The following is a 57,671-nucleotide window of genomic DNA, read 5'->3' on the forward strand; positions in this document are numbered from 1 at the left end:
CCCAGCGACTCGGTACTTGCTCATCATTAAGCTTATTATTGAGTTTACTATGCATGCCTATCCCTTAGCCGCTAAGTTGACGGTGGGGTTAATTAAGCCATAAATTAAGTCCACTAAGGTATTGGTTAACACAAAGACAAAACCGACAAAAATGACATAGGTGGTGATCAGCGGCGTATCGACTCTATTAATGGCATCTAAGAACAATAAGCCAATGCCCGGCCATTGAAAGACTGTTTCCGTTAAAATGGTATAAGCCACCATAGTGCCAATTTGCACCCCGCCCACGGTAATTAAGGGTAACAAGGTGTTTTTTAAGGCATGCAAAAACCAAATACGATATTTATTTAAGCCCTTTGCCCACGCAAACTTTACATATTCACTGCTTAATTGTTCCAACATTTCAGAGCGTACTAAGCGAATAAAGAGTGGCAGCATAATGGAAGATAAAGCGACAGTGGGCAGGATTAAATTGCGAAAGCCTTGCCAGTTAAATAAGCCAGATTGCCAGCCAAAAGGGCTAGTTAGTACGCCGCGGCCATAGGCGGGTAGCCAGCCTAGCTCAATGGAAAACACATACATTAATAAAATGGCAGTTAAAAAGACCGGCACCGATATACCAACAATGCTCAGCCCCATTATTAGGCGCGCGCCTAAAGCCCGCGGTTTAATGGCGCAGTACACACCCAGCGGAATACTTAAGCTAATAATTAACACCGTAGAGCAAAAGACTAACTCCAAGGTGGCAGGCAACTTATCAAAAATCACTTCTAAGGTGGGCTTTTTATAAAAGTACGACAGCCCAAAATCCCCCTGCAGTGCTTGGCCTAAAAAGCGACCGTATTTAACTAAAAACGGATCGTTGAGCCCAAGCTCAGTGCGCATTTGCTCGCGCACTTGTTCAGACACCGACTGCCCTACGAGCTCACGTAGGGGATCGCCCAGATTATCTTGAATTGAAAACGCCACTAAGCTGATGACAAACATCACCACTATCATCTGAAACAGTCGTTTCAATAAGAAAGTTAACATTATTTATTCCAACAAAAAAAAAGCGCTAAGCAACACCAAGCGCATTGTCTTCCTTTAGTGGAGCGCCTGGCACTGGGCGTTATTTTATTATTTGGCGGCTAAGAAGCGGTTAGTCTTTAACCACTAAATCTCCTAAATAAGGAAAGTCGAGCGCGTTGACGATGGGCTCAGCTTGAACCTTTTCTTTGGCGCCCCAGGCTAAGTCTTGCCAATGCAGCGGCACAAAGGCGGCATCGTCATAGAGGATTTGTTCAACTTGCTGCAACATGGCGCCGCGCTTAACGTCATCCGTTTCTAGGTTGGCATTATCGATAAGATCATCAAGCTTAGCATTAGCATAATGGCCACAATTATATTGCCCGCGACCGGTTTCTTCATTGCGACTCATGGTTAAAAATTCAGAGAAGTTAGCCGCATCTTCGGTATCTGAATGCCAGCCAATCATCAGCATATCGGCATTACACTTATCAAACTCCGGCCAGTACTGCGCCACCGGCATGGTTTTTAAGTCCACATCAATATTAATGCGTGCCAGCATCGCCTTCACCGCCTCGGCAATTCTAAAGTCATTTACATAGCGGTTATTGGGCGCAATCATGCTGATTTTAAAGCCCTCCTCATAACCGGCTTCGGCCATTAATTGCTTGGCTTTATCGACATCGTAGCGCAGTGCCAAGTCGGGATTATGGCCAAGATAAGCAGCGGGAGTTTGCTGAGAAGCTGGGGTACCAAAGCCGCGCATAATACGCTTCACAATGCCTTCTTGATTAATGGCATAGTTAATAGCTTGGCGCACTCGCACGTCTTTAAAGGGCTCAAAGCGTGCTTGGTTCATTTGCAGCGTAATAATGCGCGTGCCCGACTCGGTAATGAGCTTAACGCCAGAGGCGCTCTGTACGCGGTTATGATCGTTTGGCGATACCGGCTTAATGAAGTCCACATCCCCCGCTAATAAGGCCGCTACCCTAGTGGCATCTTCTTTGATCGGCACTAAGGTTAAATTTTGTACATTGCCAGGGGATTGCTTATCCCAATAGTCTTGGTTGCGCTCATACTCTACTTTTATGCCTTGCTGGCGAGATTTCAGCCTAAAGGGTCCCGTGCCTGAAGTATGAGTAGACGCAAAGGAGCTGCCATGTTTAACAATAGCGCTCTTTTCTTTGCCTCCCTCTCCTTGACCACTATAAAACTTAGAGTCCATGGGAAATAAATAAGTCATGGTATTAAGTACTAAGGGGTAAGGGCCACGCGTGACTATATCTACGGTGTGTTTATCCACTTTGGTGGCAGCACTAAAGGAGTCAAAAATTGCCTTAAAATCGGGGGACTCCTTAAGGCGATTAAAAGTCCACACCACATCGTCGGCACTAAAGTCGTTACCGCTGTGAAACTTCACCCCTTTTCGTAAATAAAAACGCACGGTGTTTTCATCACGGCGCTCCCATTTTTTTGCTAAGCGGGGCTGGGTTTTAAAGTCTTTACTCCAGCGCACCAAGGGGTCAAATAACAGATGCGACATCTCCATGGTATCGCCAGAAAGCTGCTCGTGTGGATCTAGCGACACAGGATCCGCATCATAGGCAATGGTTAAATCTGCTGCTTGCACACCCAAGGTCAACCCTGCAGCCAGCATGGCCGTCATTACTTTATTGAGTCCGTTTTTCATGTACCACTCCATTGACTGTTTATAACTCACCCGCAGGGAGCGCGGAAATATCTAATCCTGCCCGAGACATGCCTTTAAACTCTGGCATTAAGCCAATTAAAGCGCGGCTATAGGGATGACTAGCATGGGTAAATAATTGTTCGGTATCGGCCACTTCCAATAAACAGCCTTTTTGCATCACCCCAATACGGTCACACATTTGGCGGATCACTGGCAAGTCATGGCTAATAAATAACAAGGTAAGCTTAAGCTCATCTTGTAAGTCTTTCAGTAGATTTAAAATTTGTGCCTGTACTGATACATCTAATGCCGAGGTCGGCTCATCGCAAATAAGCAAACGAGGGCGAGTCGCCAACGCGCGAGCAATGGAGATCCGCTGGCGCTGGCCACCGGAGAATTCATGAGGAAATTTAGCACCGCTATTGCGCTCTAACCCGACATAATCTAATAAATCCCTCACAATCGAGCGAATGTGCGCCTCATTATTTGCTAATCGGTGAAAACGGATCGGTTCACTAATAATATCGGCTACCCGCATACGCGGATTTAAAGAAGAATAGGGATTTTGAAAGATCATCTGCATTTGCCGTCTAAGTGGGCGACGGGCTTGTTCACGCTTAATGGCCGTGAGTTCGATACCTTCAAAACTAATCTTGCCACTATCGGGCGGATATAAACCACTAATAGCGCGCGCTAAGGTGGATTTTCCTGAGCCCGACTCACCGACTAAGCCAAAGGTTTCCCCTTCATGAATAGAAAAACTGACGTTATTGACCGCTTGAATATATTGGCGCCCCGACTCAAACAAGGCGTGTTTAGTGATAAAGCGCAAGTTGCACTCTTTCACCTGTAACAAAGGGCCGGTATACGCGCGCTGAGCTTGGTTTTGCCCAAGCCAATGGCTTTTTAAATGCAGCTGGGGTGGCTCAGTTGCCTCTTCGATATACGATACTAAAGGAAAGCGATGCAGTTTAATATCAGAGCGCGGCACCGCTGAAATTAAGCTTTTAGTGTAATCATGGGCCGGTGTGCTTAAGACCTTGGCGGTGGGTCCAATTTCCATTAAACGTCCGCGATACATCACCGCAACTCTATCAGTTACATTGGACACCACGCCCATATCGTGGGTAACTAACATGCAGCCCACATTACGCTCTTTACAGAGCGTGCGAATAAGCGTGAGTATTTGGTCTTGGATAGAGACATCGAGCGCGGTGGTGGGCTCATCGGCAATAATTAATTCCGGATCACATGACAGCGCAATAGCAATCACGACGCGTTGGCGCATGCCGCCAGAAAACTGATGAGGAAATTGTTTAATGCGAAGCGCGGCGTGCGCAATACCCACCGACTCTAATAATCCAATCGACTTTTTGCGCGCTTGGCGGGGCGTCAGTGTGGTATTTGCCAGTATGGTCTCAACCATTTGCTTTTCAATGGTGAAGAGCGGGTTTAGCGACGTCATGGGATCTTGAAAGATAAAACCAATTCGCCGGCCACGAATACCGCGCATTTGATGGGAGCTTAGGCCTGAAATAAGCTCTTTATCTAAATAGACATCGCCACTGGCAATGCGCCCTGGCGGACTCAGTAAGTCGATAATCGCATTACCAATGGTGGACTTGCCGGCACCGGACTCTCCCACCACGCCTAAAATCTCGCCGCGCTCAACATGAAAAGATAAATCCGCAATGGCCGCCAGCACGCCATGGCGGGAAGGATATTCAATTCTTAAGTGTTTCACTTCTAACAATGACATAGCCATCCTCAGAGTTGATGCGCGGGTGTTGGCGAGTTAAGGGCTCATTAAAGCCCTCTATCTTGTTGCTTGGATAGCGAAGTTTCAATATTAAAAATAGGTGAGTGTGAGCGTGAGAGGAAAATAGCCCACCATGTTAGGCGAGCTGCGACAAAAGTGCGCCTTAGCCTTATCAATTATTCCTAAGCCTGACTTACCAAAAACGGGCCAGTACTTGTAGACACAGCCAAGCAAATAGGCCGGCAATGACATCATCAAGCATAATACCAATGCCGCCATGAATACGGCGATCAAACCAGCGAATAGGCCAAGGCTTGATAATATCGAAAAAGCGAAACAGCACAAAGCCCACCACTATCCAGCCCCAGCCTAAGGGTGCCATAAACATAGTAATGCCAAAGCCGATCACTTCATCCCACACAATAGCGCCGTGATCAGGCTGACCAATGGCGGCCGTCGCTGCATTACAAATCCATATCCCAGCGATAAAACCTATCACCAAGAGCGCGATATACCAAGGTGCGCTTAAGCCTTGAATTAATAAGTACAAGGGGATAGCCGCAAGGGTACCCATAGTACCAGGCATCACAGGACTTAAACCGCTGCCAAAACCCAGTGCCAAAAAATGCAGTGGATTAGACAACTTTAAGTTAGCCAGCTCTGGTTTTCTCATGGCAGTGTTCCTTGTTTAAATACAGTGCGGTGTAAGGAGTGAAGGCTAAAGAATGCTTACCCTCTGTTATTGAGCTGGATACGAGGCGCGACTTCATTTTTCCCTAAGCCCTATTCACTTGTCACCCTATCACTCATCACTAATCACTAATCACTCATCACCGCTGACGCTTAGCGAAAATGATCCCAGCTTTGGCCCGTGATTTGATAAGGCTCATCATTGTGAACCAGCTCTACACTGGGCTCGCCGGCAAACATGCGCCCTACTTGAGTAAACTTAACGCCACAATGACCTAGGGCAATGTCTAACTGGCCACGATGTAGCTCAGGGACGGTGAAACACAACTCATAATCATCGCCACCGCTTAAAGCTAACTCCCAACCTTGTTCTTGGCTCACCGAAGCGTGCATAGCGTCACTTAAGGGTAAATGCTCTACTTCCAGTTGGGCCCGCAAGCCAGATGCGCGACAAATATGTGCTAAATCTCCCAATAAGCCATCGGATAAGTCCAGCGCACTGCTGGCAATATCGCGCAGCGCTTGGCCTACTAAGATCCGCGGGTGGGGATGTTCAAACTTAAAGCGCACAAACTCTTGGTGCTCATCAGGCACGCTCACTTTGCCCAAGACTTGCTGTAAGCCTAATGCCGCATCCCCTAGGGTACCGGTCACATAAATAGCATCACCTGCTTGGGCACCACTGCGTAGTAAGCCTTTACCTTCAGGCAAAGTGCCGTGCACGGTGACGGTAATCGACAGCGGGCCTTTGGTCATATCACCGCCCACTAAAGCCACATTATAATATTCAGCCAGTTCAAAAAAACCGGCACAAAACTGGGTTACCCAGTCATGATCAACCTCAGGCAAGGTCAGTGCCAACGACACCCAGCAAGGATCGGCGCCCATGGCGGCTAAATCCGATAAGTTCACCGCTAACGCTTTATGACCTAGAGCTTCGGGGTCCATATCGGCAAAAAAATGCACTCCGCTCACTAAGGTATCGGTACTTACAGCTAATAAAGTATTAGCGGGCACCTGTAAAATGGCGCAATCGTCGCCAGGCCCCATCACCACATCTTTACGATGATGATGCACATTAAAATAATGCTTAATAATATCGAATTCATTCATAGAAAATGAAAAGCCAGCGTGTGGCTGGCTTTTTTCCCGTGCTTATTGTTATTTTTTTAATTGCTTGATGACTTTATCAAGCACGCCGTTCACAAAACGATGACTCTCTTCGGCAGCAAAGGCCTTGGCTAACTCAATCGCTTCGTTAATCACTACTCGATAAGGCACATCTTCCCGTCGTGTCAGCTCGTAGCTTGCTAAGCGCAGTACCGCTTTATCTACCATGTCTAAGTCGGCGATGGGGCGCGACAAAAATGGCGAATAAATACCATCTAGCTCTTTAGTATGGACAGACACGCCATAGAGCAAGTCACGGAAATATTCCATGTCTACGCCTTTAGTGTCTTGTTCTAGGGCAAATTGCTGGGCGATATCGGCTACATTATCTTGGGTTATCTGCCACTGGTAAATAGCTTGGGTAGCGAGACGGCGAGCCTTACGGCGTTCAGACGGTTTCAAAGCAGTACTCCTATTAGTCCAGCTGTTGCAGGACGTTAATCATTTCAAGTGCGCTAAGCGCAGCCTCTGCGCCCTTGTTGCCCGCCTTGGTACCAGCGCGCTCTATGGCTTGTTCAATATTTTCTGTGGTTAATACGCCAAAAGCGATGGGCACATCAAAGTCCATCATGACATTGGCCATACTGGCGCTATTTTGATTGGCCACGAGATCAAAGTGGTAGGTGCCACCACGGATCACACAGCCCAAGGCAACTATGGCGTCGTAATTACCGGTTTTAGCCAGCTTTTTACACACTAAAGGCATTTCAATGGCACCCGGTACTTTGACCAAGGTGATATTGTCATCTTTTACTTGGCCTTGGCGAACTAATACATCTAGCGCGCCATTGACTAAACTGTCGTTAATAAAATTATTAAAGCGTGCGACCACGATCGCTACCTTGGCGTTAGGAGCGGCCATTAGTCCTTCGATTACCTTCATGGAAACCTCTGCTCTGATAAAAGTGCGCATATTCTAGCACAACCTAAGGGTGACAAAAGTCATTAGATGCCGCCAAATTAATAACCGCCCCGCCCTGAGGGGTACAGAGTGACAATTAATGACCGGCTAAGGCTTAAGCTCGGCGTGCTTTGCCTGACGCTTTGTTTGTTCAAGCGACGCATCTAGCTCGCATATTAAGTTCGACAACAAGCAAATAGCACCCTCAAACTAAGCATCGACACGCGCTAATATCACACCAAAGTCTAGGCTCACTTTTTGGGCCCCTTCCTGCTCAGCAGAGCGTATTATTTACAGTGGCAGATAAAGTAGCGCATAGCATAAGCAAACCCTTGGCTTTCGCTATAGAATAGCTAGCTAGCCACTTAGTTATAGTGAGCCTTGATAAATAGCCAGACAGTGATCTTTTAATCTTGATGGCGATGCCCCTTAGCTATCACTTATCCCATGGCGCAGGAGCCAGCATGCAACCAGAACGGCGCGGCGATTTATTAATTTTAGCGGCAACCTTGTTAGCTTCCATTGGCTGGCTTTTCTCCAAAGAAGCCATTCAGGGGTTACCACCCGCCGGCTTTGTGGGCTGGCGTTTTTTATTAGCGGCACTATTACTGCTGCCTTTTTGCTATCGACAATTAATTGCTACCCCAACCGAGCTATTAGTGAAAGCCGCGGCCATTGGCTTAGTAATGACCCTTAATCTTATTTTTTGGATACAGGCCATCGCCCACAGTAAGGGCATTGGTGAAGGTGCGTTTATTATGAGCTTAGCCATGCTGATGGTACCGCCACTGGCATGGCTAATTTTTAAAGAAAAACCGGTGCGCCAATTTTGGCTGGCCTTACCCATAGCCTTGCTGGGTTTACTGCTCTTGACCATGAACAACGGCTTAAGCTTGACCTTAAGTCAGCTATTATTCTTATTGGCGTCTTTATCACTAGCCCTCTATTTTAACTTAAACAGTCGTTTTGCACGGCGAGTCGATCCCATGGCGCTCACCTGTATTCAATTAGCCGTCACGGGAGTCATGCATTTAATATATTCCGCCAGCATAGAGCAATGGCCGGACACCATAGCGCCCAGTACTTGGGGCTGGTTTGCAGCCAGTGTTTTGCTCGCGACTTCTTTTCGTTTTGTCTTACAAAGCATGGGCCAAAAATACAGCCCAGTCGGCAATGCCGCGCTGATCATGATGTTAGAGCCAGTATGGACAGTATTAATTAGTGTATTTTGGTATCACGAGCCGATGCCGTTAGCGAAAGTTTTAGGCTGCTTATTGATCTTAACCGCTTTAGTGAGTTATCGCAGTGGCAATATTATGCTCTGGCTTCGTACTCGCAAAGCGCCAGCACTTAACAAACCCCATTAAGAATGAGCAGTCTTAATTCTATCCTTAAGCTCAAAAAGCCCCACTACCATTAAGCCCACTCCTAACCCTATGACGGCGTGAAGTAAGTGGGGCGTTAACCAAGCTAAGAGCCCTCCTAAGGCCCGCAGCCCATGGGCTAAGTCAGCCAGCGTCGTAACTTGATTACCTACCCAAGGCACACCATGCACTAGGATGCTACCGCCGACTAAAAACATCGCCGCCGTACCAACAATCGCTAAGGTGCGCATTAAATAAGGACACGCGGCTAAAATTCCTAATCCTAAGGTGTGAAAAAATCCCGGCTTTTTGCTTAAATACAGCCCCAAATCATCAAGCTTTACAATGGCCGCCACTAAGCCATACACACCTATGGTCATCACAATCGCGATACCGGTCAGCACCACAATTTGTTGCAAGAAAGGCGCCTCAGCCACTATGCCTAAGGTGATCACAATAATTTCTGCAGATAACACAAAGTCGGTACGAATAGCGCCTTTTACTTTACTGCGCTCATGACTTTTAATATCGCCCGCTGGAGCCACAGGCGTGGCGGCAGGCGCTGAGCAAGTAGGACGATATTTTCGCTTGATTAAGTGCACTACTTTTTCTGCACCCTCAAAGCACAAGTAGGTACCGCCAAGCATTAGTAGTGGCACGATTGCCCACGGCATCACCGCGCTAATGCCCAAGGCGGCGGGCACCAAAATCGCTTTGTTAATAAAAGAGCCCTTAGCCACCGCCCATACCACGGGTAATTCTCGGTCCGCTTTTACACCAGAGACTTGCTCAGCGTTAAGGGCTAAATCATCCCCTAATACACTGGCGGTTTTTCTAGCCGCCACCTTAGTCATCAAGGAAATATCATCCAGTAAGCTTGCAATATCATCGAGCAACATCAATAAGCTAGCGCCAGCCATAGGATAGATCCTTATGTGAGGCAGAGACTTAAAAGAAAAAGATAAGCTTACACTTTAGGCGTTAATGGCTGCCCATAATAATGAACTCCTGCCCAGCCCTGCTTTATGAAGTTACGGATATTTTGATGACTTTGTCCAGCAGGATCATCTAATACTCCTTGATAATGCTCACCAAAACACGCCAGCGTTTGTTCAGGGCTAAGTTGGTGTAAGCGGCCAAAAGCAAATATTTTACAAGAGCCATTATTTTCTCCCGCCGTATTTTTTAATGTCCCATTATCAAATGCACAAGGCGTAAAGTCATAATGGGCATCAATCACCGCCAAGCAATCGGCAAAGCTCAACTGCGAGGACGCACTTTGCAGTGTCCTTATTAATTCATGTTCAGTCATTTAAATTTCCTAAATTACAGTAAGGCGCCAGTGTAAGAAAAACACAGGCCAAGCAAGAGGTAAAAAATTAACAAGGCCAAAAATCAAAAAATGCCTAAGGCTATATGGGTAAGAGCGAGCTTACCCACCGCTGGCCATAGATTTACTTTCAGCTGTGCTCGCCCTTATTCACACTGTGTGGTTTCAACAGGACTTAAGGCTTAAGCGCTAAACACTGACTAAAAAAGCGGCTAATCTCCACAATTTCTGGGGCACACACGCTGTGCTCCATATTGTAAGAGTGAAAGTTAGGTGCATAACCCCAACAGCGTAATTGCTCACAAGCACGCGTCCCTAAGGTTTCTGGCACCACCGCATCTCGGCTGCCGTGCAAGACTAAAATAGGCAGCTTAGCATTGGCAGCCTGTCGCTCTAGGCTGTCGGCAGTCGCCAAATAAGTTGACATTGCTACTAAGCCTGCCAGCGGCTTATCAAAGCTCAGTGCCGCTTCATAGGCCACGGCACCGCCTTGAGAAAAGCCGGCCAAAATAATGCGGCGGCTATCAATGCCCTGCGCAATTTGCTGCTCAATGATAGTTTGAATGGCGTGGGCTGAAATGCGTAATTGGCGCTCATCCACTTCGCGGTCAATGTTCATCGCCATAATGTCATACCAAGCCGGCATACGATGACCGCCATTCACAGTAACGGCCAACTGCGGCGCATGAGGAAAAATAAAACGAATGGCGCTGTCTTTAGGTAAGCCAAGCTCGGGCACTATGGGTTCAAAATCATGGCCGCTGGCACCTAAGCCATGTAACCAAATAACACACGCATCAGGCTGTGTGGCCGGCTCTTTTATGATGCTCTTTAGGGGCATGGTTTACCTCAGTCAAAAATTAAGGAGAAAAAGACATTTAAGTCGCTTTATCATACCTCGCATTATTAAGATGTGTAGTCAGACAAAAAAGCCCGCTTATCAAACCGATAAGACGAGCCTTAGAATGGTGCATTTAGTCGCTATTATAGCGTAGTGCTGGATGCGGGGGACTTATTCAGTGACGTACTCCACCACTTCTAGACCAAAACCAGAGAGGGCATGGTAGCGCTTAGGTGAGCTAAGCAGTGTCATTTTTCCTACCCCTAACGCTTGCAAAATTTGCGAGCCCACGCCCACTCGGCGAGAAGTACCGCGCCATTTAGGGGCTTCTGCTTGCTCGCCTTTGTCCACAGCTTCAAATTGGCGCACCACTGAAAGTAGCTGATCGGGCGCTTGTTCTTGGCCTAATATCACTAACACACCCCCCTCATCGGCAATGCGTTGCATCGACTTAGCTAAGGGCCAAGTGCGCGCCGATAAGCGGTCAGTCATTAAAATATCGGTAAACACATCATGAATATGCACGCGCACCAAGGTCGCTTTATTAGGTTCAATGTCACCCTTTTTTAGGGCAAAGTGCACTTGGTTATCAATGGTGTCTCTAAAGGTGATTAACTCAAACTCGCCAAATTCGGTAGGCAAGGTGCAGCGAGCCACTTGCTCTATGGTGGTTTCATGCTGATTACGGTATTCAATTAAATCAGCAATGGTGCCCAATTTAATACCGTGTTGTTCGGCAAAGACTTCTAGATCTGGGCGACGGGCCATGGTGCCATCTTCATTTAAGATCTCCACAATCACCGCTGAAGGCTCAAGACCTGCCAAGCGTGCTAAATCACAGCCCGCTTCTGTATGGCCGGCACGGGTTAATACGCCGCCATTTTGTGCTTTAAGTGGAAAGATATGCCCAGGCTGGACTAAGTCGGAGGGCTTAGCGTCGGGTGCTACCGCCGCTTGCACAGTGCGCGCACGATCGGCGGCAGAAATTCCTGTGGTCACGCCAGACGCCGCCTCAATAGAGACGGTAAAAGCGGTCGAAAACTGTTCAGTATTACGACTCACCATTTGAGGAATGTTCAGCTGGCGGCATCGAGCTTCGGTGAGCGTTAAACAAATTAAACCGCGCCCATATTTAGCCATAAAATTAATGTCGTCGGGGCGGACATGGTGCGAGGCCATGATCAAGTCGCCTTCATTTTCTCGGTCTTCGTCATCCATTAAGATGACCATTTTGCCTTGGCGAATATCGTCAATAATATCTTGGGTGCTACTTAAGGCCATGGATTCCTCTCTTATCTTCATACAGGGAAGCGCACCTTAAAGGCGAGCGCTCACCGTTTGCGCGCATCATAAAGCCAACGGCTTAAGGTTACTGTTAGGTAGCCCTCAAAAGTGACCCGCTCCCTAGTGCCTGGTAAACCTTAGTTTTGAGTCTTTATTAACACTTATTTATTAAGGCTCAATGTGGTAGCGAATATGGGCACTCAGTTTTAAATCATTACCAATAAAACGCACATCTTGCCATTCTAAGTCAATTACTTGGCTCATGTCGGTTAAGGGCGCTAAATTAAATAAGCCGCGCGCACTATTGCCCATCAGCTTAGGTGCTTGATACAAGATAAGCTCATGGACTAATTGCTGCCCTAATAAGGCACCTGCTAGTTGCGCGCCCGCCTCTACCCACAAGTGATTGATTTGTCGACGCCCCAACTCTTGCATCAAGGCGCTTAAGTCTAATTTACCGTCGGGCGCTAAGGGCAATACGCACTCTTCTACTTGTTCATTAAAATCCCCACTTGCGTGGCTGCGCAACAATAAAATGGGGCCGGGCAAACTAAATAGCTTAAGTGAAGGCGTGAGGCGATTTCTTGTATCAATAATAACGCGCAGCGGTTGGCGAAGGGTCGGTGCTGTTGACGAACCAAAACCTTCGGGCTCGCCATAATCTGATGCCACACTGGCAGGCAGTTCACTCCAACGCACATTTAAGCTGGCATTATCCATTATTACGGTATCGGCACCCGATAAAATAGCGCAACTTAAGGCGCGGTGGCGTTGTACATCACGCCGCGCATGGGGGCCGGTTATCCATTTACTTTGGCCATTGGCCAATGCGGTGCGCCCATCTAAGCTAGCCGCTAATTTGAGGGTGACATAGGGCAAACCAGTGCGCATACGGTGCATAAACCCCGTATTAAGCGTCTGTGCTTCTTCAGCCATTAGCCCTGCTTGAGCCATAATGCCCGCCGCTTCTAGCATAGCCAGGCCTTTCCCTGCCACTTGAGGATTTGCATCTACACACGCCACGACCACGCGCGCTACTTTGGCATCAATCAGCGCTTTAGCACAAGGCGGCGTGCGCCCGGTATGAGCACAAGGCTCTAGCGTCACATAAGCGGTGGCGCCCTCTGCGCGGGCACCGGCTTGGCGCAGAGCAAATACTTCGGCATGAGGACCCCCGGCTTGGCGATGACAGCCCTCACCAAGCAGCATATCTTCTCCTAGTAACCGATCATGCTTAACAATGACACAGCCCACGGCGGGGTTTGGACTGGTGGTATAACACCCTCGGCGTGCAAGGGCGATGGCGCGGGCCATCCAACGGGCATCTTGGGCACTAAACACTTATTGCTCCAAACGGGCGATCTCTTCGCCAAATTCACGTAAATCTTCAAAGCAGCGATACACAGAAGCAAAGCGAATATAGGCTACTTTATCAAGTAGCTTTAACTCTTCCATTACTAGATTGCCAATCAGCTCAGACTTTACTTCTCGCTCTCCCGTGGCGCGCAGTTGCGACATAATACGGATCACTGACTGCTCAATGGCCTCTATGCTTACGGGGCGCTTTTCTAAGGCGCGCTGCATTCCTGCTTCTAATTTTTCTTCATTAAAGGGCTCGCGCATGCCATTGGTTTTAATAATACGCGGCATAACCAATTCGGCGGTTTCAAAGGTAGTAAAGCGCTCTTTACAGCTGTGGCATTCCCGTCGCCGACGCACTTGTAAGCCCTCGCCCACTAAGCGTGAGTCAATCACTTTAGTGTCGGTGGCATGACAAAAGGGACAATACATAACGCCTCCTAAGCTAGCTTAAATTCTCAGCATCACAATGCAGCTTAAATAATAAAAGCGCGTGGTCACCAATAAAAACGGGACCCTAAGGCCCCGTTTACTACATCACTCATCCTCAAGACTGAGCTTAAGCATAAACAGGGTGGCGACGACAGATCTCTTGAACTTGCTCTTTCACAGCAGCAATCGCAGCATCATCATTGATGTTATCTAACACATCACAAATCCAACCGGCTAATTGGCGCACATCGTCTTCATTAAAACCACGACGAGTAACGGCTGGCGTGCCAATACGGATCCCAGAAGTTACAAACGGTGAGCGAGGATCGTTAGGAACAGCATTTTTATTAACTGTGATAAAGGCTTTACCCAAGGCGGCATCAGCGTCTTTTCCTGTGATGTCTTTGTCAATTAAGTCGAGTAGGAACAAGTGGTTATGAGTACCACCTGACACCACTTTATAACCGCGCTTAATGAATTCATCGGCCATGGCTTGGGCATTTTTCAATACATTGCCTTGATACACCTTGAATTCTGGCTCCATGGCTTCTTTAAAAGCCACCGCTTTGCCGGCAATCACGTGCATTAAGGGGCCGCCTTGACCACCTGGGAATACTGCAGAGTTAAGCTTTTTTTCTAGCTCTTCATTATTTTCTGCAGATAACACCAAACCGCCACGAGGGCCGGCCAAGGTTTTATGGGTAGTAGTAGTAACCACATGCGCATGCTTAATTGGGCTTGGATAATGACCGGTGGCAATCATGCCCGCCACGTGGGCCATGTCCACCATAAACCAAGCATCAATTTTATCGGCAATTTCACGCATGCGCGCCCAATCAACGATGCCAGAAAATGCCGAGAAACCACCAATAATCATCTTTGGCTTATGCTCAAGCGCTAAGCGCTCCATTTCATCATAATCAATCTCACCCGCTTCGTTAATGCCGTAGGGGATGATGTTATACATTTTTCCTGAGAAGTTAGCAGGAGAGCCATGGGTTAAATGACCACCGTGGGCTAAGTTCATGCCCATCACAGTGTCGCCTGGCTTAACCAAGGCCATAAATACCGCCGAGTTGGCTTGTGAGCCAGAGTGAGGCTGGACGTTAGCGTATGTGGCGCCAAATAATTCTTTGGCACGATCAATCGCTAATTGCTCAACGATATCTACATATTCGCAGCCGCCATAAAAGCGACGACCGGGGTAACCTTCGGCGTATTTATTGGTCAGCTGAGAGCCCTGAGCTTCCATGACGCGAGGGCTGGTGTAGTTTTCTGAAGCGATTAACTCTATGTGCTCTTCTTGGCGCTGAGTTTCATCGCACACGGCTTGCCATAACTGGGGATCATAATCGGCAATATTCATGTCGCGGGTTAACATTGTCTCTCCTGACTCATGGGGGATATTAAAAATTTCGCATTAGTTTACCCTTAAGCAAAGAAATGGCCTAGCCCTGCAACTCGGCTTCGCGTACTTATTTATCTTTACGTAAAATAAGCTTGTTATGTTTTCGCGATATCCTTCATAGTTTGCGCCTTAGTAGGGTAGATCTGTGCGCTAAAGCCGATAGAATGACAGTTTTGGCCGAGTTATAGCCTAAGCCTTTATTTAATACTCAAAGGCGCGCTACCTCTGGGGAGAATATGCAAGATTTTATCGTAACGTCACAACGTCGAGCCGAGCTCTATCACTGGTTTACCGCTTTATTGTCCCTGCCTTTAACCGCACAAGATTTAGACGAGTTTGGCAGTTACGACATGCATGATTTTTTAAATAGCTTGGCGACACTTGACCCTTTACACGACGCTACACAAGCGTTTCGTGCTAAAACCGAGCACGTGTTGGCACTACAAGCGCCACAAGCGACACTTAATCAGCAGTATCAGCAGTTGTTTGAGCAGCACTCCTTATTGGATAGCAGTGCATTTGGTGAGCCTTCTCAAGCGTCGCTATTATTAATGAGCGTATTGTTAAAACAACACGGCACTCAACTAAGTGATGACGACCCGCTCCATATCTGTAATCAACTTGAAATGATGGCTAGCCTCGCCTTAGCCGCCACAGAAGCAGACAGCGAGGCGGTGCGTCTTGAATTATTAGACCAACAAAGAGAGCTGGCTAATGATTTACTGCTCAATAATTTGCCCCAGCTAGCCAAGGCCTGCGCCACTCATGACAGCTTTGGGTTTTATGCCAGCGCCACCCAGTTGTTATTGGCCTTTTTTAGTATGGACATCCATTACCTTAATAATGTGGCTCCCTAACTCATGAATAAACCTAGCCGAGCAAAGCGCCGCCCTTCTCTAGAAACTCAAGCCGAGGCCGAGCGCATTGCTAAAGCCACGCAAAAGCCCGGCCAAACTAAAGAACAAACCCGCTTAATTGCCCAAGGCGTGCAAAAAGGCATAGATGAATATAAGAAACAGCAAAAAGTACGCGCTCGCGCCGCCGATAAAGCGAAAAAACAGCGTATAAAAAATGCCGTCCTAGAAGAAAATGAGAGCCAGTTTATGCAGGCGGAGCGCGAGTTAACGCCCGTATCTCATTCCTATGGCGCCTGGTTACCCTGGGCGTTACTCATGGTAAGCTGGCTGGGCTTTGCACTTTTTTATTGGCAATTTATGCGTGCTCAATAAGATGACTACGCCTTCGCGCCTGCTAGTTATTCAGTGCTCTACTCTTTTACACCTTGAGGGTAAAAGTAGGATCCTACGCACGTCTATTTGTTAAAAAATATGCTAGTTATAGCCTTAACTAGCCAAAAGTCTAATTGAGAGCCACAGGTAACTGCGTCACCTTGTTACATAATGGTTAATCTTGTTTATTAGCCCATATTGACTAACTTGGGCGTAAATAATGTTGTCATACCCTAGGGGTAATTTGGTTTATACCAAGGAGCGGAATAATGAGTGAAGTTAAGGTTCATCCGGTTAAGGCACACATTGCCGAGCACGCCCACCTCGATGAGGCGGGTTACTTGCGCATGTATCAAGAGTCTATTGAGGCTCCTGATAAATTTTGGGCAGAGCAAGGTAAGTGCATCGACTGGATTACGCCCTATACCAAGGTGAAACATACTTCCTTTGATCCGGGCCATATCAGCATTAAATGGTTTGAAGATGGCACCCTTAACGTCTCGGCCAACTGCATCGATCGCCATTTAGCCACTAAAGCCGATGACGTCGCCATTATTTGGGAAGGCGACAATCCTGATGATGATAAAAAAGTTACCTATCGCCAATTACATGAGCAAGTGTGTCGCTTTGCTAACGTGCTTAAAGCTCAAGGCGTAAAAAAAGGCGATGTGGTGAGTCTTTATATGCCCATGGTGGTAGAGGCCGCCGTCGCCATGCTGGCCTGTACGCGTATTGGCGCCGTGCACTCTGTGGTATTTGGTGGATTTTCTCCCGATGCGGTGGCCAGTCGTATTATCGACTCTAATGCCAAATTAGTAATCACCGCCGATGAAGGCTTACGCGGTGGGCGTGCAGTGCCGCTTAAAGCTAACGTCGATGCCGCCTTGGCTAAGCCAGGTGTGAGTAAAGACTGTAAAGTGATTGTGTATCAGCGTACGGGTAATGAGGTGGCGTGGGATAGCGAGCGTAATATTTGGTGGCATGAAGCCATGGCCAAGGTAGACGCCGTGTGTGAGCCAGAAGTCATGAAGGCTGAAGACCCGCTGTTTATTCTCTACACCTCAGGCTCCACCGGCACACCCAAAGGCGTATTGCACACCACAGGCGGTTATTTAGTTTATGCCGCCATGACCTTTAAATATATTTTTGATTATCACCCAGGTGATGTGCACTGGTGTACGGCGGATGTAGGTTGGGTAACGGGACACTCCTATATTTTATATGGTCCACTAGCTAATGGTGCTACTACTTTAATGTTTGAAGGGGTGCCCAATTATCCTAAAACCAGTCGCATGAGCGAAATTGTTGATAAGCACCACGTTAATATTTTATATACCGCCCCTACGGCGATTCGTGCCTTTATGGCTAAAGGTGATGAAGCGGTAGAGGGCACCAGTCGCAAGAGCTTGCGTATTCTTGGCTCTGTAGGCGAGCCCATCAACCCCGAAGCTTGGGAGTGGTACTACCGAGTAATTGGCGATGAGCGCTGTCCTATTGTGGATACTTGGTGGCAAACTGAGACCGGCGGAATTTTAATTGCGCCGCTGCCCGGCGCCACTACCCTAAAAGCCGGCTCCGCCACCCGCCCTTTCTTTGGTGTACAACCGGCCATCGTCGATGGTGAGGGTACTATTTTAGAAGGAGCAGTGGAAGGTAACTTAGTGATCCTCGACTCTTGGCCTGGCCAAATGCGCACTATCTATGGCGATCACGACCGATTTGAGCAAACCTACTTCTCCACCTTCCCTGGCACCTACTTCTGTGGTGATGGCGCTAAGCGCGATGAAGACGGTTATTACTGGATTACCGGGCGCGTGGATGATGTGCTAAACGTATCCGGCCACCGTATGGGCACCGCAGAAATAGAGTCAGCCCTAGTGGCTCACCCTAAAATTGCTGAAGCGGCCATTGTGGGTGTACCTCATGAGATTAAAGGCCAAGGCATTTACGCCTACATCACCTTAAATGAAGGTGAAGTGCCCAGCGCTGAATTACATAAAGAGGTAAAAGATTGGGTGCGTAAAGAAATAGGCCCCATCGCTTCGCCAGACATTATCCACTGGGCCGAGGGCTTACCTAAAACTCGCTCCGGTAAGATAATGCGCAGAATTTTGCGAAAAATTGCCACCGGCGAAACCGATACCTTAGGCGATACTTCAACCCTGGCCGATCCGGCGGTAGTGGATCGCTTAATTGCTGAGCGTAACCAAGCTTCCTAACGGTTGCCTTATAAAGATGCCGCCTTAGCGCGGCATTTTTTATGGCTGGCCTTAATGAGTGGACTTAGTGTTAGCTAAATTGCCTAGCTCGCGGCAAATTATGTCTTAAAAAATCCTAGTATTACTTATATCGCTTAGTAAACCTGCTTAATAAAAGGCTAAAAATGACGACAAGATCACGGATTTTTTATTTATTAGCCTAAACGTCACGAGCCACCCCCGCCCGGTAGACCAAAAAAGCGCAGTACGCGGTTAAAATTGAGTTCTTTTAGTCATTAGACCAGTAATTTGCTGCCAATTCCCACGAAATCGCTATAATTGGCCCGTCTGAGCTAAACCGAAGATTTTATTTGCCAGTTATGGGCAAAAACGGATAGGCTCCTTAACTAACGATGTAAACACCGCAAGATTGCCGAGGATTGCTGCACAATGGCCGAACATTTCCGAATTCTGTTACTTAACGGACCCAACCTTAATCTGTTAGGACAACGGGAGCCGGGCATTTACGGTCAAGAGGGGTTAGCAGATATTGTTACTCGTTTAACTAAGCAAGCCAGTGCCCAGCAGATAGCGCTGAGTCATCTGCAGTCTAATGCGGAACATCAACTCATTGATGCCATACACCAAGCTTACGGTCAGCAGGATTTTATTATTATTAATCCCGCGGCCTTTACGCACACCAGTGTGGCCATTCGCGATGCGTTATTGGGAGTTAACATTCCTTTTATCGAAGTTCACTTATCGAATGTGCACGCTCGTGAGCCGTTTCGTCATCATTCTTATCTGGCCGATAAAGCGCTAGGAGTGATTTGCGGATTGGGTAGTGATGGTTACGAATTTGCCCTGGAAGCGGCGAGTCGTTATTTACGTCGTCGTTAATTTCCAATTCAGTACCAACAAACAAGAGAATGCTCATGGATATTCGTAAAATTAAAAAACTGATCGAACTGGTTGAAGAGTCAGGTATCGCCGAACTGGAGATCTCTGAAGGTGAAGAGTCGGTTCGCATCAGCCGTTACGGCAATCCCCCTGCCATGATGCAGCCCCAGTATCAGCAGTTTCAAGCGGCACCAGCACCACAAGCAGCTCCTATGGCTCACGCCCTAGCACCCACGGCTCCTGCACCCGAAGAGCCAGGTGTACCGGCAATGAGCGGTCATGTTATGCGCTCACCTATGGTAGGTACTTTCTACCGTGCCGCCAGCCCAGGTGCGAAAGACTTCGTTGAAGTAGGCCAAACTGTGAACGTAGGGGATACCTTGTGCATCGTTGAAGCCATGAAGATGATGAACCAAATTGAAGCCGATAAAGGGGGCGTTATTAAAGCCATCTTGATCGACAATGGCGAGCCGGTTGAGTTTGACGAGCCGCTGTTCATCATCGAATAAAGGAAGTCTCATGCTGGATAAAGTAGTCATCGCTAATCGCGGTGAAATTGCCTTGCGGATCCTGCGCGCTTGTAAAGAGCTCGGGATCAAAACGGTAGCGGTGCACTCCACGGCCGACCGTGAATTAAAACACGTACTGTTAGCTGACGAGTCCATCTGTATCGGTGGTAATCAGTCAAGCCAGTCGTATTTAAATATTCCCTCTATTATTGCGGCGGCTGAAGTCACCGATGCAGTTGCGATTCACCCAGGATATGGCTTTTTGGCAGAAAATGCCGACTTTGCCGATCAGGTAGAAAAATCTGGCTTCGTCTTTATCGGTCCTAAAGGCGATACCATTCGCTTAATGGGTGATAAAGTTTCAGCCATCGCTGCCATGAAAAAAACCGGCGTGCCCTGTGTACCTGGTTCAGACGGCCCTATTAGCGACGATGCAAAGAAAAACGCCGCCATTGCTAAGCGTATTGGTTACCCAGTGATCATTAAAGCTGCCGCAGGCGGTGGTGGTCGGGGTATGCGTGTGGTACGCAGCGAAGCCGAACTAGAGAAGTCCATTACCATGACCAAAGCCGAAGCCGGCTCTGTGTTTGGTAGTGATGTGGTATATATGGAGAAGTTCCTCGAGAACCCTCGCCACATTGAAATTCAAATCTTAGCCGACGGCCAAGGCAATGCCATTCATTTAGGTGAGCGTGATTGCTCTATGCAGCGTCGTCACCAAAAAGTAGTAGAAGAAGCGCCCGCTCCTGGTATTACTGCAGAAATGCGCAAGTTTATCGGTGAGCGCTGCTGTAAAGCCTGTGTGGAAATTGGCTATCGTGGTGCCGGTACCTTTGAGTTCTTATATGAAAATGGCGAATTCTATTTCATTGAAATGAATACCCGAATTCAGGTTGAGCACCCTATCACCGAGATGATCACCGGTGTGGACTTAATCAAAGAACAACTGCGCATTGCGGCTGGCATGCCTTTGTCGATCACTCAAGAGCAAGTCACCGTTCGTGGCCATGCCATTGAGTGTCGAATTAATGCCGAAGACCCGCACAGCTTTATTCCAAGCCCAGGCGAAATTACCTTATTCCACTCTCCAGGTGGCTTAGGTGTGCGTTGGGACTCGCATATTTATGCCGGTTATAAAGTGCCACCTTACTACGACTCCATGATCGGTAAGCTTATCTGCTACGGCGAAAACCGCGATATTGCCATCGCGCGCATGACCCATGCCCTGAATGAGCTAGTGATAGAAGGTATTAAAACCAACATCCCACTGCATCAAGAAATTATGCGGGATGAAAATTTCCGAAATGGCGGCACCAATATCCATTACCTAGAGAAAAAACTGGGTCTGTAATTGATGCTCGCTATCCAGTAACTTGCTAAACGGCGCCTACGGGCGCCGTTTTTTTATAAATATATTTATGCCGCTATCTTAATAGAAATTAGCGGCTCGCTTTAGCGAGCCGCCTCTCTTGGTTACAAAATCTATAGACAACAAACCCTTCTAAAACGATAAGTGCCGCTGCCTTGTTTAATCGGTGTTACTCAGCGTGGTGCTGGGTGCTCGATGTGGTGCTTTTATGCTAGAATCCCCACTTTATCGTTTGACGAGCCACGCCATGCCTTGGATACAAATTCGCATTAATGCCACCGAAAAAACCGCCGACAAAGTCAGTAATATGCTGCTTGGGCGCGGTGCACAAGCGGTGACCTATATGGACGCTGAAGATAAACCCGTTTATGAGCCGCTGCCTGGGGAAACCTTATTGTGGGATGACACCGTAGTAGTGGGCATGTTTGATGCCGCCACCGATCCTGATCCTATTATCGCCTTTCTAAAAAAATTCTATCGTAAAGACCTTAGCTACAAAGTTGAGCAGCTAGAAGACAAAGATTGGGTCAGAGAATGGATGGACAGTTTCCATCCGATGCGCTTTGGTAAACGGCTGTGGATCTGCCCAAGCTGGCGTGAGGTACCAGACCCCAGCGCCGTTAACGTTATGCTAGATCCCGGCTTAGCTTTTGGTACTGGCACTCACCCCACCACAGCACTGTGTTTAGAGTGGTTAGACGGCCAAGATCTTAGCGATAAAACCGTGATCGACTTCGGCTGTGGCTCCGGCATCTTGGCGCTGGCCGCCTTGAAGCTGGGCGCTAAGCAAGTGATCGGCATAGATATCGACCCACAAGCGCTGCAAGCCAGCCATGATAACGCCGAGCGCAATGGCGTGGCCGACCGACTAAAGGTCTATTTACCTCAAGATCAGCCGGAAAATATGCAGGCCGATATCGTAGTGGCCAATATTTTAGCCGGTCCACTCAAAGAGTTATCAGGGCTTATCAGCAGCCTAGTGAAGCCCGGCGGCCAGTTGGCGCTATCGGGTATTCTCGACATCCAAGCTGAAGGCCTAAACGAGCTCTATGGGCAGTGGTTTAATATGGACGACGCCGCCATACGCGAAGAGTGGGCGCGCCTTAGCGGCCAAAAGCGTTAAGCCCAAGCCCTACGGGCAGCTGTAAGCCTTAAGCTGTCAGCGATCAGTTAACGATGACACACTCAATACCGGGCGAGCCCAGTATTGAGTGTCCTGCCAAGATCAAACCATCACCAATACCTTATCATCAACACATTCTGCTTTTTGTCGCAGCCTGCTTTAGCTGGCGGGTGGCGCGTAGCAACATTTAAGCACAATTGGCCGCGCACTCTTTTCCTAAAACATGGCCACCTACCAAAGCACGCCCATCACACAACACAAAAAAACAGAATTTCTTTTGCACCTTTTCCACCCCATAAAATATACTAAGCCTTACTTACTATATTGGAGCTGCCGATGAGCATTCCAGCCGATAGCTTAGGGTTTTTACTGGCAGATATCTCGCGCCTCATGCGCCGTGCTTATCGTCAATACACGGTTAACCCCATCGCCGATACACAGCCTCTCACCTTGGCCCAAAGCCGCGCGCTGGTGTATTTATCTCGCCATCAGGGCCTGCGCCAAGTAGAGCTAGCCGAACTGCTAGAGGTGCAACCCATCACACTGACCCGTCAACTCGAGCCGCTGGCCAAGGCGCAGTTAATTGAGCGCCGACTTGATGCTCGCGACAAGCGTGCCTACCGACTCTATTTAACCCCCGCCGCCGCGCCGCAGCTGGCGGCCATAGCCGAAGTGACCGAGCGCATTAAACAACAGGCGCTAGCAGGATTAAGCGCCACCGAGGCCGACTTGCTTAACCTCAGCTTGCGCCGAGTGCGCGATAACTTATCTCCCGCTTGCTTGATAGAGGCCTGTGATGAGCCAAGCTAATTCCTCCCGCCCCGAGAGCGAGTTTTCTATCGCCACTGAGCCATCCCCTGCGCAGATGGCCTCCGCGGATCGGCAAAAAGTAGCAAAAAAACCAACAAGTGAAATCCAAATGGACACCGATTTAATGAATACTTTAGACCAAGATACCGCCATTCCTCCTAAACGCCGGCGATTACGCTTGGTCTTGCTGATCTTAATACCCTCATTGCTGGCCCTTATCGGCCTGATATTTTATTTATTGGGTGGCCGCTATGTGGAAACCGACAATGCCTACGTGAAGGCCGATAAGGTGCCGATCAGCACGCAAGTGTCGGGTGCCGTCGCTCAGGTATTAGTGCGCGAAAACGAGTCTGTGAACGCCGGCCAACTGTTGTTTACCCTAGATCCGGCGCAGTTTGAGGTAGAGCAAGCACAGGCGCAGGCTAAATTGGCACAAGTGGTCACCAACTTAACCGCCCTTAAGGCCAGCTATGGTGAGAAAGAGGCTGAGCTGGAGCTAGCCAACAGCCAACTGGTCTACGCCAAGAAACAAGAAGCGCGCCAAACCAATTTAAGTGCTAAAAATTTCACCTCCGCCGCTAGTTTGGACGATGCTCGGCAAACTACCAAGATGGCGGCGCTGAAGATCGCCGCTATTCAACAAGAAATGGCCAGCATTCGCGCCAACTTAGCCGGTGGCCCAGAGCGACCATTAGAGGAGCACCCTTTATATAAAAGCGCCCTCGCCGATTTGAATTTGGCCAAGCTGAATTTAGCGCGTACAGCCGTGCGTGCCGCCGTACCCGGCGTGGTCAGCAAGTTGCCAAAGGTCAGTCAGTATCTCAATACCGGCACTATCGCCCTGATGCTGATCGAAACCGGCTCGCCTTGGGTAGAAGCCAACTTCACCGAAAACGACATTACTCATATGCACGCCGGCCTGCCGGTCAGCATCACCATAGACGCCTATCCAAGCTATAAATGGACCGGCACGGTAAACAGCTTAAGCCCGGGCACAGGGGCGGAGTTTTCGGTAATACCGGCACAAAACGCCACCGGCAACTGGGTTAAGATCACCCAAAGAGTGCCGGTGCGCATTCAATTAAATCCCGATGCAGATGCGCCGCCCTTGCGGGCCGGCTTGAGTGCCACGGTGGAAGTCGATACCGAACAAAAAAACCGCTTAGCCGCGCTCTGGCCATTCTGATATGAGCCGCTCTTCTACGCCATCTAGCGCCTCGTCCAACACCGCTAACCGCGCCATGGTCACGGTATCCGTGATGCTGGCCACAGTGATGCAGGCGTTGGATACCACTATCGCCAACGTGGCACTGCCGCACATGCAGGGCACCATGAGCGCCACTCAAGATCAAATATCTTGGGTGTTGACCTCTTATATCGTAGCGGCGGCGATTTTTATGCCGCTCACCGGTTTGCTCAGTGCCCGCTTTGGTCGTAAACGGTTATTTTTATGGTCGGTGGCCGGTTTTACTATCAGCTCCATGTTGTGTGGCGCCGCACAGAGTCTCGATCAAATCGTGCTATTTCGGCTGTTACAGGGCGTGTTTGGCGCCAGTTTAGTGCCACTCTCGCAAGCCATCATGCTCGACAGTTATCCCAAAGAGCAGCATGGCTCGGCCATGGCGCTGTGGGGCTTAGGCGTAATGGTGGGGCCGATTTTAGGGCCTACGCTTGGCGGCTGGCTGACCGAGTATTACAGCTGGCGCTGGGTGTTTTACATCAACCTGCCCTTCGGCCTGTTAGCTTGGGCGGGCATCGCCAGCTTCGTGCAAGAAACCGCCATCGATAAGAAGCGACGCTTCGATCTATTTGGTTTTGGCATGTTGGCGCTGGGCATAGGCGCGCTGCAGATGATGCTGGATCGGGGGGAATCCCTAGATTGGTTCTCCAGTAAAGAGGTGATCGCCGAGGCCATCTTAGCGGCACTGGGTTTTTATGTGTTTATCGTGCACATCTACACCCATAAGGCCCCCTTTATTGAGCCGGCGCTGTTTAAGGATCGCAACTTTACCCTAGGCTTAGTGTTCATCTTTATTGTCGGCATCATATTGCTGGCCACCATGGCGCTGCTGCCGCCCTTTTTACAAAACCTGCTCGGCTATCCGGTGATCGACGTCGGCTTAGTGCTGGCACCGCGCGGCGTGGGTACCATGATCGCCATGGTCACGGTCGGCAAATTGGCCAATCGGCTCGATGTACGCATTCAGATCTGCATTGGCCTGTGTTTAACCAGCCTATCGCTGTGGGAAATGACCCACTTTAATACCGATATTGTGGCCGCCGACATCATTCGCACCGGCGTCATTCAAGGCCTAGGTTTGGGCTTTCTGTTTGTGCCGCTGTCGACCATCAGCTTTGCCACCTTGGCGCCGCATTTTCGTAACGAGGGCACGGCGCTGTTTAGCCTGATGCGTAACATTGGCAGCAGTATCGGTATTTCGGTGGTATTTACCTATCTGGCCCAGCGCACGCAAATCAACCATGCGGCCTATGCCACCTATATCACCGACTTTAACCTGCCATTGCGCCACCTAGTGGAGACCGGCAGCATGTCGCTGCAAACGCCGTTAGGCTTGGCCATGATAGACGCCCAAGTGAACCAACAGGCCGCCGTGTTGGCCTTTTTGCAAGACTTTAGACTGATGATGTGGATAAGCCTGTCGGCCTTGCCCTTGATACTGCTGCTGCGCGGGCCGGACTCGGCCATCAAGCCCAGCGCCATACCGCCGGAATAAAGACTCGAACGCATCTTTAATTAGCTAAATTAGCGGCTGATGAAATAGCATAAAAAACACCCCAACTATCTTGACTTATTAAAATTTACCAATCGTTCAATTAATGACCTTTTCAGACTCATAAAAAATGCGTAAGATACGCGACCCTGAGCAAAGATAGCTGATATCTCATGCAGATTGGTCCTTACAAACTGTCTAGCCCCTTATTGGTGGCTCCTATGGCTGGCGTAACCGACAGACCATTTCGCACCTTATGTCTGCGCATGGGTGCGGGTTTAGCGGTGTCAGAAATGATGTCCTCCAACCCTAGGGTTTGGCAGACCGAGAAGTCTTTGCGGCGTATGGATCATGGCGGAGAAACCGGTATTCGTTCGGTTCAGATTGCGGGAGCAGATCCAGTATTAATGGCAGAAGCTGCCCAGTTCAATGTGGACCAAGGCGCCCAAATTATTGATATCAATATGGGTTGTCCTGCAAAGAAAGTGAATAAAAAAATGGCAGGGTCTGCCCTGTTGCAATATCCACAGCTGGTACAAGAAATTGTGTCTGCTGTGGTAAAGGCAGTGTCGGTTCCGGTGACGCTTAAAATTCGTACTGGTTGGGAGCCTGAACACCGCAATGGCGTAGAGATTGCTCGCATCGCCCAAGATTGTGGTATTCAGGCCCTAGCCGTGCATGGGCGCACGCGTGCTTGCATGTACAAGGGTGACGCGGAATACGATACCATTAGAGCAATAAAACAAGCCGTCTCCATTCCTATTATTGCTAATGGGGATATCGACAGCCCACAAAAGGCGCGCTTTGTCTTGGATGACACCGGCGCCGACGCCATCATGATTGGCCGGGCTGCACAGGGACGGCCTTGGATATTTAGAGAAATCCGCCATTATCTGGAACAAGGTACTCTTGCCGAGCCGCTCCATAAGGATCTGGAGCGCGCCATGATACGAGAGCACGTTATCGCACTACACGCATTTTACGGTGAAGTGCAAGGCGTGCGTATTGCTCGTAAGCATGTGGGATGGTACCTAAAAGATAGTGATGCGGGCCGTGACTTTCGCAGTGAATTTAATGGGCTTAATGAAGCCGAGCAACAGCTTGACTCATTAGCGCATTATTTCGCGAATATAGCTTAACGAACAAAAGAAGAGCCGACCTAATATGTTCGAACAAACTACGACTTCTGATGCACTGGTTACTACCATTAAATCTCCAACTTCTGAGCAGCCTACCCAGCGCCCATTGCGCAACTCGGTAGATCAAGCGCTGCGTAATTATTTATCTCAACTCAATGGCCAAGAAGTCACTGAGTTGTATGAATTGGTGCTCGCCGAAGTCGAAGCCCCAATGCTAGACGTGATCATGCAATACACTCGTGGTAACCAAACTCGCGCTGCCAATATGATGGGCATCAACCGCGGCACACTGCGCAAGAAGCTTAAAAAATATGGCATGAACTAAGAAATTTTAGTGAACGCACTGCACTTAAAAGCGCCCTTTGTCGGGGCGCTTTTTTTATGCCTTATCTAATTACAGTGCTATTTATTGCCTGTGCCCAACCCATGTCGTTATTGTTACAACGTGAGCACGTTTCTTTACTACTAGAAATAGTTGCCACCTGCCCGCAATACATGCAGGCATAGGCACGGCCAGTTTCAATCTGGCTAACCGACTGATAGTAGCGAGGAAAAATTGGCAGACCGTAGCGCACCTTATTTTTCTCAAACAATAACACACTAAAATTACCATCGGTTTCTAACAATCCCACTCGAACTTGTCCAAGATGCTCAATACCTTGATACCGCATCTCAGCAAAAAACTCATCCTGAGACATACCGCCTTTCTTAATTTTATCCAGCACTAACACGCCATCTTCTACGATATAAAGTGGCTTGCCCTCTAAGAAGTCTTCAAAGACTTGGCATTTCATCATCAACCAAGTGCATAAGCGGTATAAAGAGATAATAAGGCTCATGATCCACACTGCTTGGATCAAGGGTAATTCTTTAGTAAACATAGGATCGCCTGCTATCGAGCCTAAAGATAAAATGATGGTTAACTCAAAGATAGATAACTGCCTAACTCCTCTTTTACCGGTAAAACGAAGAAATAGAATAATCATGGTAAACATAATGACCACGCGCACTGCTATCTCAGCGAGAAATGCGCCTGTGGTGTCATAAAAAAAGATATCCAGCCAATTCATTTACCTATTCCTTGTCTACACTGGCTTTGCTTATTGGAAGAGCGATAGGCTATCGCGCTAGGTTAGTCTTATGGGCAAGGTCGTTTTGCTTCACTTAAGCCACTTTTAACTCGACGCTAATAATGCTCATAGTCAATACGTCAGAGCAAGCGAAAAAATAGCGAGTTGCATTACGTAATTTAGCTACCACTAAACAAGGTACTGTTTATAATATTAATAAAATGACTAAACCATTAGCTTTATTATTAAATTATTCATATTTAATTATCATTTAATATAAATATTAAAAAATTAATGGCACTGTAATAAAAGTTAAACACTGCTTAGCCACAATATAATTAACTAAATAATAAGCTATTAAACATATAAATCCTTTACTTTAAGACCACGAGCAAAATAATTATCATTTACTAACAAAAAGATGATCTATCTCGCAACTAATTAAGTTAAAAATCTTAAGCAAATATTTAATTGGCTTAATGGCATGTTTACCGCTATTACTCATAACAGTTACTACACCAAGGACGGAGTAAGTAGTGAAAGCTAAATTAGAGTTATTCCCGCAACCTCGCTCATCTTATGAGGGAGGGCAGCGTCGTAGTTGTTTAGTGAAACACCGTAATGAAGAAGGTGTCTCTTTTGAGCATACCGTGTGGTTTGATTATCCAAGCCTTCTCGTATTGCCTGAAGACTCAGACGCCGATGCCTACTTAATATGTGCGTTATTACCGGCAATGCACTTAGGTGCAGATATTATTATTTACGGCGCCGTGTGCCAGCACTTGCTGGCTAACTTAAGTGAATGGCAACAAGTGTGGCATGCTTGGTGCCCAGAGCTTTATACGCTAGTGAATATTACTGCCACCGAGCAGCGCTTGCCGCAAATGGCGCTTACTGGCGCTATCGTCGCCTTCTCGGGTGGCACGGATGCGCAGTTTACTACTTACCGCCATGCCACCGCCCAAGCCGGCTATGCCACCCAGCAGCTAAAAGGGGGAGTGCTGGTTCATGGCTTTGATATTGAGCTAAGTGATGAGTCTGGGTTTGCAGGTGCCGCTCACAAAGCGCGTACCACCCTCAGTGATCTGACTATTAACTTAATTGCGGTAAAAACCAACATTCGCGAGTGTTGGGATATTTACTGGCCACATTATTATGGCTCAGCCGTGGCTTCAGTATTAAGTAGTTTAAAAAACCTAGCGGGTAGCGGCTTAATAGGCAGTGGCCCTGCTTATAATGCCTTATTTACTCCTTGTGGCTCCCATCCTATTACTGACCCTTTATTAAGCTCAAGCAGCTTTAAGATAGTGCACGATGGCGCAGGCTTTAGTCGCTCTCAAAAAATAGCGCTATTGGCTAAATGGCCGACCGGTATCAATAATTTGCGTGTGTGTTGGACAGGCTTACAAAGAGATAGAAACTGCGGACGCTGTGAAAAGTGTATTCGAACCCAACTTAATTTTTTATTAGCAGGAATAGAAAATCCACCCTGTTTTAGTTCCCCGCTCACCCTAGCAAGCTTCAAATCCCTAGTACTGCATAGCGATGGCGCGCGCGCTGAATGGAACTTAATTTATCAGCAAATTAAAGAAAGTGGCGTAGGAGTGCAATGGCTAAAAGAGATAGAACAAGTAATAAAGCGCAAGACCTTCTCGCCGATAAATAGCTTATTGCCAAAAGGCTCTCGACGCCGTGATTGGGCCAAACAAATGATAGCGGGGTATCGCAAATGAACACCTTAATTAAAAGCTTGGTTCCTGTGGCTTATAAGCATCGTATCGCCGCACGCTTAAACGCCCAAGCGCTTACCCTACCACCTGGCCCCAGAGCCTTTGTATTTTTAGCCGCCGATTATGGCAATGTGGGTGACATGGCCATCACTGCTGCTCAAGTCAATTTCCTAAAGCAGCAACTGCCTCATTATCATATAGTGACGATTGCCGTGGATCAGACTCGCGCGCTGATCCGCTCGGTGCGCCGCCAAATACAACCTCATGATTTGGTGACCTTAATTGGGGGCGGCAATATGGGAGTCATGTATCCTGATATCGAGTCATTGCGCCAATTAGTGATCCGCTATTTTCCTCAGCAGCGTATTGTATGCTTTCCACAAACACTGGATTGGGACGACTCGCCCCTATCGGAGCGTACCTTACGCCAGCTAGTAAAAAACTATGCGCGCCACCCTAATCTTCATGTTTTTGCTAGAGAAATAACAAGCTATCACAAACTTAGAGCTCTATTCTCTCGCTATCCAAACGTTAAAATAGGGCTAGTACCTGATATTGTGATGAGTGTGACAGCCGCCCAATTAGCTAGCCAAAACCCGGTTCAAAAAGCGCACCTGCTACGCTGTTTACGAGCAGATAAAGAAGCGGCATTGCTCAGTGTTCAATATGCGCGCCTCGATAGAGCGCTGATGGATAGCGGTTTAAAAATTACGCTAACCGACACTGTCATTAACGCTGATCAGTTAGATAACGAGCAATGTGCAAGCGCACTCGCCGATAAACTTAGTCAGTTTCGCGGGGCACGTTTGGTGGTCACAGATAGATTACACGGCATGATTTTTTGCTTATTGACTGGCACCCCGTGCTTGGTATTAGCCAACTCTAATCAAAAAATACAGCAAACTTGGCTAGACTGGCTACAAGACCAGCCGCGGATAAAATTTGTAAAAACAGAACAACTCCACCAAGTGCCCAGTATGATCCGCGAATTATTAGCCCTGCCCCAAGGGCCACTAGATGAATTAGCGCTAAGTGCTCATCACTATCAACCCTTGGAGCAAGCCATTAATCACTTTCCTAGCGCGCACTATGCTATAACGGCCAAACCCCAGCAATATATCGCTTAATTTTCAAGCTAACGATTAAAAAGCGCTCACTCTTACAAGTGAGCGCTTTTTTTAGTAGCGCTGATCCTTGCTTAGCTATGACGTTATTAGTCATGCCTGCCTCTCGCACTCTCTTTCAAGTTTGCATGCTACCCAAACGAATACTAAGTTAACACTATATCGATAGCTGACCGAATATTAGCGCACCTGAAACTGACCTTGGCAATATGATAAGGTGAGTGAACAAAAGGACGGTTCATGACTAAGGAAAACTCAGAGCACCACTCCACTGCTTCCCCTAAATCGAATGCGAGCCAAACGCCGCTTAAGCGCCAGTTAAGTGGCGCAGACGACCGCTTAAAGCTTGAGCACTGGGCACCGCCTAAGGCAGGCATAGTGCCACTTATTCGTTTTAACAATCGCTGGTATAGCGTGCTCTGGGCGCTGCCCATTATTTTTGTGTTATTAGTCGCGGGCGTAGCCATAGCGCAAGGTTTGCGAGAGTTAGCCAGTGTGCAACACTTTATTGAGCTCTTTCCAGGTGCGCCCGCCTCGCAGCCTGCCATAGAAACCGGCTTTCCGCTGTGGCTGCGCATCGGCCATTTTTTAAACTTAGTGTTTATGATGTTTATTATTCGCTCTGGCATTCAAATTTTAGCGGATCACCCTAGACTTTACTGGCACCGCGACTGTACGCCAGGCACCGAGTGGTTTCGTTTTCAAAAACCCGTACCTAGAGGACAAATTTGGACCGCCAAAGACGACGCTGTCACACTCCCCGGCTGGTTAGGCATTCCAGGAGTTCGCCACTCGATTGGCTTAGCACGGTGGTGGCATTTTTCTATTAATACGCTCTGGCTACTCAATGGCTTGGTTATTTATGGTTTGCTGTTTTATACGGATCAATGGCAGCGCATTGTGCCCACGACCTGGGAGGTATTTCCTAACGCGTTATCGGTAGCCATTCAGTATTTATCACTTAACTTTCCAGAAGAGCAAAGCTGGACTAAATATAACAGCCTGCAACAGCTCACTTATTTTATTACGGTATTTATTGCCGCCCCCACTTCGGTGTTCACCGGCTTTATGCAAAGCCCCGCTATTTCAAATCACTTGGGATGGTTGGGACGCGTGCTCAATCGCCAGCGAGCACGCTCTATTCACTTTTTAGCCTTATGGTGGTTTTTATTTTTTATTCTGGCTCATGTCACCTTAGTGTTTATTACGGGCGCCAGAAGCAATCTAAATATGATGTGGGCGGGCGTGCATGATGAGTCTTGGAGCGGCTTTATGATGTTTGTGCCCTTAATATCTATCGTCGGTATCTTATGGGCGATCGCCTCTCCTTTAACGATTCGCTACGCCCGGTATGTGCAGCGTATTGGCGCCTTTATGCTCGGCCCTCTGAAAGGATTTTTAGAGCGCTTTGATCCTAAAAGCGAGCTGACCGAAGCGGATATCTCGCCTTTTTTATGGCCCAATGGCACGCTACCTAATTCATCTGAATATGAAGAGTTAGTGGCTAATGATTTTGCTCATTATCGCTTGTGCATTAGTGGCTTAGTTGAGTCTCCTCAAGAATACTCGCTTGCTCAGCTCAGAGCCTTGCCACAACAAAGCCAAATCACTACCCATTTTTGTATTCAAGGCTGGAGTGGCGTCGCCAAGTGGAGCGGCGTGCCGATGCGCGATATCTTAGCTGCCGTGCGTCCTAAACCAGAGGCTCGCTATGCGGTGTTTTATTCATTGGCCGAGGGTAGTGAGGGGGGACGTTATTACGATTGTCATAAAATCAGTAATATGCAGCATAAATTAACTATCTTAGCGCTCGACATGAATGATGAATCCTTAAGTGTGCTACATGGGGCGCCACTGCGTTTGCGCTGTGAGAACGAGCTGGGTTTTAAAATGGTTAAATGGGTCAGCGCCATTGAATTTGTAGAAGATTTCCAGCACTTAGGAGCAGGACATGGCGGTTATAACGAAGATCATGAGTTTTATGGTTATAAAATGCCAATTTAACGAGCCAGAAATATGAAATGCTCAGTCACTTAACATGACCTTGGCATGCACTGAGCGCGGCTTTATAGTGATACTTTGTTAAGGCACTTTGCTATCCATTAGTGAGACCACTGATTTTTTGATTTACAATAAATGGTATATTGCTAATTATACCCACTTCTACTGCTCAGCCCTTCTAAGCTCCGCGTAAAGTATGACTGATTTTTATAATTTTTAAGGATTAACAGCGTATGGCAACTGCATTTGGTACGGTTTTTATGCCGGAGATGGCAATTACTTGGTTTGATGGTACCAACTGGACACCCGCAGAAATGGTGCCAAGTGATCGCCTTACCTTGCACCCAGGTGCGCACGTGCTGCACTACTCCAGCACCTGCTTTGAAGGGTTAAAGGCGTTTCGTCATGAAGATGGCTCGGTAAATATTTTTCGCATGGATAAAAACTTAGCTCGCATGGCGCAAAGTAGCCGACTGTTAGCCTTGCCGGAGCTAGACCTTACTCTGGCGGCGAGCATGATCAAGCAAACCGTCGCCCGCTTTGCAGATGCCGTGCCCGCGCCTCCTGGTTCGTTATATATTCGTCCTACTTATATTGGTACCGAAGCCGCCATTGGTAAGGCCGCCTCCCCCTCGCTGGCTTCGTGTTTTTATGTCTTGGTGAGCCCAGTAGGTGATTATTTTGCTGGCGGTGATCGCGCACTGCGCTTATTACTTGAAGAAAATGGCATGCGCTGTGCACCGCACATGGGCATGATCAAAAGCGGTGGCAACTATGCCAGCGCCCTGCAGCCTATTTTAAAAGCCAATCAAGAAGTGCAAGCAGACCAAGTACTGTTTTGTCCCAATGGCGATGTCCAAGAAACCGGTGCCGCTAACTTTTTACTGATTGATGGCAATGAAATTATCACCAAAGACTTAGATGAAAGCTTCTTACATGGCGTGACCCGTGATTCTATTTTAACACTGGCGCGTGATTTGGGGATGACGGTGTCTGAGCGCAAACTTAGCGTGGCAGAATTACTAGAGCGTGCGGCTAAGCCAGAATGTGAGGCGGCCCTTTCTGGTACCGCCGCCGTATTAACACCAGTGGGCACCTTGATCCATCAAGGTAAGGAATATCCTATTGGTAATGGTGGCATTGGCCAAACTGTACTTAAGCTTCGCCAAGCTCTTAACGATATTCAGTGGGGTAAGGCACCTGACACGCACGGCTGGTTAGAGCGCATTTAGCATCTTATTGAGTATTGAAAGTGAATATTGGGCGCTTTGTTAGCTATTTTTTACTGACCAAGCGCCTTTTTTAATCCTATTTAACGACATAAGAAAGAGCAATGCTAAACGCTGAGCAACATAATAAAGAGAGTATGATCGCCGGCATTGATACGCGCCTGCAAGTGCCTCCCTCTTCTGCTAGTAATGAAAAGCTGCAATCTTTGGGCTTTTTAAGCTTTTTAGAAGAATTACAAACTGAGCTAAACCAGACAGTGGTACGCTTTGCCCAACTAACAAGGCTCGATCTCGCTACCCTCAAAACTCAATCGCCCACCCTCAATAATGCGCGGGCTGATAACCCTGAATTCCAAGCCTTTTTATCTGCCTTTAAGCAGCGCAAAGCTAATATTGAACAATTAATAGCAGCAGACATTCCTGAGCAAGCGGCTCATCAAGCCATCATAGATGAAATACTGGCGCTTAATGCGTTTATTGAAGCGCACTACGTTAAGCCTGCCACCGTTCAACCCAGCGCAGCGACTGACCATCGTCCCTTGGAGTTTTTCCTTGGCATGGGCATTTTATTCCTACCCATTATTTTTGCTTGGTTTACGCTTCGCAAAGGCTATTCTAAGCGGGTGCGCTGGGTGGCGTTTATCTGGTTAGTTGTCTTTTTAATAGCCACGCTTCCTCGTCCTCATCCTCCCGCGAGCGATAATCCGTTGGATTTTTCCCCACAAGAGCTTACTCCTCAAGTTGCACCTAAATCTTCTTAGTTTCACCTAAGTAACCTTGGGTAACTCACTAAAGCGCGTAGTATAAGCCGGAGATAAATAATCGCGCTTCATTTGCCAATTGGCAGCTATGCCTTGAGAGGCAAAAAAAATCCGCCCCTTTCCGCTGCTGTTAATCGCATCGAGTACTGCCATTAACGCCGCACTGTTGGGTGAGGTCTCTGGGGTAGCAAAAAGACAGCCTTGATAGGTGCCCGTCGGCCAAAAGTCACTGAGCATAACGGCCGCTTTTTGATAACGATAACCGGGGCGCCAAATTTGTGCTAAACACTGCTGCGCCGCTTGTACTAACTCACGGCTATCGTTACTGGGTAGTGGCAAGACACTTAGTGCCGAATTACTATAATAAGCTTGGTTAGGCGCATAAGGACTGGTGCGCACCGACACCTGTACCACTCGACAATCGCTGTGTTGTTGGCGTAATTTCTCTGCGGCGCGACAGGTATATTGGCTTACGGCTTGGCGCATAGATTGCAGTTCGGTAATTTTTTCACCAAAGCTGCGCGAGCTGATCAGCTGTTGCTTAGGCATATCACTTTCATCTAGCGCTAAACAAGCCTCACCATTAAGCTCACACACAGTACGCTCTAACACCACCGAAAATTGGCGCTGGATCACCTTGCTGTTAGCTTGAGCCAGTTGCCAAGCACTATTGATACCTAGGCTATTAAGTTGCTTTGCTAAGCGCCGCCCTATGCCCCACACCTGCGCAACTGGGACTATTTTTAATAATTTTTGTTGGCGACTCACTGCACTTAAGTCCACCACTCCACCCGTTGCGGGCCAACGCTTAGCGGCATAGTTAGCCAGCTTAGCCAAGGTTTTAGTGGGCGCTATGCCCACGCCCACCTATACCTACCCAGCGCGCTACCTTAGTTTGTAAGTCTTGGCCAAAACTTATCAAGGGCGTAAGGGCACTCATACCACTCACATCAATAAATGCTTCATCAATTGAATACACTTCCACTTTAGGTGAGCACATTTCTAATACTTGCATCACGCGACTAGAAATATCGGCATAAAGCGCATAGTTACTAGAAAAAGCGACGCCGCCCAGTGCCTCAAACTGGCGTTTAATCTTAAAATAAGGCACGCCCATCTTAATACCCAGCTGTTTTGCTTCAAAACTGCGAGCCACCACACAGCCATCGTTATTAGACAACACCACTATGGGGCGGCCTACTAAGTCTGGGCGAAATAATCGCTCACAAGAAGCGTAAAAGTTATTACAATCAACTAACGCAAAGCCGGTCTTCATAAGGACAACTTGCGCACTAAGTTAGTCACGACCCCAAAGATTTCTACATTAATATCTTCACTCGCCGCAATAGCGCCGTAGGCAGGATTAGCAGCAACCAAGCGCACACATGGGCGTAGTTCTAGGCGTTTACACGTCATTTCCCCATTAACACTGGCTATCACCACTTGGCCATGACGGGCTTCTAGGCTGCGATCCACTATCAATAAATCGCCTGGGTAAATACCCGCGCCTATCATACTGTCTCCACTTGCTTGGACTAAATAAGTCGCGGCGGGGTGGCGGATACAATAAGCGTTAAGATCGAGGCTTTGTTCAATATAATCTTGAGCAGGACTGGGAAAGCCGCAAGAAGCACGCTCCAGTAACAGGGGCAATAGGTGCTCCACATCCGTTTGTAACTTACCTAAAAGACTCGCCATAGCCACCTCAAGCACTGTATATAAAAACAGTGTATTTTTGATTTTGCTAAAGCGCAAGTATCAACATTAAAGCGCACTGCAAGGCACGCCGCTAAACTCATACGGCTTAAGGCATCTGTTTACCTTTTTACCGCTTTTATAACCAAAACAGCACGGAAATGGCGTATTTTTAGGCATTGATCGTCAATTACTGACTCGCTTAATAAGCAAAGCGCGCTTAGCTAAGAACTCTTAGTTACTATTAGGCTCCTAGGATTAAGTTATATTAGAAAAGGCAATATTTTGTTACGCACCCCAGTTTATGCTTCTTTAGCGTTGTCGTTGTTATTCGCCAGCTCCTCCCTCGCTGCTCGTTCTTATGTGGATGGGCATCTGCATTATGTGGACTTTTTCCAAGAATCTGAGGGCATGCCCGCCCTACTTAGTGCCATGGATAAAGGCAAAGTCAGTCGCGCTGTGATCATGGGCATTCCCGTGGCTAAAATTTGGCAAGAAGATGAGCCGCAAAAGCCGCGCTATTATGCCGGCGACGATGCGGCTTTATATTGGTATAGCGCTACAGATTTTGAATTAATGCATGCCATTCAAGCCCTACCGGCGAAAGATCAGCAGCGCTTTATTCCTTTTTTATCAGGCATTAATGCTACCGATAAAAACGCCGCCGCTCATTTGCGCCGTGCACTAGAGCTTAATCCGGGTTTTTGGCAAGGCATAGGCGAAGTGTTTACTCGCCATGATGATGTCACGGCACTGATGCATGGCGATACGCCACGCGCAAATAGCGAAGCCATGATGAAAGTGTATAGAGTGGCCGCCGAATTTGACTTGCCCGTATTAGTGCACAGCAATGTCACCTCTAAGCGTGAGCGCAAGCCTTTGTATCTGGAGGAATTAGAAGAGGCGCTGCAAAAAAATCCTGATGTTAAATTTATCTGGGCTCATGCCGGTACCAGCAAAGAGTTGCACCGCCATCAAGAGGAGCTAGATTTTTTACGCCCCTTATTAACACGCCTACTCGCTGACTACGATAATTTAACCATCGACTTATCCTGGACCTTGTTAGAGCCTTATTTATTAGATGAACAAGGCACGCCGCGCCCTCGCTGGATGAAATTATTAGAAGATAATCCGCAGCGATTTGTGCTGGGCAGTGATGTGGTGGGACGCTTTGATAACTTAGGTAATATTTTAAATGGCTTTGAGCCTGTGTTGCAGGCGCTGCCTAAGTCGGTAGCGCAGGCCATTGCTCACGATAACTTTTTAGCGCTCTTACCTAAAGCCAGTGCTGAACAAGAAACCTCAACTGCTAAACCTAGTGAAGAATAACTGTTCTAAAAAAGCGCGCCTTAACAGGTGCGCATTAAATTATGCCCCCTTAATTTTGACTCAAGCGCGGTTAAAATAAGGCAAGCACTAAGGTAATTGGTGTTAACTGTGCAATAAACACCCTAAAAAAACACTGTACGTTTACACACTAGTCACCGTAGAATAGCGCTAATACTTCTAACGCACTTGATATTAATGCCCCCTGTTATTGCCACTTCTCTTAGCGATCCTCTTTATTACCTGCGCAATGCCGAGCAGGTAATTAAACTCTGCTTGCGCCAATACCCTCATTTATTAACTCCAGAGGAGCGCCAACACTTACAGCAGTTTTTACAGCTCACTACCGCCAGCCAAGCACTATTAGTGCGGTTAGTGATGCGAAAAGGCACTCTATTTCGTACCGATAAACTTAACTACCATGAAGTGCCAAACTTAATGTGTGCACTGGAAGAGCTTAGCGCTGTTGGCTTAGCCACCTTGTTACCTGCTATTACTTTAAGCGAGCTGTGCCAGTTAACTAAGCGAGAAGAATGTCGCCACTTAGTACAACGCCTAATTAAGACCGAGCTAAAAGCCAATACGCGTAAAGCTGACTTAATTGCGACGTTATTAAGCCATTATCCCACCTCTGAGCCCCAGCCGCTGGCGACTTGGTGGCCAGAGGCTTCTTTTCAGGTGATTGAATTAAGGGCTGCGGCCTTATTTGAGCGGCTAAGATTGATGTTTTTTGGTAATTTACATCAAGATTGGTCAGAGTTTGTACTCACTGAGCTTGGGCTACAGCAATTTGAAACCGTCCCCTTAACGCCCGACTCGCAACCTTTTCAAACTCGCGCCGAAGTCGACTTATATTTGACCTTACAGCACTTACTCGCACGCGTTAATGAAGGAGAGGCCATCGCAGATATTTATCCTTTATTACCCGCACCCGTGCATTGCGAATGGCTTGAGTATCGGCGTAATAAGGTGCTCTACCAATTAGGGCGTATTGCCGAGCGCCAGCTAGAGCTTAGCTTAGCCCTAAACTTATATGAGCAAAGCAGTCATAGAGAGGCCTATATTCGCACGCTGCGTTTACTTGAAAAGCAACACCCCCCGGTGAGGTATTTGCTCAAGCTAGGGATGCACTCAGTCATATTAAGCAACCTCAAGCGCGCGTTATCTTAGAGCGCATTCGTACGCGCTGTGCTAAAAAAGCAGGCCTTGCTTATACGCCGCCACCGGCATTACCTATTCCCCATCACCATCAAATATTGCAAAAACCCCATCAAGGACGAGTTGAAGCGGCGGTGATTGCTCACTTAAGCGATAGCCATACCCGCTTATTTCATGTAGAAAATCATTTATTTAATGGCTTATTTGCGTTGTTATTTTGGCCGGCTTTATTTGCACCGGTGCGCGGTGCCTTCTTTCACCCTTTTCAAAACGGGCCGGCAGACTTATACCGCCCCGGCTTTATTGATAGTCGCGCGGACTGGCTAACAGAAGGCTTCGCACATTTAACAAACGCCAGTTATAAAGCGGTGATCTGGGCGCGCTATCAGGAAAAATATGGCCTTAGCTGTTCTTTTATTCATTGGCCAAGTTTAAGCGAAGAGCTGCTTAGCCTAGCGCTGGCTGCCATTCCTGCGGCCCACCTAAAGGCGGTATTTGAGTATTTATTGCTTGATTTGCGCCATCACCGTAAAGGCATGCCAGACTTAATTGAAGTGAATATAAAGCAGCAAAGTTATCGCCTACTAGAAGTCAAAGGGCCCGGAGACAGATTACAAGACCATCAGCAATTATGGATCCAAACTATGCTGCAACAAGGTTTGCCGGTGAGTCTTTATCAGGTGAGTTGGCAATCATGAACACGGTGGCGGTACGCTCCTTGTGTGAGTTTAGTGCCAGAGCCGGCTCTTTAAGCCAAGGCTATACGCCCTCGCCTACCAGCGCCCAAGGCATAGCGGGCCATAAAAAAGTGCAAGCACGACGCCCCGCCCCTTATCAGGCCGAGTATTTACTCACAGGTGAGTGTTTAGGCATGAGCTTGCGCGGGCGAGCCGATGGCTATGTAAGTCACGAAGACGCGGGCGCGGCTAGCCCCCGACTGGCATTACTAGAAGAAATAAAAACCCACCGCGCTGATAGCTCGCGTATTCGCGCCAGTCAGCGCCAGCTTCACTGGGCGCAATTAAAAGTATATGGCGCTTTATTATGTCAGCGCGACGCCTTAAGCGAGGTGCGCCTGCGCTTGGTGTATTACAACATCGATAACGACCAAGAAACGCCCCTAGAAGAGTGCTGGTCGGGTGCGGACTTGACCGCGTTTTTATGTCAATTGTGCCAACGTTATCAAGACTGGCATCAGCAAGAGCAGCAACACCGTAAAAAACGCGACCAAGCTCTGATGACACTAGCCTTTCCCTTTGCCAAGTTTCGCCCCTACCAACGCGAATTAAGTGAAGCTGTCTATAAGGCAATTAGCCGCGGACACAGCTTACAATTAGAAGCGCCCACCGGCATTGGGAAAACCCTAGGGGTGGCTTATCCCGCATTAATGGCAATGCCCAGATATCAATTAGACCGGTTGTTTTTACTCAGTGCTCGCACCACAGGCCGCCAGTTAATGCTTGATAGCTTAAGTCAGCTTAAAGGTGCTGCCCAAGCACCTATCCCAGTGCGCATCTTAGAGCTTACTGCTCGCGATAAAGCCTGTGTACATCCCCACTTAGCCTGTGATGGCGAGTCGTGCCCGCTGGCCGAGGGCTTTTTTGATCGCCTAGCACCTGCCAGAGAAGCCGCCGCTAATCATTACTGGCTAGACCAAGGCGCGATTAATCACATCGCAGCTCAGCATCAACTGTGTCCTTATTATTTAGCCCAAGAAATGGCACGCTGGTGCGATGTAGTGGTGGGAGATGTGAATCATTATTTTGATCAGCAAGCGCTATTATTTGGCTTAAGCCAGCAAAATAACTGGCACAGTGTGCCCTTGATTGATGAAGCCCATAATTTAATTGAGCGCGCCCGCGCCATGTATTCCGCTACTCTTAATCAAGCCCACTTTAAAGCAGCGCGGCGCGCAGCACCGGGTGAGCTAAAAAAAGTCTTTACCCAACTAGAACGCGCTTGGACTCGACTCTTAACAACGCATGGGACTTCGGGTCAGTTAGATACAGTCCCTAGCGCACTGAATGGCGCCTTACAGCGCTTAATCACCGAGTTGCTTGATTATGTAAGCACTACCTCTGCCACCAGTGATCATGCTCAGCTACATAGCTTATTGTTTGACGCTATGGCGTTTTTAAAGCTGGCCGAGCAATTTGGTGAGCACTCTTTGTGTACCTTAGCAATCACTGAGCGCACGCTTGGCAAAAAAGTCAGACGCTGCGCAAGCTTAGCTATTCAAAATCTGATCCCGGCCGATTTCTTAGCACCGCGTTTTAAACACGCCCATGCAGCGATTTTATTTTCTGCCACCCTCAGTCCTGCTCGCTATTACCACGACTTATTAGGCTTACCCGAAACCACCTGTGGCCAAGTCATTGCCAGCCCCTTTAGCGCGCGTCAGCTCAATGTAAAATTAACGCGACTTAGTACCCGCCTTAATGATCGAGTCGCGTCGTTATCGGTGATTAGCCAGCGCCTTAGCCAGCAGTACCAACAACAGCCTGGTAATTATTTAGTCTATGTCAGTAGTTTTGCTTACTTACAGCAACTTCATGACTACTTACACCACCACGCCACCTACCTGCCTTGTATTGCCCAAACACCGGGCATGAACGAAGCTGAGCGCCTCGCTTTTATTGAACAGTTTCGCCGCCAACAAGGCCTAGTCGGTTTGGCCGTCTTAGGCGGTGCTTTTGGGGAAGGAATAGACTTACCTGGAGAGCAGCTTATCGGCGTATTTATTGCCACCCTCGGCTTGCCGCCTTTTGATGATTATCACCGCCAACTCGCCCAACGTTTACAAGCCCGTTTTACCGACGGCTATGCTTACACCTATTTATATCCAGGGCTGCGCAAAGTCGTACAAGCGGCGGGGCGCTTGATCAGAAGTCCTGAAGATAGCGGCGTTATCGAACTATTAGATGCGCGCTTTGCTCACCCCGACATTGCAAGACTTCTGCCCAACTGGTGGCCAGCGCCGACCCTCATTCAGCCTAGCTAGCTTAATTACAGTTAATGCGAGTAACGCAGCCGTCGGTGAGTTTAAAGATGGCATCTTGAGGAATTGCTTGTTGCCAAACTTGCTCAGCAATTAGCCCACTGTAGACGCCACGCAATAGCGCGCCCGATAAGCCATGGGCCACTACAATGACTTGCTGCGGTAAGCCAGGGTCTTCTAGCCAGCTGGTTAGACGGGCAGTGGCTTGTGCTAAGGGCTCGGCGCCGGGCGCCTTAAGGTACCAACTTAATACTTGCTGAGAAATATGTGGATATTGGCGCTGTAAATCTGGCGCTCTTTGCTGCTCCCACTCCCCTAAGCCAATTTCCATTACTCTTTTATCTTGGCGAATGGCGGCTAGAGGCAACTGCAGTCGCTCACTAATAAGCTCTGCCGTTTGCAAGGCTCGCCCCAAGGGGCTTGAATAAAGCGTCCATTGTGAGGGCTCACTAATTAAGCCCATTAAGGTGTCGGCCATGGCTTGGGCTTGTTGTAACCCCAAAGGAGTGAGCGCTGAATTACAATGGCCTTGTAAGCGTTGCTCTTGATTAAACTGCGTTTGGCCATGGCGTAATAAATAAATCGTGCGCGACATATAACAGACCTTAATTAAACAGCGCCCCACACTCATAAAAAAAGCTCAGCCTTTCTTGAGCTAGGCGCTAAATTTAGAACTCAACTTTAACCTGTGCCGCACAGCGGCTGGCTTTAGCTTTAGCAGTCTCGATAGTTTCAGCCAGCGCTAAGGCCACGCCCATCCGTCGGCCGCCCTCTATTTGGGGCTTACCAAATAAGCGCAGCTCAGTATCGGGCTCAGCCAGCGCCTGTGCCAAATTACTAAAGCGGGTTTGAGTGGAGGTGCCGGTAGGCAAAATTACCGCAGACGCTGCCGGGCCAAAATGGCGAATGACCGGGATGGGCAGCGCTAAAATAGCCCGCGCATGCAGCGCAAATTCCGATAAGTTTTGTGAAATTAAGGTGACTAAACCAGTGTCATGGGGGCGCGGCGACACCTCGCTAAATAACACTTCATCGCCGCGAATAAAAAGCTCAACGCCAAACACGCCATAACCGCCTAACGCTTGGGTGACTTGCTCGGCCATGTGTTGTGCCGCTGCCAGTGCTTGCTCACTCATGGTTTGGGGTTGCCAAGAGCTGCGGTAATCCCCCGCTTCTTGTAAATGACCAATAGGCTCACAAAAGTAGGTACCATTAATATGGCGCACAGTGAGCAAGGTAATTTCATAATCGAACTCGACAAAGCCCTCAATTATCACTCGCCCGCCTCCCGCACGCCCTCCTTCTTGGGCATACGCCCATGCCGGCTCAATATCGCTTTGATGATGGAGCGTGCTTTGCCCTTTACCTGATGAGCTCATAATCGGCTTCACCACACAGGGCAGACCAATGTCATTAATAGCGGCTCTAAATTCTTCAAGAGTGGAAGCAAAGCGATACGGTGAGGTAGCAAGTCCTAACTCTACGGCGGCTAAGGTACGGATGCCTTCGCGGTTCATAGTAAGCTGAGTGGCGCGAGCGGTGGGGACCACCGTAAAGCCTTCTTGTTCTAGCTCTACTAGGGTGTCGGTGGCAATGGCTTCAATCTCGGGAACAATTAAATGAGGTTGTTCTTGCTCAATTACGGCTCTCAGTGCGGCCCCATCTAACATAGAAATGACATGGCTGCGGTGAGCCACTTGCATTGCAGGCGCGTTGGCATAACGATCCACCACAATAACCTCTACACCTAAGCGTTGCAGCTCAATAACCACCTCTTTACCTAGCTCACCACCGCCACACATTAATACCCGCTTCGCCGTAGCAGAGAGCGGTGTTCCTATCATCGTCATGACTATCTTCCTTTAATAATGCGAATAAGCCGGCTTTATTATCCTGTGATATCAGCCGTTCACCGGTGCATTGGCCGCTTGCTCTGCCAGCCAAGTTTGCGCTGCCACTGACCAGTCTTGGGTGTCTTGCCAGTATTCAATCAGCTGCTCAATGTCCTCGGCTTGCCAATGTAAATTACTTAACACCGCCAGCGCCGCAGGCGCCTCTTGCGCTAAGCTGCGACGTACTAATACATGAGGTTTATCGTGATTAAGATTTAGACGTGACTCTTGGGCTAACCCCTGATCGATGGCGCCTAAATCATCTAACCTATCAAAAAATCGCTCTACAAACGGTGCCGAAGCTTCCGGAAGCCAAACGGTCACACTGGCATCGCCTTTACCCGCCCACAAGCGCTGCCATATTTGTCCAAGCCGTGCTTCTTCAATCGTGACGCTAAAATCATGCTGTTCAAGGGTTGCCGCCGCTAAATGGCTGCGAGCCAGCTCTGCAGGCTCACTGCCACTTAGGAGTAAGAGGGAGTTATTTGCATCTTTACCACAGCCACTGAGTAATAACAGCGCCAAGGTGAGAGCCGCACTTTTTATAAAGAGCGAGTTAGGCATCCTGCTCACGGGTTTTCTCCTCCGGTTAATGGCATTAAGCATGCCAGAAAGTGTCGCCAAAATCATGTGCGACTAAGTCGGCACACGACGCTAGATAGCGCATCCCCCAGCCTGTATTTTTACTCAATGAGCAAGCACTTAGGACAACAGGCTAAGTAATTCGCTGAGTAAATTCTTTTGTTAGGCGCAAAAAATCTCATGCCAAAGGCGCAGTATTTTTAAGCCATTGTGCTAATGTGCATGCCCTTTACTTAAGGCGCTAATGTACTCTTTATGGTGCAAATGGCGCTGCTAAATAGTTATTAGTCTTTACCCTAGGGGTTATGATATGCGTTTAACTCAATTAGTTATTTCTCCCCCACGGCGTTTACTGGTGTTGGCACTGTGCGCGCTACTTAGCGGCTGCTTTGCACCTATGGTTGCCATGGCGCCCACTAAATTAATGTGGTCTTTTATTAAGCCGTTTGTGGGGCTAGATCCCAGCCGCTCCCAGCTATTTGAGCAGCCTTTAATTAAAAATCGTATGACAGAGCTACTCGGGGATGAGTATGAAGAAACCTTGGCTCTGCTGCGTAGCGCTCCTGCCTTAAAACAAGAAGGCACGTTATTTTATTTAGCCTCTCCCACTGACCCAGCTACCGAAAAAACGGCAGGCTTAGTCTGGAACGCCCAAACCAATAAGATGTCTGCCTTAGTCAACGATGGCACCACCACTCAGCTGTTCTTAGAGCCTAATAGCACAGCGCCTGTGGTATGGCCCACCCCTTTGGCACCCTTAGTGGATCCTCAACAAAGCTTGGCTGACAAAAAATTATTATCACCAGCCGATAATACAGACCCAAGTACGGAGACTGAGCGGGCGTTAAAGGCGGCCCAAGCACGACTCAAAGCCCTACAAGATGAAGCCGAGCTTAAAAAGGTACAGGCACAAATTAGCGAGCTTGAAGCCAAGGCCGCTACCAGCAAAGCACCACCTGCTGCAAAAAAGCGAAAAGAAAGCGCAGCTAAGGACTGATTAGCTAACTCCATCTGTTAAATAATCGTTAGCATAAAAAAATGGCGTGGTTGCCCACGCCATTGTCATCACTGGTATTAAGACTCGCGCTTATATCGGCTTATCGCCTAAATAGCTGTTTTCTGGCTGAGCATCGGTTTCATTGTTTAAGTCATCATCATGCTCTTCCATCTTCCAGGGCAAAATACCCGGAGAGATATGTAAGAAGTGCAGATATTTCTCAAACTGATCCAAAATATCACTAATAATATCTTGCTGATCATAGCCATAGACATCATACGCTTGGCCACCGCGGCGTAAGAACACCTCTGCGCGGTAGTAATGATCGTCGCCATCGACGTCTCGGTCTTGCTCAGGGAAAGAGAATTCTGGCATGGCATAGCCGCGCAGGCGTATCTCATAGATAAACTCCATTTTCCCCTCTTGATAAACCTGAAACTGGCTTCGACAGTTCGCTTCATCAAAAATAACTTCTGCTTCCCAACCTTGCTGCTCCAGCTCTTGCTCTACTTTGTGCATGGCTTGGAAACTGGTGGTACGAATAAACTTCTCCACCGCATCGCGCGCCGGAAAGTCCACTAAGTTAGCTAAGCGCTTTTTCCAATAACCCGGGCCTGCTTTAGCGCCGCCTTTGGCAGATTGCATATGTTGTTGCAAGCTCACCTCATGATGCCCCTCAATGACCAGCGCACGCCACATGCCTACCGCAGCAATTAACATAATAATGGCAAAGGGCAAGGCGCTCAGCAAAGTGGCACTTTGTAGCGCTTTTAAACCACTTTCTCCTCCCGCCAGCAATAAAGCCGCCGCCACTACCCCCTCGGTTGAGGCCCAAAACACCCGTTGCCATACTGGCGTTTTTACTGCGCCACCGGAAGCCAGTGAGTCAATCACTAACGAGCCGGAGTCAGACGAGGTAACAAAGAAGGTGACAATTAAAAATACCGTTAAGAATGACACGATACTGGTAAAGGGCAGATGCTCAAGCAACTTAAATAAGGCGATTGCTTGGTCGGCTTGCACTTCGTTAATTAAATTGGTGTAGCCCTCATGGATAATTAAATGCAGCGCCGTATCGCCAAATACCGAGAACCATAAGAAGGTAAAGATAGTAGGCACCACCATCACCCCCACCACAAATTGGCGGATAGTCCGGCCACGACTAATTTTAGCGATAAAGAGGCCGACAAAGGGCGCCCAAGAAATGGTCCAACCAAAGATAAACAGCGTCCAATCGCCCATCCAATCACTTGAGGTATAAGCCTGCAAGTTAAAGGTACGCTCGACTATGTTACTTAAGTAACTGCCGGTGTTTTGCATGAAGGTATTAAGGATAAAAATGGTGGGCCCTACAGCAAACACAAACACCATGAGGGAAATCGCTAATACCATGTTCAGCATGGATAAGCGCTTTACCCCTTTATCCATGCCCGCTACTACCGACAAGGTCGCCAGCGCGGTAATGGCAATAATGGCAATAATTTGCACAAAGTTACTAATGGGTATACTGGGCCATAAATAATTAAGACCGGCGTTAATTTGTGCTACCGATAAACCCAGCGTGGTGGCAATACCAAACATGGTACCTAAGATGGCAAACACATCGACTGTGTGTCCCATAGGGCCGTGAATTTTCTCACCAATTAACGGATAGAGCGTGGATCGCATCGACAGCGGTAAGCCATGACGATAAGCAAAATAAGCCAACGACATACCCACTAAGCAATAAATGCCCCAAATATGAAAGCCCCAATGGAAAAAGGCAATTTGCATGGCCTGTTTAGCCGCGCCCACCGTTTGGGCGGCGCCCTCTGGTGGGGAGGCATAATGCATCACCGGCTCTGCCACACCAAAGAACAATAGCGCTATGCCATAGCCGGCGGAAAACAACATGGCAAACCAGGCCCAAAAGCTATATTCGGGCTCGGCATGATCGGGGCCGAGTTTAATATTACCCCATTTAGAAAAGGCGACCGTGACCACAAACACTAAGAAAATGGCCACCGCTAACATATAAAACCAGCCAAAGGTTTTGATCAGGTAATTCAACACATTGGTAAAAACTTCACCGGCCAGCTCTGGGTTGCTCATGGTGCCAATCACCATCAGCGCAATAATAATGACAGAGGGAATAAAGACCGGGACTAAGATGGTAGACAGTGAAGAAGATTTTTCAGGGCTCACTTTTTCTGCAGCCATAATAAAATTCCTATTTTTAGTAAGCTGTGGATGAGCGAGCTGTGATAAGCAACTCTAATTAAACGCACCTAACTCTATTCATTTGTGCCAATAAAAACAGACACTGCTTGCAGTCTAACGTAAAAGAGGGCCACTTTTACAAAACCAAGGACTTAGAGTCCAAAAATGCTGGCCTTATCAAACTATTAGCTATTCGCAATAGATTTAACAACTTATAAAAAAGCCGCACCCTAAGGTGCGGCTGTCGACAGGCATTAGCGACTAGACTAATTCACTTCCCCTAAATTAACGTACTTGGTTTCTAGGTATTCTGCTAAGCCATCACGTGCCCCCTCTCGGCCTATACCTGACTCTTTTACCCCGCCAAAGGGCGCCACTTCATTAGAAATAATGCCGGCATTGACGCCTACCATGCCCGACTCTAAGGCTTCGGATACTCGATAAACGCGATTAAGATCTTGCGTATAAAAATACGCCGCTAAGCCAAAGGGGGTGTCGTTTGCACGAGCAATGGCCTCGGCTTCATCTTTAAACCGAAAACACGCCGCCACCGGACCAAAGGTCTCTTCACTGGCCAACAGCATATTATCTGTTGCTTCGGCTAATACGGTAGGCTCAAAAAAGGTGCCACCCAAAGCATGAGGTTTACCGCCACAAATCACGCGCGCGCCTTTACTTAGCGCATCATCGAGGTGCTGTTGCACTTTTTTTAAGCCATCTTCATTAATTAAGGGACCCTGCTCTACGCCCTTTTCTAAGCCATCCCCTACCTTAAGTTGTTGCGCAGCGTTAGCGAGCTGCTGTACAAAACGGTCGTAGATATTTTCTTGGACTAAAAAGCGGTTCACACAAACACAGGTTTGGCCGGTGTTTCTAAATTTAGCGGCCATCGCGCCTTTTACGACGGCATCGAGATCCGCATCATCAAAGACAATAAAAGGCGCATTACCGCCCAGCTCTAAAGATAGTTTTTTCACCGTGTTAGCCGCATTTGCCATCAGCAACTTGCCTACTTTAGTGGAGCCGGTAAATGACAGCTTACGCACCACAGCGCTATCCATTAGCGTGTCACTGATGGCTTGGGTGTCCCCAGACACCACATTAAATACCCCCGCAGGGAGGCCGGCTTGCTCAGCCAGTACCGCCAGTGCGTTAGCACTAAGGGGCGTCGCACTGGCGGCTTTTACTACCACAGTACAACCTGCGGCTAAAGCGGGGCCCACTTTGCGGGTGATCATGGCCAGCGGGAAGTTCCAAGGCGTAATAGCCGCCACTACGCCTACCGGTTGCTTAATGACCCAGATCCGATGGCTAGTATCTGGACTAGGAATGGTCTCGCCATAGGCGCGCTTACCCTCTTCGGCAAACCATTCTAAAAAATTGGCCGCATAACTAACTTCACCTTTGGCTTCGGTGAGCGGCTTGCCCTGCTCTAATACCATGAGCGTTGCCAGTGCTTCTTGATGCTCAAGCATCAGCTCAAACCAACGCCGTAATATCTTAGCGCGCTCTTTCGCACTCGTCTGGCGCCAGCTTTTAAGCGCATGCTCGGCGGCATCAATCGCCGTTTGCGTTTCTTTAGTCCCACACTTAGCTACCTTAGCTAGCACTTGCTGAGTAGCAGGATTAATGACCTCATATTGCTCAGCGCAAGTTTGCCAACGGCCTTGGCCGTACCAGCCCGTTTGCCAAAGGGGATGAGTGTTATCCATGAATCTCTCCTATGCCGGTAAAAGAATGCGAGCCACTTTTATGTGGTGAGTAATAGCAAGAGTGTTAACCAATAGCGCCGCCATTAAATATTCATCACCACAGCAGAGCGTCAGCACTCTTTGGCTCGCTTACCTTCAATTAATAGCAGCTAGAGGCGGCTTTGCCATTACTCACGCCTTAGCTACGACAAGTGACTGTCGCTTTAAAAAAGCGGCGGCTGCCCATTTACTCTGGCACCGGCAACTGCTGTGCCGCCACTTGCTGTTGCCAGCGCTGACTTAAGCTGGCTCGCTCAATGGCGCCAAAATGGGCATGGGGTTGCTGGGTGGCCCAGGCCCACGCTTGATTACCATAATCAAAATGCCACCACTCGCTGGGCAAATTACTAAAGCCAGCTTGCAGCATCACGCTGTGCAAGAGTCGACGATGCTCGATCACTTCCGACTCTCGAGGATTAGGCTTAATCACTGACTCAAAAGCGGCACTGGCAGAAAGCGCACTGACATCATCAAACTCAGTCCCCATGTCCAATAATAAGCCGTCGCTATTACATAAAGTGACATCCACGGCTCCGCCCGTTAAATGAGGGCTAGGTGCCTTGGCATCCATGCTGGGTGGAGCGACAAATTGGCGCAGTCGAGCTTGGTGCTCAGCCGCCGAGTCTTGTGGATACTGGGCATGAAAAATGCGATGTAGACTGTTGTATAAATACTCTTGTACCGCTAACGGGCGCCAGCCATCGAGTACGACTAGCTCTATGCCACCTGGTAATAAACGGGCGGCTTTATACAGGCGGTATAAGACGCTGCGTCTAACATAACAATCACTGAGGGCGTGGGGCACACCTTGATGAAAATAAGCGGGGTAAATACGAAGCGGTAAGTTGACTAAGCCAAGAGCGACCAGCGGGTCTTGGCTATCTATAATCGGCACCGCCTGAATGTCTGACCAATTGGGCTGAGGCTTGCTGGCCATTGCTTGAGATAATAAATTCATAGTCAGGCCTTAGGTTAGCAATAGAAAAATACACTCACCCAGCCTCGCTAAAAGCCGCTTTCTTTGCAAGTCGCTCACAACTAATAGCGGTTAGAGATCGCGAATAAACGACTTATCCAGTTGTTTAAACGCCAAGTTCAGCATTTCTGCTAACTCAAAATAACGCGGGCGCGATACCGGCTCATTAACAGCAACACCGGCCTCCGCCATCTTTTGAAAAATTTTTTGATACCAAGAGGCTAAGCTAGGTGGCAGCGGTGTCGTGGCGCGCTTACCTAGCCAAAAGAGACCTTGTAGCGGTAAGCTGGCTAGAAATAATATCGAGCTCACCACCCCCGGCCAGTAGCGCGGATCGCCTAATTGAAACTGCACCAACACACTCAGCACAATCAAAGCCGGTATAGTACGCAGTGCTAATCGAGTAGCACTCGTAATACGGTATTCAGGAAATAACGCCGCAAGCTGGCGCTCTTTTGGCCAGATTGCTAAATAGGCGCTGCCCTTATTTAACGTTTGGGTCAGTGTGCTCATTGTGCCTCCAAAACAGCAAGATTAAGGGCAAGTAAGCAGCGATTGCTATCGCCACCTCATAAATCGCTATCGCTTTATGTTATTTTACGCCACTGAGTGAGGTTTATCCTCGGTATTTATTAGTTGGCCTTGGCAGCGTGCACCTGATGAGAATGCGCACAGAGAAGATAACTCACACTTAACTTTAGTCAGACTTCGCCATTCTCACAAAAAAGCGCCGCCACGCCCGGTACCCATTCCTAATAAGGAATGGATTATTTTTTCTAACCACAAGGTCTCCCCATGACGAGTAAGCTAGTTCTTGTGCTTAACTGCGGCAGTTCGTCGCTCAAGTTTGCCATTATTGATGCCCACACGGGTAGCGAGCAGCTATCGGGACTAGCGGAATGCTTTTATCTCCCCCATACCCGTATTAGTTGGTCTTTTAACGGAGAAAAAGGCCATGCCGACTTAGGTGATGGCAGCGCTCACCAAGAGGCGCTAGATTTTATCGTCAATCAGCTACTGATGCCCCACCCCGAGCTATTAAATAATCTGAGGGCCGTGGGACACAGAGTGGTTCACGGTGGCGAGCAATTTACACAATCGGCGGTTATCGATGACGCCGTGATCCGCATTATTGAAGATTGTGCCCACTTAGCTCCCTTGCACAACCCTGCTCACTTAATTGGTATTGAGTCGGCACGGCGCTCATTTCCAAACTTAGTGCAGGTAGCGGTATTTGATACCGCCTTTCACCAAACCATGCCCGAGTCGGCGTTTTTATATGCACTGCCTTATCAGCTCTATCAAGCGCATCATATTCGCCGCTATGGCATGCATGGCACCAGCCACTTTTTTATTGCCGAGCAAGCCGCCACCCTTTTAGATAAACCCTTAGCCGAGCTTAATATTATTAGCTGTCACTTAGGTAATGGCGCCTCTGTGTGTGCCATCAAAAATGGCCAGTCGGTAGACACATCCATGGGGCTTACGCCATTAGAGGGCTTAGTTATGGGCACGCGCAGTGGCGATATTGACCCTGCTATTATCTTCCATTTGCACGATAACTTAGGCTATAGCTTACCCGATATTAATACCTTACTTACTAAAGAGTCAGGGTTACTGGGCTTGTCACAACATACCAGCGATTGTCGCTATCTTGCCGAGCACTATCACAGTGATGCGGGCGCAAAGCGTGCACTAGATATTTTTTGCTATCGCCTTGCCAAATATATTGCCAGTTATAGCTGTGCGCTAGACGGTCGCCTAGATGCGGTCGTCTTTACCGGCGGCATAGGAGAGAACTCCGTGTTAGTGCGCGAGCATACCTTAGCTCGCTTAAGTTTGTTGGGCTTTAAGCTCGATGACACCGCCAACCAAGCGGCCCGCTTTGGACAAACGGCCTGTATTACTACCCAAGACAGTACACCTGCTTGGGTAATACCAACCAATGAAGAATGGGTGATTGCTAAAGACGCGCTGACGCTCGCCATCGCGGCCCGTAACGACAATGCTACTTCTTTAACCCAGGAATAAGAGGATATTATGGCCAGAACGGTAATGTTGATCCCCGTCAGTGGCGGTGTGGGTGCCACCTCAGTGAGCTTGGGGATGGTGCGCGCCATGGAGCGCAATGGCGTTAATGTCAGCTTTTTTAAACCAGTTTCCCAACCGCGCAACCGCACCACAGTCCAAGATCATTCCACGGCCGTGATCGCAAATGGCTCTAATATAGTGCCGCCAGAGCCCTTTGCCCTTAGCTATGCTGAAACCATGATCTCTAAGGGAAATCTTGATGTTTTGCTAGAAGAAATAGTGGCACGGGTAGAAAATCATGTGGCCGACGTGGGCGCGGAGATAGTGGTGGTAGAGGGCTTGATCCCCACCGACAAACAGCCCTTTGCCAATCGCATTAATTATGATGTTGCTAAAGCGCTTGATGCCGATATGGTACTTATTGCCCAACCCAGCAATGACTCTAGCCAACAATTAAAAGAGCGAATTGAGCTGGCGTGCTCTAGTTTTGGCGGCATGCTCAATAAGCGCATTGTGGGCTGCATTATTAATAAAGTAGGGGCGCCCATCGATGATCAGGGCAACACTCGCCCCGATCTGTCGGAGATGTTTAACCCCAATCAAAAGCTTGAAAAATACAGCCCTAATTTAGAAGTGCTACAAGTGTTTGGCAAAATGCCGCTGCGGATCTTGGGCTGTATTCCTTGGAATAATGATTTAGTGGCCCCCAGAGCCGTGGATTTAGCCCGCCACTTAAATGCCACTATTTTAAATGAAGGCAAGCTCAATAGTCGCCGCCTACAAAGCGTCACTTTTTGTGCGCGCGCACTGCATAATATGGTGCAGCACTTTAGACCAGGCAGCTTATTGGTGGCCTCCGGGGACAGATCCGATGTTATTGTCGCCGTTTGTTTAGCGGCCATGAATGGCGTGAAAATTGGCGCCCTCTTACTCAATGGCAGCTATCACCCAGAGCCACAAATTATGGCGCTGTGCCAACAAGCCACCGAAACAGGCTTACCTATCTTGATGGTCGACACCAATACCTGGCAAACCGCAGTTAGCCTGCAGCATTTTAATTTAGAAATTCCCATTGATGACTTACCGCGCATCGATTTGGTGCAAGATTATATGGCAAGCCATATCGATCAACACTGGATTGAGTCGTTAATGGCTAAGTCTACCCGCAGCCATCGACTCAGCCCACCCGCCTTTCGCTATCAACTAACGGAATTAGCGCGCCGCGCCGCTAAGCGCATTGTGCTGCCCGAAGGGGAAGAGCCGCGCACCATTAAAGCGGCCTCAATTTGCGCCGAGCGGGGGATTGCGCGCCCGGTATTATTAGGAAATCGTGAGGAAATATTACGAGTCGCCGCCCAACAAGGGGTGAAATTAGATGAACGAGTAGAAATTATCGACCCAAAGCAAGTGCGTGAGCATTATGTAGAGCGCTTAGTAGAGCTTAGAAAAGCTAAAGGCCTAACAGAGATTGTGGCGCGCGAGCAGCTACAGGATAACGTAGTACTGGGTACTATGATGCTAGAGCGTGATGAAGTTGACGGCTTAGTCTCGGGGGCGATTAATACCACCGCTAATACCATACGCCCGCCCCTGCAAATTATTAAAACCGCGCCTGGCTGCTCGTTAGTATCCTCCATCTTTTTTATGCTGTTGCCAGACCAAGTGTTGGTCTATGGCGACTGCGCCATTAACCCCGACCCTAGCGCCGAGCAATTAGCAGAAATTGCCATTCAATCCGCCGACTCTGCTACCGCCTTTGGCATTGAGCCTAGAGTGGCGATGATCTCCTACTCTACGGGCAGCTCTGGCACGGGCGCAGAAGTAGTGAAAGTAAGAGAGGCGACGCGCTTAGCTAAAGAAAAGCGCCCGGATTTAATTATCGATGGGCCACTGCAATATGATGCCGCCATTATGGAAAATGTAGCGCAGTCTAAGGCTCCGGACTCCCCCGTTGCCGGAAAAGCCACTGTCTTTATCTTTCCTGATCTTAATACCGGTAATACTACTTATAAGGCGGTACAGCGTTCAGCACAGCTAGTATCGATTGGCCCTATGCTACAAGGCATGCGTAAACCGGTTAATGACTTATCTCGCGGCGCCTTAGTGGATGATATTGTTTACACCATTGCGCTCACCGCGATTCAAGGAGGACAACGCGACGCCGCTCAGCTACCTAGCATAGAATAAGAGCAATCTAACGTAGATGACTCGCCAACAGCTGATTACCAAGATCTATTTAATGACATTTTAGTGGGTAAAGCGCCGCCTTAAGCACAACTTTTAGCGGCGCTATGACTTTCAAGGGCTAGCAAAAAAAATAAAAACCTTTTCCTTATGCCTAAAACTGGTAACTTAGCCGCTGCAATATAATTTTTTCACATAGTGTTTAATTTTAAACCTATTATCTATCACCTTTAACAAGGAGCTACTATGTCTAGCGTAACTTTCCAAGGTAACCCAGTTGCTGTTTCTGGCCAGTTTCCACAAGCAGGCCAAGCGGCCGCTGATTTTACTTTGACCGATGGCGATTTAAACGACATTAAATTGGCAGACTTCAAAGGCCAAAAAGTACTGTTGAACATTTTCCCAAGTGTTGACACCGATGTGTGCGCGGCAAGCGTACGTGCTTTTAACGAAAAAGCCGCGGCATTAGCCAACACTAAAGTGATTTGCGTATCTATGGATCTGCCCTTCGCTCTGGGCCGCTTTTGTGGTGCAGAAGGAATTGAAAACGTACAAACTGCCTCTGCCTTTCGCAATGCTGAATTCTTGAACGCCTTTGGTGTAGCGTTAAGCGAAGGCCCACTGCGTGGCTTAGCCGCTCGTGCCGTGGTTGCGATTGATGAGCAAGGCAAAGTGGTTTACAGCGAGCGTGTTGCTGAGCTAACAACTGAACCTAACTACGACGCAGCCATTGCCGCGCTAGCCTAAAAGTTATTAGGTTAAGTCTAAAGAGTTCAACTCTTAGCTGATATACCGAGGTTACTCTGCCTTCTATGAAGCGCCGATAACCTCGGTTTTTTTATGGTGGCGCTATTAGTTAAGGACTGAGCTGAGTTAGCCGTGCCTTAAGCCGCATCACAATGGCGAGCCTTTTATCCTGCTAACATTGAAAGATAACGCGAGCTATACAGCAACAGGGCTTATTTATATAAAGGAAGGACTCCATGAAGATATTGATCACCGGCGGTACGGGTTTTGTGGGGCAGCGCTTAATTAAACAATTACACCCACACCATGAAGTGACGGTGTTAAGTCGCCAGCCCCATAACGTCACCCAGCTTCTAGGCTCAAATATTCACGCCTTAGCCTCGCTCGATAAACTGGAAAATTTAGACAGCTTTGACGCTGTTATCAATCTAGCCGGTGAACCCATTGCCGATAAACGCTGGAGCAGCGCGCAAAAAGAGCGTATTTGTCAAAGCCGCTGGCAACTTACCGAACAACTGGTGGCTAAACTTCATGCAGGCAGCCAACCCCCTAGCGTGTTAATTAGTGGCTCGGCAGTGGGATATTATGGCCGCCAAGGTGAGACGCTGGTCGATGAAGACTCAAGCCCTCATCCTGAGTTTAGCCACCACGTGTGTCAGCGCTGGGAGCAGCTGGCCGAGCAGGCAGCCAGTGCACAAACTCGCGTATGTTTTATTCGCTTAGCCGTGGTATTAGGTGCACAAGGCGGAGCCCTAAAGAAAATGCTGCCCAGCTATCGGTTAGGCTTAGGCGGGCCCATTGGCTCAGGCAAGCAATATATGTCGTGGATCCACATCGATGATGTGGTGAGCTTATTACTATTTTTACTGGAACATCCCGAATGCCAAGGGGCCTTTAATGCCAGTGCGCCAGAGCCGGTTACTAATCAGCAATTTAGTAAAACGCTGGCTAAAGTATTGAATAAACCTCATTTTGCCCGAGTACCCGCTTGGGTAATGCGACTAGCCTTTGGCGAAATGGCCGACTTATTATTAACAGGCCAGCGAGTGATGCCGGTGCGCTTACAAAGAGCCGGTTTTCATTTTCGCTATCCTACGCTCGAAAAAGCCCTCAAAGAGACCTTAACCGCCAGCTCTTAATTGGGCACTGAGGGCGATGAGGCTTACCACTGGCGTAAGCGCGTCATTAAGCGGGGGCGCGTCACGCCTCCCACTCGCCCCGTCAGCAGCAACAAGCCGGCCCCCAGCGCCGGCAATCCCAACCATAACCCTGGGTGGGGCTGCCAAGGTAAGCCTAGCCATTGAGGTAATAAAATAGCCACACACAGCTCAACGCCCAATGCCGCCGCTAAGCCGGCTGCCAGCCCTGCCGCTAACCACTCCCAACGCAACGATGCTTGTAAGAGTCGCTCACTGGCACCTAGCGTGCGCAGTAACACTAGCTCGCGCCGTCGGCTGTCTAAAGTAGTTTCTAGCTGAGCTAATAGCACTAATAAACTGGCCAGTATGACTAAGGCCATGATCACCAGTAAAGCTTGGCTAACTTGGGCCAGCACGTGGCGCAATTGTTGTAATAAGGCTTCTACATCTAAAATAGTCACGGTTGGAAAAGCACGGATCAACGCAATTTCTAAGTCTTGCTCTGTTTTGGGTAGATAAAAACTCGCTAGCCAAGTCGGGGAGTAAGAAGCCAACACATCGGGGCTAAAAATGAGATAGAAATTAGGCTGCATGCTATCCCAGTCCACTTCACGAATACTCTTTACCTGCCCTTTTACCTCAACCCCAGCTAAGTCCAGTTGCAAGTTATCGCCTAGTTTAATATTTAAGCGCTTAGCAAGACCAGCCTCAACCGACACACTATTAGGCGCTTGCGTCCATTGGCCTTTAAGAATGCGGTTCCCTTTTGGTAGCTCACGGCTATAAGTAAGATTAAGCTCGCGCCCCACCCCCTGTGCTTCGCCATTATCCACATC

General features: G+C 48.4%; 54 protein-coding genes (2 of these 54 only partly in view). 27 read left to right on the plus strand and 27 right to left on the minus strand.

Annotated features, from left to right (window positions below; genetic code table 11):
* From CBP12_RS06630 to ribH, 8 genes are all read right to left on the minus strand, one after another.
* A protein-coding gene (locus CBP12_RS06630; RefSeq protein ID WP_086963740.1) for an ABC transporter permease crosses the window boundary here: on the minus strand, window positions 1-55 show its 5' portion. Its footprint begins 905 nt before the window's first position; only the first 55 of its 960 coding nucleotides appear in the window; its start codon is at window positions 53-55; its stop codon lies beyond the left edge, outside the window.
* 2 nt (window positions 56-57) lie between these two features.
* Complete coding sequence (locus CBP12_RS06635) at window positions 58-1,032, minus strand: ABC transporter permease (protein ID WP_086963741.1); 975 nt, start codon at window positions 1,030-1,032, stop codon at window positions 58-60.
* A 109-nt stretch (window positions 1,033-1,141) separates the two neighbouring features.
* Window positions 1,142-2,698 (minus strand): ABC transporter substrate-binding protein, encoded by a 1,557-nt coding sequence (locus CBP12_RS06640; RefSeq protein WP_086963742.1) that lies wholly within the window; start codon window positions 2,696-2,698, stop codon window positions 1,142-1,144.
* Window positions 2,699-2,717: 19 nt separating this feature from the next.
* Window positions 2,718-4,457: a dipeptide ABC transporter ATP-binding protein gene (locus tag CBP12_RS06645; protein WP_086963743.1), complete on the minus strand. Its 1,740-nt coding sequence runs from the start codon at window positions 4,455-4,457 to the stop codon at window positions 2,718-2,720.
* 193 nt (window positions 4,458-4,650) lie between these two features.
* The gene (locus CBP12_RS06650; RefSeq protein WP_086963744.1) at window positions 4,651-5,130 is read right to left on the minus strand and encodes a phosphatidylglycerophosphatase A family protein; all 480 of its coding nucleotides are present in this window, start codon (window positions 5,128-5,130) and stop codon (window positions 4,651-4,653) included.
* A 170-nt stretch (window positions 5,131-5,300) separates the two neighbouring features.
* Window positions 5,301-6,260 carry a thiamine-phosphate kinase gene (gene thiL / locus CBP12_RS06655; protein ID WP_086963745.1) on the minus strand — a complete coding sequence of 320 codons (960 nt, stop codon included), beginning with the start codon at window positions 6,258-6,260 and terminating at the stop codon, window positions 5,301-5,303.
* Window positions 6,261-6,308: 48 nt separating this feature from the next.
* Entirely contained in the window at window positions 6,309-6,719 is a 411-nt protein-coding gene (nusB, locus tag CBP12_RS06660) for a transcription antitermination factor NusB (protein ID WP_086963746.1), read from the minus strand.
* A 13-nt stretch (window positions 6,720-6,732) separates the two neighbouring features.
* The gene (gene ribH / locus CBP12_RS06665; RefSeq protein WP_086963747.1) at window positions 6,733-7,200 is read right to left on the minus strand and encodes a 6,7-dimethyl-8-ribityllumazine synthase; all 468 of its coding nucleotides are present in this window, start codon (window positions 7,198-7,200) and stop codon (window positions 6,733-6,735) included.
* A 482-nt stretch (window positions 7,201-7,682) separates the two neighbouring features.
* Here ribH and CBP12_RS06670 point away from each other — a divergent pair, with 482 nt between their 5' ends.
* Window positions 7,683-8,585, plus strand: a complete 903-nt coding sequence (locus tag CBP12_RS06670) for a DMT family transporter (protein WP_086963748.1) — start codon at window positions 7,683-7,685, stop codon at window positions 8,583-8,585.
* On the opposite strand, the gene CBP12_RS06675 is transcribed toward CBP12_RS06670, so the two are convergent.
* The 7 genes from CBP12_RS06675 to glyA form a co-directional block, all read right to left on the minus strand.
* Window positions 8,582-9,502 carry a DUF808 domain-containing protein gene (locus CBP12_RS06675; RefSeq protein WP_086963749.1) on the minus strand — a complete coding sequence of 307 codons (921 nt, stop codon included), beginning with the start codon at window positions 9,500-9,502 and terminating at the stop codon, window positions 8,582-8,584. The two genes, CBP12_RS06670 and CBP12_RS06675, sit on opposite strands and share 4 nt — an antisense overlap.
* A gap of 47 nt (window positions 9,503-9,549) precedes the next feature.
* Complete coding sequence (locus CBP12_RS06680; protein ID WP_086963750.1) at window positions 9,550-9,894, minus strand: HopJ type III effector protein; 345 nt, start codon at window positions 9,892-9,894, stop codon at window positions 9,550-9,552.
* Window positions 9,895-10,087: 193 nt separating this feature from the next.
* The gene (locus tag CBP12_RS06685; RefSeq protein WP_086963751.1) at window positions 10,088-10,753 is read right to left on the minus strand and encodes an alpha/beta hydrolase; all 666 of its coding nucleotides are present in this window, start codon (window positions 10,751-10,753) and stop codon (window positions 10,088-10,090) included.
* Between the two features lie 171 nt (window positions 10,754-10,924).
* On the minus strand, window positions 10,925-12,034 hold the full coding sequence (ribBA, locus tag CBP12_RS06690; protein WP_086963752.1) for a bifunctional 3,4-dihydroxy-2-butanone-4-phosphate synthase/GTP cyclohydrolase II: 1,110 nt from the start codon (window positions 12,032-12,034) through the stop codon (window positions 10,925-10,927).
* 171 nt (window positions 12,035-12,205) lie between these two features.
* Entirely contained in the window at window positions 12,206-13,378 is a 1,173-nt protein-coding gene (ribD, locus tag CBP12_RS06695) for a bifunctional diaminohydroxyphosphoribosylaminopyrimidine deaminase/5-amino-6-(5-phosphoribosylamino)uracil reductase RibD (RefSeq protein WP_086963753.1), read from the minus strand.
* Window positions 13,379-13,828 (minus strand): transcriptional regulator NrdR, encoded by a 450-nt coding sequence (gene nrdR, locus CBP12_RS06700; protein ID WP_086963754.1) that lies wholly within the window; start codon window positions 13,826-13,828, stop codon window positions 13,379-13,381. It abuts the gene before it with no gap.
* Window positions 13,829-13,955: 127 nt separating this feature from the next.
* Complete coding sequence (gene glyA / locus CBP12_RS06705) at window positions 13,956-15,209, minus strand: serine hydroxymethyltransferase (protein WP_086963755.1); 1,254 nt, start codon at window positions 15,207-15,209, stop codon at window positions 13,956-13,958.
* 263 nt (window positions 15,210-15,472) lie between these two features.
* Here glyA and CBP12_RS06710 point away from each other — a divergent pair, with 263 nt between their 5' ends.
* From CBP12_RS06710 to fis, 12 genes are all read left to right on the plus strand, one after another.
* Window positions 15,473-16,093 (plus strand): chaperone protein TorD, encoded by a 621-nt coding sequence (locus tag CBP12_RS06710; RefSeq protein WP_086963756.1) that lies wholly within the window; start codon window positions 15,473-15,475, stop codon window positions 16,091-16,093.
* Between the two features lie 3 nt (window positions 16,094-16,096).
* A complete protein-coding gene (locus CBP12_RS06715; protein WP_086963757.1) occupies window positions 16,097-16,465 on the plus strand; it encodes a DUF2956 domain-containing protein in 369 nt (122 codons plus the stop codon).
* A 269-nt stretch (window positions 16,466-16,734) separates the two neighbouring features.
* On the plus strand, window positions 16,735-18,684 hold the full coding sequence (acs, locus tag CBP12_RS06720; RefSeq protein ID WP_086963758.1) for an acetate--CoA ligase: 1,950 nt from the start codon (window positions 16,735-16,737) through the stop codon (window positions 18,682-18,684).
* Window positions 18,685-19,113: 429 nt separating this feature from the next.
* Window positions 19,114-19,563: a type II 3-dehydroquinate dehydratase gene (aroQ, locus tag CBP12_RS06725; RefSeq protein ID WP_086963759.1), complete on the plus strand. Its 450-nt coding sequence runs from the start codon at window positions 19,114-19,116 to the stop codon at window positions 19,561-19,563.
* Window positions 19,564-19,598: 35 nt separating this feature from the next.
* Window positions 19,599-20,072, plus strand: a complete 474-nt coding sequence (accB, locus tag CBP12_RS06730) for an acetyl-CoA carboxylase biotin carboxyl carrier protein (protein WP_086963760.1) — start codon at window positions 19,599-19,601, stop codon at window positions 20,070-20,072.
* 10 nt (window positions 20,073-20,082) lie between these two features.
* Complete coding sequence (accC, locus tag CBP12_RS06735; protein WP_086963761.1) at window positions 20,083-21,423, plus strand: acetyl-CoA carboxylase biotin carboxylase subunit; 1,341 nt, start codon at window positions 20,083-20,085, stop codon at window positions 21,421-21,423.
* A 265-nt stretch (window positions 21,424-21,688) separates the two neighbouring features.
* Window positions 21,689-22,564, plus strand: coding sequence for a 50S ribosomal protein L11 methyltransferase (gene prmA / locus CBP12_RS06740; RefSeq protein ID WP_086965428.1), 876 nt, complete (start codon window positions 21,689-21,691; stop codon window positions 22,562-22,564).
* Window positions 22,565-22,900: 336 nt separating this feature from the next.
* A complete protein-coding gene (locus tag CBP12_RS06745) occupies window positions 22,901-23,374 on the plus strand; it encodes a MarR family winged helix-turn-helix transcriptional regulator (RefSeq protein WP_086963762.1) in 474 nt (157 codons plus the stop codon).
* Window positions 23,361-24,560, plus strand: coding sequence for an HlyD family secretion protein (locus tag CBP12_RS06750; protein ID WP_232455027.1), 1,200 nt, complete (start codon window positions 23,361-23,363; stop codon window positions 24,558-24,560). The genes CBP12_RS06745 and CBP12_RS06750 overlap by 14 nt, the downstream gene beginning before the upstream one ends.
* Window position 24,561: 1 nt before the next feature.
* A complete protein-coding gene (locus tag CBP12_RS06755) occupies window positions 24,562-26,109 on the plus strand; it encodes a DHA2 family efflux MFS transporter permease subunit (protein ID WP_198341759.1) in 1,548 nt (515 codons plus the stop codon).
* A 170-nt stretch (window positions 26,110-26,279) separates the two neighbouring features.
* Window positions 26,280-27,245, plus strand: coding sequence for a tRNA dihydrouridine synthase DusB (gene dusB / locus CBP12_RS06760; protein WP_157420067.1), 966 nt, complete (start codon window positions 26,280-26,282; stop codon window positions 27,243-27,245).
* Window positions 27,246-27,270: 25 nt separating this feature from the next.
* The gene (gene fis / locus CBP12_RS06765; RefSeq protein ID WP_086963763.1) at window positions 27,271-27,570 is read left to right on the plus strand and encodes a DNA-binding transcriptional regulator Fis; all 300 of its coding nucleotides are present in this window, start codon (window positions 27,271-27,273) and stop codon (window positions 27,568-27,570) included.
* Window positions 27,571-27,631: 61 nt separating this feature from the next.
* Here fis and CBP12_RS06770 read toward each other — a convergent pair whose 3' ends face one another.
* Entirely contained in the window at window positions 27,632-28,315 is a 684-nt protein-coding gene (locus CBP12_RS06770; protein WP_086963764.1) for a DUF421 domain-containing protein, read from the minus strand.
* A 536-nt stretch (window positions 28,316-28,851) separates the two neighbouring features.
* On the opposite strand from CBP12_RS06770, the gene CBP12_RS06775 reads away from it, so the two are divergent.
* From CBP12_RS06775 to CBP12_RS06795, 5 genes are all read left to right on the plus strand, one after another.
* Window positions 28,852-30,048 carry a hypothetical protein gene (locus CBP12_RS06775; protein WP_086963765.1) on the plus strand — a complete coding sequence of 399 codons (1,197 nt, stop codon included), beginning with the start codon at window positions 28,852-28,854 and terminating at the stop codon, window positions 30,046-30,048.
* The gene (locus tag CBP12_RS06780; protein ID WP_086963766.1) at window positions 30,045-31,172 is read left to right on the plus strand and encodes a polysaccharide pyruvyl transferase family protein; all 1,128 of its coding nucleotides are present in this window, start codon (window positions 30,045-30,047) and stop codon (window positions 31,170-31,172) included. Before CBP12_RS06775 ends, CBP12_RS06780 begins: the two co-directional genes overlap by 4 nt.
* A gap of 237 nt (window positions 31,173-31,409) precedes the next feature.
* Window positions 31,410-33,173, plus strand: a complete 1,764-nt coding sequence (locus CBP12_RS06785) for a molybdopterin-dependent oxidoreductase (protein ID WP_086963767.1) — start codon at window positions 31,410-31,412, stop codon at window positions 33,171-33,173.
* Window positions 33,174-33,403: 230 nt separating this feature from the next.
* A complete protein-coding gene (locus CBP12_RS06790) occupies window positions 33,404-34,402 on the plus strand; it encodes a branched-chain amino acid aminotransferase (protein WP_086963768.1) in 999 nt (332 codons plus the stop codon).
* A 101-nt stretch (window positions 34,403-34,503) separates the two neighbouring features.
* Complete coding sequence (locus CBP12_RS06795; protein ID WP_086963769.1) at window positions 34,504-35,160, plus strand: hypothetical protein; 657 nt, start codon at window positions 34,504-34,506, stop codon at window positions 35,158-35,160.
* Between the two features lie 6 nt (window positions 35,161-35,166).
* Here CBP12_RS06795 and CBP12_RS06800 read toward each other — a convergent pair whose 3' ends face one another.
* Genes CBP12_RS06800 through umuD form a run of 3 tightly spaced genes read right to left on the minus strand, consistent with a single transcriptional unit; the run spans window position 35,167 to window position 36,858 of the window.
* A complete protein-coding gene (locus CBP12_RS06800) occupies window positions 35,167-36,021 on the minus strand; it encodes a DinB/UmuC family translesion DNA polymerase (protein WP_456299461.1) in 855 nt (284 codons plus the stop codon).
* Complete coding sequence (locus CBP12_RS13935) at window positions 36,002-36,436, minus strand: Y-family DNA polymerase (RefSeq protein ID WP_456299462.1); 435 nt, start codon at window positions 36,434-36,436, stop codon at window positions 36,002-36,004. The genes CBP12_RS06800 and CBP12_RS13935 overlap by 20 nt, the downstream gene beginning before the upstream one ends.
* Complete coding sequence (umuD, locus tag CBP12_RS06805; protein ID WP_086965434.1) at window positions 36,433-36,858, minus strand: translesion error-prone DNA polymerase V autoproteolytic subunit; 426 nt, start codon at window positions 36,856-36,858, stop codon at window positions 36,433-36,435. Before umuD ends, CBP12_RS13935 begins: the two co-directional genes overlap by 4 nt.
* A 282-nt stretch (window positions 36,859-37,140) precedes the next feature.
* On the opposite strand from umuD, the gene CBP12_RS06810 reads away from it, so the two are divergent.
* The 4 genes from CBP12_RS06810 to CBP12_RS06820 all read left to right on the plus strand — a co-directional run bounded on the left by CBP12_RS06810 (window position 37,141) and on the right by CBP12_RS06820 (window position 42,340).
* Window positions 37,141-38,184: an amidohydrolase family protein gene (locus CBP12_RS06810; RefSeq protein ID WP_198341761.1), complete on the plus strand. Its 1,044-nt coding sequence runs from the start codon at window positions 37,141-37,143 to the stop codon at window positions 38,182-38,184.
* Between the two features lie 195 nt (window positions 38,185-38,379).
* Window positions 38,380-39,351, plus strand: coding sequence for a PDDEXK family nuclease (locus CBP12_RS13725; protein WP_232455028.1), 972 nt, complete (start codon window positions 38,380-38,382; stop codon window positions 39,349-39,351).
* 86 nt (window positions 39,352-39,437) lie between these two features.
* Window positions 39,438-40,037, plus strand: a complete 600-nt coding sequence (locus CBP12_RS13730; protein WP_232455029.1) for a VRR-NUC domain-containing protein — start codon at window positions 39,438-39,440, stop codon at window positions 40,035-40,037.
* Window positions 39,971-42,340 (plus strand): ATP-dependent DNA helicase, encoded by a 2,370-nt coding sequence (locus tag CBP12_RS06820; RefSeq protein ID WP_198341763.1) that lies wholly within the window; start codon window positions 39,971-39,973, stop codon window positions 42,338-42,340. Before CBP12_RS13730 ends, CBP12_RS06820 begins: the two co-directional genes overlap by 67 nt.
* Before the next feature lies 1 nt (window position 42,341).
* Here CBP12_RS06820 and CBP12_RS06825 read toward each other — a convergent pair whose 3' ends face one another.
* From CBP12_RS06825 to CBP12_RS06835, 3 genes are all read right to left on the minus strand, one after another.
* Entirely contained in the window at window positions 42,342-42,932 is a 591-nt protein-coding gene (locus CBP12_RS06825) for a histidine phosphatase family protein (RefSeq protein WP_086965438.1), read from the minus strand.
* A gap of 73 nt (window positions 42,933-43,005) precedes the next feature.
* Window positions 43,006-44,181 (minus strand): formate-dependent phosphoribosylglycinamide formyltransferase, encoded by a 1,176-nt coding sequence (purT, locus tag CBP12_RS06830; RefSeq protein WP_408634972.1) that lies wholly within the window; start codon window positions 44,179-44,181, stop codon window positions 43,006-43,008.
* A 57-nt stretch (window positions 44,182-44,238) separates the two neighbouring features.
* A complete protein-coding gene (locus CBP12_RS06835) occupies window positions 44,239-44,793 on the minus strand; it encodes a glycine betaine ABC transporter substrate-binding protein (RefSeq protein WP_232455192.1) in 555 nt (184 codons plus the stop codon).
* Window positions 44,794-45,121: 328 nt separating this feature from the next.
* On the opposite strand from CBP12_RS06835, the gene CBP12_RS06840 reads away from it, so the two are divergent.
* Window positions 45,122-45,808: a hypothetical protein gene (locus CBP12_RS06840; protein WP_086963773.1), complete on the plus strand. Its 687-nt coding sequence runs from the start codon at window positions 45,122-45,124 to the stop codon at window positions 45,806-45,808.
* Window positions 45,809-45,898: 90 nt separating this feature from the next.
* Here CBP12_RS06840 and CBP12_RS06845 read toward each other — a convergent pair whose 3' ends face one another.
* From CBP12_RS06845 to yfbV, 4 genes are all read right to left on the minus strand, one after another.
* Entirely contained in the window at window positions 45,899-48,007 is a 2,109-nt protein-coding gene (locus CBP12_RS06845; RefSeq protein ID WP_086963774.1) for a BCCT family transporter, read from the minus strand.
* A gap of 266 nt (window positions 48,008-48,273) precedes the next feature.
* A complete protein-coding gene (locus tag CBP12_RS06850) occupies window positions 48,274-49,719 on the minus strand; it encodes an NAD-dependent succinate-semialdehyde dehydrogenase (RefSeq protein ID WP_086963775.1) in 1,446 nt (481 codons plus the stop codon).
* 226 nt (window positions 49,720-49,945) lie between these two features.
* Window positions 49,946-50,716 (minus strand): M15 family metallopeptidase, encoded by a 771-nt coding sequence (locus CBP12_RS06855; protein ID WP_086963776.1) that lies wholly within the window; start codon window positions 50,714-50,716, stop codon window positions 49,946-49,948.
* 90 nt (window positions 50,717-50,806) lie between these two features.
* Entirely contained in the window at window positions 50,807-51,247 is a 441-nt protein-coding gene (gene yfbV / locus CBP12_RS06860; protein ID WP_086963777.1) for a terminus macrodomain insulation protein YfbV, read from the minus strand.
* A gap of 282 nt (window positions 51,248-51,529) precedes the next feature.
* Here yfbV and CBP12_RS06865 point away from each other — a divergent pair, with 282 nt between their 5' ends.
* The 4 genes from CBP12_RS06865 to CBP12_RS06880 all read left to right on the plus strand — a co-directional run bounded on the left by CBP12_RS06865 (window position 51,530) and on the right by CBP12_RS06880 (window position 56,835).
* Entirely contained in the window at window positions 51,530-52,765 is a 1,236-nt protein-coding gene (locus tag CBP12_RS06865) for an acetate kinase (protein ID WP_086963778.1), read from the plus strand.
* A gap of 9 nt (window positions 52,766-52,774) precedes the next feature.
* Window positions 52,775-54,952 carry a phosphate acetyltransferase gene (pta, locus tag CBP12_RS06870; protein ID WP_086963779.1) on the plus strand — a complete coding sequence of 726 codons (2,178 nt, stop codon included), beginning with the start codon at window positions 52,775-52,777 and terminating at the stop codon, window positions 54,950-54,952.
* Between the two features lie 243 nt (window positions 54,953-55,195).
* On the plus strand, window positions 55,196-55,696 hold the full coding sequence (tpx, locus tag CBP12_RS06875; protein ID WP_086963780.1) for a thiol peroxidase: 501 nt from the start codon (window positions 55,196-55,198) through the stop codon (window positions 55,694-55,696).
* Window positions 55,697-55,932: 236 nt separating this feature from the next.
* Entirely contained in the window at window positions 55,933-56,835 is a 903-nt protein-coding gene (locus CBP12_RS06880; RefSeq protein WP_086963781.1) for a TIGR01777 family oxidoreductase, read from the plus strand.
* 23 nt (window positions 56,836-56,858) lie between these two features.
* Here CBP12_RS06880 and CBP12_RS06885 read toward each other — a convergent pair whose 3' ends face one another.
* Window positions 56,859-57,671, minus strand: partial view of an ABC transporter permease gene (locus tag CBP12_RS06885; RefSeq protein WP_086963782.1) — the 3' portion only. 1,620 nt of this gene lie beyond the right edge of the window; 813 of the gene's 2,433 nt are visible here — the last part of the coding sequence; its start codon lies off the right edge, out of view; it ends in the stop codon at window positions 56,859-56,861.

Origin of the sequence: Oceanisphaera avium (genome assembly GCF_002157875.1) — a bacterium.
GTDB classification, from domain to species: Bacteria; Pseudomonadota; Gammaproteobacteria; order Enterobacterales; family Aeromonadaceae; genus Oceanimonas; species Oceanimonas avium.

Coding starts and splice junctions, on each gene's coding strand:
- CBP12_RS13725 (WP_232455028.1), top strand. CDS start 38,380: ATGCCCCCTGTTATTGCCACTTCTCTTAGCGATCCTCTTTATTACCTG.
- accC (WP_086963761.1), top strand. CDS start 20,083: ATGCTGGATAAAGTAGTCATCGCTAATCGCGGTGAAATTGCCTTGCGG.
- CBP12_RS06640 (WP_086963742.1), bottom strand. CDS start 2,698: ATGAAAAACGGACTCAATAAAGTAATGACGGCCATGCTGGCTGCAGGG.
- tpx (WP_086963780.1), top strand. CDS start 55,196: ATGTCTAGCGTAACTTTCCAAGGTAACCCAGTTGCTGTTTCTGGCCAG.
- CBP12_RS06635 (WP_086963741.1), bottom strand. CDS start 1,032: ATGTTAACTTTCTTATTGAAACGACTGTTTCAGATGATAGTGGTGATG.
- CBP12_RS06865 (WP_086963778.1), top strand. CDS start 51,530: ATGACGAGTAAGCTAGTTCTTGTGCTTAACTGCGGCAGTTCGTCGCTC.
- CBP12_RS06685 (WP_086963751.1), bottom strand. CDS start 10,753: ATGCCCCTAAAGAGCATCATAAAAGAGCCGGCCACACAGCCTGATGCG.
- CBP12_RS06670 (WP_086963748.1), top strand. CDS start 7,683: ATGCAACCAGAACGGCGCGGCGATTTATTAATTTTAGCGGCAACCTTG.
- CBP12_RS06855 (WP_086963776.1), bottom strand. CDS start 50,716: ATGAATTTATTATCTCAAGCAATGGCCAGCAAGCCTCAGCCCAATTGG.
- CBP12_RS06790 (WP_086963768.1), top strand. CDS start 33,404: ATGGCAACTGCATTTGGTACGGTTTTTATGCCGGAGATGGCAATTACT.
- CBP12_RS06770 (WP_086963764.1), bottom strand. CDS start 28,315: ATGAATTGGCTGGATATCTTTTTTTATGACACCACAGGCGCATTTCTC.
- prmA (WP_086965428.1), top strand. CDS start 21,689: ATGCCTTGGATACAAATTCGCATTAATGCCACCGAAAAAACCGCCGAC.
- CBP12_RS06850 (WP_086963775.1), bottom strand. CDS start 49,719: ATGGATAACACTCATCCCCTTTGGCAAACGGGCTGGTACGGCCAAGGC.
- CBP12_RS06780 (WP_086963766.1), top strand. CDS start 30,045: ATGAACACCTTAATTAAAAGCTTGGTTCCTGTGGCTTATAAGCATCGT.
- CBP12_RS06845 (WP_086963774.1), bottom strand. CDS start 48,007: ATGGCTGCAGAAAAAGTGAGCCCTGAAAAATCTTCTTCACTGTCTACC.
- thiL (WP_086963745.1), bottom strand. CDS start 6,260: ATGAATGAATTCGATATTATTAAGCATTATTTTAATGTGCATCATCAT.
- aroQ (WP_086963759.1), top strand. CDS start 19,114: ATGGCCGAACATTTCCGAATTCTGTTACTTAACGGACCCAACCTTAAT.
- CBP12_RS06880 (WP_086963781.1), top strand. CDS start 55,933: ATGAAGATATTGATCACCGGCGGTACGGGTTTTGTGGGGCAGCGCTTA.
- ribH (WP_086963747.1), bottom strand. CDS start 7,200: ATGAAGGTAATCGAAGGACTAATGGCCGCTCCTAACGCCAAGGTAGCG.
- CBP12_RS06820 (WP_198341763.1), top strand. CDS start 39,971: ATGGATCCAAACTATGCTGCAACAAGGTTTGCCGGTGAGTCTTTATCA.
- CBP12_RS06710 (WP_086963756.1), top strand. CDS start 15,473: ATGCAAGATTTTATCGTAACGTCACAACGTCGAGCCGAGCTCTATCAC.
- CBP12_RS06825 (WP_086965438.1), bottom strand. CDS start 42,932: ATGTCGCGCACGATTTATTTATTACGCCATGGCCAAACGCAGTTTAAT.
- CBP12_RS06745 (WP_086963762.1), top strand. CDS start 22,901: ATGAGCATTCCAGCCGATAGCTTAGGGTTTTTACTGGCAGATATCTCG.
- dusB (WP_157420067.1), top strand. CDS start 26,280: ATGCAGATTGGTCCTTACAAACTGTCTAGCCCCTTATTGGTGGCTCCT.
- CBP12_RS06835 (WP_232455192.1), bottom strand. CDS start 44,793: ATGCCTAACTCGCTCTTTATAAAAAGTGCGGCTCTCACCTTGGCGCTG.
- ribBA (WP_086963752.1), bottom strand. CDS start 12,034: ATGGCCTTAAGTAGCACCCAAGATATTATTGACGATATTCGCCAAGGC.
- CBP12_RS06650 (WP_086963744.1), bottom strand. CDS start 5,130: ATGAGAAAACCAGAGCTGGCTAACTTAAAGTTGTCTAATCCACTGCAT.
- CBP12_RS06750 (WP_232455027.1), top strand. CDS start 23,361: ATGAGCCAAGCTAATTCCTCCCGCCCCGAGAGCGAGTTTTCTATCGCC.
- CBP12_RS06840 (WP_086963773.1), top strand. CDS start 45,122: ATGCGTTTAACTCAATTAGTTATTTCTCCCCCACGGCGTTTACTGGTG.
- CBP12_RS06755 (WP_198341759.1), top strand. CDS start 24,562: ATGAGCCGCTCTTCTACGCCATCTAGCGCCTCGTCCAACACCGCTAAC.
- CBP12_RS06785 (WP_086963767.1), top strand. CDS start 31,410: ATGACTAAGGAAAACTCAGAGCACCACTCCACTGCTTCCCCTAAATCG.
- CBP12_RS13935 (WP_456299462.1), bottom strand. CDS start 36,436: ATGAAGACCGGCTTTGCGTTAGTTGATTGTAATAACTTTTACGCTTCT.
- pta (WP_086963779.1), top strand. CDS start 52,775: ATGGCCAGAACGGTAATGTTGATCCCCGTCAGTGGCGGTGTGGGTGCC.
- acs (WP_086963758.1), top strand. CDS start 16,735: ATGAGTGAAGTTAAGGTTCATCCGGTTAAGGCACACATTGCCGAGCAC.
- glyA (WP_086963755.1), bottom strand. CDS start 15,209: ATGTTAACCCGCGACATGAATATTGCCGATTATGATCCCCAGTTATGG.
- accB (WP_086963760.1), top strand. CDS start 19,599: ATGGATATTCGTAAAATTAAAAAACTGATCGAACTGGTTGAAGAGTCA.
- yfbV (WP_086963777.1), bottom strand. CDS start 51,247: ATGAGCACACTGACCCAAACGTTAAATAAGGGCAGCGCCTATTTAGCA.
- CBP12_RS06645 (WP_086963743.1), bottom strand. CDS start 4,457: ATGTCATTGTTAGAAGTGAAACACTTAAGAATTGAATATCCTTCCCGC.
- CBP12_RS06680 (WP_086963750.1), bottom strand. CDS start 9,894: ATGACTGAACATGAATTAATAAGGACACTGCAAAGTGCGTCCTCGCAG.
- CBP12_RS06675 (WP_086963749.1), bottom strand. CDS start 9,502: ATGGCTGGCGCTAGCTTATTGATGTTGCTCGATGATATTGCAAGCTTA.
- CBP12_RS06715 (WP_086963757.1), top strand. CDS start 16,097: ATGAATAAACCTAGCCGAGCAAAGCGCCGCCCTTCTCTAGAAACTCAA.
- umuD (WP_086965434.1), bottom strand. CDS start 36,858: ATGGCGAGTCTTTTAGGTAAGTTACAAACGGATGTGGAGCACCTATTG.
- CBP12_RS06795 (WP_086963769.1), top strand. CDS start 34,504: ATGCTAAACGCTGAGCAACATAATAAAGAGAGTATGATCGCCGGCATT.
- fis (WP_086963763.1), top strand. CDS start 27,271: ATGTTCGAACAAACTACGACTTCTGATGCACTGGTTACTACCATTAAA.
- nrdR (WP_086963754.1), bottom strand. CDS start 13,828: ATGTATTGTCCCTTTTGTCATGCCACCGACACTAAAGTGATTGACTCA.
- purT (WP_408634972.1), bottom strand. CDS start 44,181: ATGATAGGAACACCGCTCTCTGCTACGGCGAAGCGGGTATTAATGTGT.